This is a genomic window from Myroides sp. C1519, assembly GCF_038039755.1.
In the GTDB taxonomy this organism is placed as follows: domain Bacteria; phylum Bacteroidota; class Bacteroidia; order Flavobacteriales; family Flavobacteriaceae; genus Flavobacterium; species Flavobacterium phaeum_A.
This window is the reverse complement of the sequence record NZ_JBBPHM010000012.1, coordinates 1-57,671: the sequence shown is the minus strand read 5'-3', so window position 1 is coordinate 57,671 and position 57,671 is coordinate 1. Positions and strand designations below refer to the sequence as shown.

Sequence of the window (57,671 nt, the reverse complement as noted above, 5' to 3'; positions counted from 1 at the left end):
AACAGCCCAGTATTTGATTGTGAAAACAGAAGTAGAATCTCCGTTGAAGATGTAGCAGTAGCTATTGCAGACGAAATTACAACACCTCAATTTATAAACAGACAGTTTACTATTGGATACTAAAACAAAAAAGGAGCTCAATTGAGCTCCTTTTATTTTCTATAACTATGCCTCTTTTGAAATAATATAACGCACTACGTGCTCTGCTGAATGCAATCCAAATAAAGCAGGCATCCAACTATTTGTACCAAAAAACGACTTTTTAAAGTTTTTTCCGTCTGTCATTTTTAAGCTACTCTCATCTGGTTTCTCTGTTGAAAAAACTGCTTTTACGCCTGATGAGATACCTTCTTTTTTTAAACGCTTGCGGATTTGTTTTGCCAACGGACAAACATCCGTTTTAGCTATGTCTTTAATCACAATTTTGTTCGCTTGCATTTTACCACCTGCTCCCATATTGCTGATTACTTTTACTTTCTTACGCTTAGCTGCTAAAATCAAATTAACTTTTGGCGTTACACTGTCAATACAATCCAACACATAATCAAAATCTTCTGTTACAATTTCGTGTGCTCTTTCTGGAGAGATAAACTCCTCTATACGCGTTAAGTTCAATGCAGGATTAATATCCATCAATCTATCTCCTACTACTTGTACTTTTGGCATTCCTACTGTAGAGTGCAATGCTGGCAACTGTCTATTTATATTGGTAATATCAACAGTATCTCCATCTACAATTGTCATTGTTCCTACGCCTGCTCTTGCTAAAAACTCAGCAGCAAATGAACCAACTCCTCCTAATCCTACAACTAACACTTTTGCATTTTGTAGTTTTTGTAACCCTTCTTCCTTAAACAGTAATTCTGCTCTTTCTTGCCAAACCGCCATCTATTATTAACGTTTTAATCAGCTTAACGCTGTAATTATATATTAAATATCTCTCTAAAATTCGCTTCTATTTGTGCTTCAATATCTGGTGCTACTGTCATTGCTTTATGATAAACAGCTTCTATACTTACATCCTTTGCATCATCGGTTTCTAAAAACACCTTCTCTTTAGGCATTGCTTGGAATACCTCAACTAATGCAGGTTTGCTTAATAAGACTTTGCCAAATGACAGATAAAAACCGTTCTTGATTAAGCTATCTGCTACTTGTTTGTTCTTATTAAACCCGTGAACAATCAGTGGTACAGAAATATGCAACTCTTTTTTTAAAGCAATAACTTCTTGATAGGCTGAAACGAGGTGCAAAATTACTGCTTTTTTGTACTTTTCTGCAAGTAGTAATTGCGCTGAAAACACTTTTATTTGCAGTTCTAACGGAATAGCTATCTTTTTATCTAAACCACACTCTCCTATCGCTAAGCAGTTTGCTTGTAATAACTGTTCTTCTAAAACAGGTAATTCCTTCTGCCAACTTGTTTCTTCTATATACCACGGATGTATTCCTACAGAATAATGAGGAACTGCAACATTTACTTGCATAGGATATTGATTTACTATTTCAATTCCCTCAAATAAATTAGTTGAATGATGTGTATGTAAGTTGATTTTCATTAATGCGAATATAAAAAAATGCCTCTAAAAAGAAATACTCTTTAGAGGCATAAATTTTAAAACAACAAGTTGTTTCTATTATTTCAATCCAGCTAAGCTGTGTTCAATAGTTGCAATCTTAGCTAAAGCATCTGCTTCTTTCTTTTTCTCGTTATCAACAACTTGAGCAGGCGCACCACTAACGAATTTCTCATTAGATAATTTTCCTTGTACTGAACGCAAGAAACCTTTTAAGTATTTCAACTCTTCTTCCAATTTAGCTACTTCTTCTTCTAAATTCACACTTCCTGTAACTGGAATAAAGTACTCATTAGAATTAACACGGTAAGACAATGCACCACTTACTTGCTCTGTTACATATTCGATTACCTCAACATTTCCTAATTTAGAAATGATAGTATCAAAATAAGTTGAAGCCTTTTCGTTGTTTATTACTTTTAAATCGATAGTCTCTTTAAAAGAAATATTCTTGTCTTTACGAATTGTTCTAATACCAGCGATAACCTCAGTAGCAAACTCAAACTCTTTAATCAAGTTTTCGTCAAACTCTTTAATTGCAGGCCAAGCAGATACTACTAATGCGTCTTCTGCTGTACGCTCGCTGATGTGTTGCCAAATTTCTTCTGATAAGAAAGGCATAAATGGATGTAACAACTTCAAGTTAGCCTCTAACAATTCAATTGTTTTATTGAATGTTTTAGCGTCAATTGGTTGTTGGTATCCTGGTTTAATCATCTCTAAGAACCAAGAACAGAAATCATCCCATACTAATTTATAGATAGCCATTAAAGCATCTGAAATTCTGTATTTTTCAAAGTGGTCTTCAATCTCCACTAATGTTTTTTGCAATTTAGCTTCGTACCACGCTAAAGAAACTTTAGCTGATTCTGGTTGCTCTAATGTTTCAGAAACTTCCCATCCTTTTACTAATCGGAATGCGTTCCATACTTTATTTGTAAACGCTTTACCTTGGTTACAAAGTTCTTCGTCAAACAAGATATCATTTCCTGCAGCAGCAGATAACAATAATCCAACACGAACACCATCAGCACCAAACTTCTCAATTAATCCTAATGCATCTGGAGAGTTTCCTAATGATTTAGACATCTTACGGCGTTGAGCATCTCTTACAATACCTGTGAAGTACACATTAGTAAATGGTTTTTTACCAGTGTATTCATATCCAGCCATAATCATACGAGCAACCCAGAAGAAGATAATATCCGGTCCTGTTACTAAATCATTTGTAGGATAATAGTAATTAAACTCGTCATTCTCTGGTTTAGAAACTCCATTGAATACTGCCATTGGCCATAACCAAGAAGAGAACCAAGTATCTAAAGCATCGTCATCTTGTTTTAAATCAGCAACAGTTAAGGCAGCATTACCTGATTTAGTTTTTGCTAATTCAACTGCTTGTTCAATTGTTTCTGCAACAACGAAATCTTCTTTTCCAGCTCCGTAATAGAAAGCAGGAATTTGGTGTCCCCACCACAACTGACGAGAGATATTCCAATCGCGGATGTTCTCTAACCAGCTTCTGTACGTATTGTTATAACGACTTGGGTATAACTTTACATCTTCTGTTTCCATAACAGCAGCTAAAGCAGGTTTAGCTAAATCTTCCATTTTCAAGAACCATTGGTCTGAAAGTCTTGGTTCGATAACTGCTTTTGTACGCTCAGATGTACCAACGTTATTGATATAATTTTCTACTTTGTCTAACGCACCGATAGAAGCTAATTCGTCTTCAATCTCTTTACGTACAACAAAACGGTCTTTCCCTTTATAATGTAAACCTAAATCATTTAAAGTAGCATCTTCATTAAAGATATCAATGATCTCTAAATTGTGTCTTTCTCCTAAATCTTTATCGTTTACATCGTGTGCAGGAGTTACTTTTAAACATCCTGTTCCGAATTCCATATCAACGTATTCGTCAAAAATAATTGGAATAACACGGTTACAAATTGGAACGATAGCTTTCTTACCTTTTAAATGAGTATAACGCTCATCATTTGGGTTAATACAGATAGCCGAATCCCCTAAGATTGTTTCAGGACGAGTAGTTGCAATAACTAAATAATCCTCAGATCCTTCAATTTGGTATTTTAAGTGGTACAATTTACCTTGGCGTTCTTCATAGATAACCTCTTCATCAGAAAGCGTAGTTTTAGCTTCTGGATCCCAGTTAACCATTCTGTACCCTCTATAAATCAACCCTTTGTTATATAAATCAACAAAAGACTTAATCACTTGTTCTGACATCTCAGGATCCATTGTAAACTTCGTACGGTCCCAATCACAAGAACAACCTAATTTTTTAAGTTGCTCTAAAATTACTCCACCATACTCTTCAGTCCAATCCCAAGCGTGTACTAAAAACTCTTCGCGTGTTAAATCGTTCTTATTGATTCCCTGCTCTTTCAATTTAGCGACGACTTTAGCTTCAGTAGCGATAGAAGCGTGATCCGTTCCAGGTACCCAACAAGCGTTAAGCCCTTTTAAACGTGCACGACGAATTAATACATCTTGAATTGTATTGTTTAACATATGCCCCATATGTAATACTCCAGTCACGTTTGGTGGCGGAATTACAATTGTGTAAGGCTCTCTATGATCAGGTGTTGAATGAAAATACTTATTTTCCATCCAGTACTGATACCACTTTTGCTCTACTTGCTTAGCGTCGAATTGTGCAGGTATTGTCATTATACTATTAATTTTACTTGTTTTTAACATTTCTTCAATGCCTTAGCAACATAAACTATACATTGCTTTACATTTAAACAAAAGGTACATAAATTTTTTTTACGTATCTTTGTAGTATGCAAAAATAGTGGATTACAAATCAATTACAAAAAATTACTTTCTTAGATTGTAAGTATAATTAACTTGTTTGTTTTCCGAAAATTTATAAATTTACATAACACGAAAATAATAGACAATGAAAAAAATGTTAGCATTATTAGTTTTGGTATTGACAAGTGCAATTACATTCGCACAAAACGGACCAAAAATCGAGTTTAAAGCAGAGAATAACACAATTGACTACGGAACTGTTGTAAAGGGTAAAGACAATGGTGTTAGAACTTTTGAGTTTACTAACATTGGAGACGAACCTCTTATCATCACAGCTGTACGCTCTACTTGCGGATGTACTGTACCTTCTAAACCAGAAGAACCAGTATTACCAGGACAAAAAGGAAAAATTGATATTAAATACAATATGGCTCCTGGAAAAATTAGTAGAACAATCACTGTTGAATCTAATGCAACGAACTACATCAATGGTGTAGTAGCTTTAAGAATTAAAGGTGAGGTTGTAACAAACTAAGCACAGAATAAACAAGTATAAAAAGAGGACTTATCGCAATGATAAGTCCTCTTTCTTTTTAACCGCTTTGAACAGATAGTACTTTTTCTATAAAGTTTAAGTACAACAAAAAAGGGACTACCTCAGCTATTGAAGTAGTCCCTTTATATTTTATGTCGTATTCTTTTTATTGTTTAAAGAAAATATTATTAGCAATAGCCTTTTCTAAATTCTTAACTTCCTTAACCTGAACTTTAGATTCAAATCCGCGTATATGCTTTGTATGGTGAATATCAGAACCAACAAAATCAATCATATCGTTGTTCAATAAATAATTGGCAGCCTCTAATACGTGTCCCCCATAATATCCTGTGGTCGATAACAAATTCATCTGAAACTGACAACCAGACTTTTTCAACTTCTTATACATCTCTAAGTTTCCGTGATAAAAGTTGTAACGCTCAGGGTGAGCTAATACAATATTATATCCGTTTGACTTTAAATGAAATAAAATATCCATTAATTGAATAGGTGGATTCACATAAGACATCTCAACAAGAACATAATTATCTTTTAACGTAAGCAGTTGTTCTGTTTCAATTCGCTTCAGAAAACTCTCATCCATCATATACTCAGACGCCACTCTTAACTTTAAAGACTCTGCCTCACTTGCTAAAACCGTTTTAACCTCATCATACTTAGCCAATATTCCTTCTTTGGTGTTATCCCATACTAATGGTGTTGTATGCGGTGTAGTAATCGCCTGATCAAATCCTAAAGATTTCATCGCACTAATTATAGTTTTAGTGTCCTCTTGCGTCTGTGCCCCATCGTCAATACCAAACATCAAATGCGAGTGAATATCAACAAAGTTATTCGGAATAAGGTCTTTTAATACAGGTTTTGATTTAAAAAATGAAAACATAGCTCTTTTCTTTTATTTACAATTTTATTTGGCCATTACCCAACTTCTACTACTTCTCATATCAATAGCTAAACTAACTACTGTTAAGAAGAAAAGTGGCAAGGTTACAATTAGTTTTTCACTTGATAAGTTTAAAACTACATACAAAAATAAGGAAACAAATAGTAACATTTGTACAATCTTCAAAATGATATACTTTCTTCTAACAAATGGAAGCACCAAAAATAATGGGCTACATAGCAAAATGGTATTATTACTTAAAAGCTCTGAATGCAAAGAGTAAAAGCCTACTGCGAAAAAGAAAACACCTAATACCCCCATTAGAATGAAATAAGCATTTCTAACCATTTGAAACGTATTCAAATACGTTAGCAATAAAACAACGGCACTAAATAACCAAATTGTATTCCACCACACACCTTTATTCTCTTCCTTTTTGTTTTCCTCTAAAACGGTAAAAGTTTCCTTTACCAATGGCTTCCCGTCAATTGTAGTTTCAGCAATCCCCTTCATCAACTTATCGGGTAAAAACAATGAAGTTGACTTTTGGTCAACCTTTGAACCAAAAATAAGGTTGATCCCTAACAACTCGAAATATCTACTCTTTAAGTAAGTGTTCAAAATAGTTCTATACTCTTCGCGATTTCCCTCAATATCTGTATTCAACGGTTTAGAAAGATTATGGTTTAAAATATCCCCTACTTTAGTTGTACAGTTTTGGTCAATAAACTTATACACGTAGTATTTATTCTCTTCTTTCAGCGAATTGTTTAGCTCTTCCCAAATAGCTTGTTTCTGCTCTTGTGACAAATTAAGCACTTGTTCATAAACAGCGCGATTGTCATAATAGTACCCTACTAAAAAATTCTTGTAAGTAGAATAATCAGCAAAATAAAGTAAATCCCCTTTTACAAACTTTCCGTAGAAGTTAGGTGTAGAAAAGTCAAACATTCCGTAGTTATACACTCTGTCAATTCCCTCCATCGGGTCATTTACTCTAATTGCAGTATGCCCAAACAAAGAATACAGTTCATCTCCTACCCCACAAGTTAACACCGTTATCTCTGCTCGCTCAGAAAGCGCTCGCTCATTTGCAAATACAGCTTGCCCTATCCAAAAAAACAAAAACAAGTACAGTATATTTCTCATTATTTATCTAATTTATTGTGTAAAAATAGTGTTTATCTGTCGTTTTTAATCGACTTTACGAATCTACAAATAAGAAAAAACAAACGAATCCTTTTTCACAAAAAAACAACAATATCAAATGAACGAATACTAAAGTATAAAGTACCCTTTCATACAGCTTACCACCTCTTTAATTATATTGCCTAAATAAATTCATAAGTATATGCTAACCAATACCCTTATAAAGTATATTTTCACTTTCAAACCTATTTTTATTATAGTCTACAAAAAGTAATCACTGCTAAAAGTGCGATAATTACTAACTTTATGATACATTTGCACCATATTAAATAGATAAACTAAGCGATTTGCTCAGTTTTTAAACTTTAGATATTTATGAAAAAACATATTCCTAATATTATTACGCTACTTAATTTATTATCTGGATTAATTGCGTGTGTTTATGCCTTTGACGACAATATTCATATGGCTTTCTTATGGGTGTGTATCGGAATATTTTTTGATTATTGGGATGGATTTGTAGCTCGCCTTTTAAATGTAAAAAGTGAATTAGGACTACAATTAGATTCTTTAGCAGATATGGTAACAAGTGGTGTAGTTCCAGGTTTAGTTGTTTACAAACAATTAGCTAATATTCAAGCTAACCAAGAATTATACAACCTAACACCTGAGACATATTATATGGGAGTGGTTCCTTATTTAGGATTCATTATCACATTAGGAGCTGCATATAGATTAGCGAAGTTCAATATTGATACACGTCAAACAGATTCATTTATTGGATTGCCAACTCCTGGTAATGCTTTATTTATTTTAAGTTTACCAATGATTATATCAACAACAGATAACGAAACAGTAATCTCTGTATTAAGTAATCCTTACTTATTAGTTATCTTGAGTATTTTAAGTGCTATCATTATGAATGCTGAATTACCATTATTCTCATTAAAAATAAAACCAGGTAATATTGGAGCTTATAAATTACAGATTGGTTTTGTAATCGCATCACTTATACTATTAATAGCATTACAATATTTAGCAATACCGATTATCATTTTGGTTTACATCCTTCTTTCAATTATAAAGAATGTAACTTCAAAACAAACAGTATAACAAAAGAGGATATGATAGACATCATATCCTCTTTTTATTTTATAAACAATTGATAATTAAAATAGTACATTTTGTAAACTATTAAAATTCTTTTTCAAAACAGCATTTATAAAAAAGTTTTGGCATAGTAATTGAACTATACTTGAAAACTTTTTTTTCATACTACTTTTTTTTTGCCCTATACTACTTACCCCAATTTGTATAGGGCTTTTATTTTTTAAAAAGTGTACATCTACACGTAGGAATAGCTATCAAGGTACAAATAATAGCTGCTTTATATTTCCTTTTTAGTACACGTTTACCTCATAAATTTCAAAATAATATAGCTCTGTTAAACACGAAATAATACTCTTTTGTGGGTTTTATTTTGAGTGTATGTATACTGTATGTATACTCCTTGTATAGTCAATGTATAAAAACTATGTAAAAGTTTACAAGCAATATACATAGCATATAGAGACAATATACATATACCTACAATATGATTACCAAAACTTATGTACTCGATTAATAAAAATCTGCATTTTTAATTCTAATATATACTCACTTATAAAATTCATTTATCAAGTACTAAACTCTATTTTACTTGATAAAAGCATCCTTTACTTTATACAATTGTCCCAGTCAAAAGCAATTGTAAAAAGTATCAAAAGGATAACAAAAGATACTTTTCTCCTCATTTTTAGAACATAAAAAACATTATACTGCTTATAATTAAAAAAAAACTTTCATTTGCAACCAATTCGTCAAACCAAACATAAATAACTAAAAATCAACACATAACAAATTAATAAAAAGATAATTATTAATCACAATTGATGTTTATTTTGAATTATTTTCAGTATTAACATTGGAATAAGATTTTTTTATATATTTTTAACAAAACATAATTTAAACAACATGCTTAATAATTTAGACCCAACTATTATTACCTTCTCAATCTATTTGGTTGCCGTTTTAGGTATTGGAATAATAGCTTACTTACGCACTAAAGACTTTTCTGATTACATTTTAGGAGGTCGAAGTTTCGGGCCATTAGTTACTGCTCTTTCAGCTGGAGCATCAGATATGTCAGGATGGCTTTTAATGGGCTTGCCTGGAGATATCTATAAATTTGGATTATCTCGTAGCTGGATTGCTATTGGATTACTGATTGGAGCTTATTACAACTGGAAACTTGTAGCAGGAAGACTACGCGTTCACACAGAAGTAAACAATAATGCTTTAACATTACCTGACTTCTTTCACAATCGATTCGGTAGTGATGGTAAAGTAGTAAAAACAGTAGCAGCTATTACAATTTTATTCTTTTTCACTATTTACTGTGCCTCTGGAATGGTAGCTGGTGCAAGGTTATTTGAAACCTTATTCCACATGGAATACATCAATGCACTATACTTAGGAGCATTAGCAACAATAGCATATACATTTATTGGTGGATTCTTAGCTGTAAGCTGGAGTGATACAATTCAAGCCTCATTAATGCTATTCGCTTTAATTTTAACACCGATTATGATTGTGATGCATATGGGAGGTTGGGATTCAATCGTTACTTATACAGAACAAGCGTCTTTATTAACATCGATCCCTTATAGAAGTTTCACACATAATGTTGAGTTTATCGCTATTATTAGTGCTGCTGCTTGGGGATTAGGATACTTTGGACAACCACATATTCTTGCTCGTTTTATGGCAGCTGATAGTGCTAAAACAATGCGTAAAGCAAGAAAAATAGGAATGACTTGGATGGCATTATGTCTTGGAGGAGCTGTAACTATTGGTTACTTAGGAATTAGCTACTTCCAAAAAAATCCTGACCAAGCAAGTGTTGTTAGTACTGACAATGAAATGATTTTCATTGAACTTATCAAACACTTATTTAATCCTTGGGTAGTTGGTGTTTTACTTTCTGCTATTCTTGCCGCAGTAATGAGTACTTTAAGTTCGCAACTTTTAATGTCTTCGAGTACACTAACACAAGATTTCTATAAAGCGTATTTCAGAAGAAGCGCAAGCCAAAAAGAGTTAGTATGGACAGGAAGACTTACTGTTCTTTTAATTTCTTTTGTTGCAATCTTAATTGCTTATGACCCAAATAGTAAAATCTTAGCTTTAGTAGCTCACGCGTGGGCAGGATTTGGTGCTGCTTTTGGACCAGCAATCTTATTCATCTTATTCTGGAAAAGAACAACTGGTATTGGAACTTTAGCAGGTATTACAGTTGGAGCATTAACTGTTGTTTTATGGCCTATTTTATTTGGTACAACAGTATATGAAATCATTCCAGGATTTATATTCAGTTCAATCGCTATTTATTTAGTATCAAAATATGGAAAACAATCAAGTGAAGAAATGCAAAACAAATTTGTGGAAGCAGATGCAATTTATCACCGTGAAAAATAATTGTTAGAATTATATATATTTCTTATTTCTAAAATCCCAAAGACGCTAATGTCTTTGGGATTTTTTTATGCACTTATAAAATGAAATACGATTCATATAACTGAATAATTGTCTAACCAAAACAAAACTGATAACTTTGCTGTCTCTTTAAATACAATCATGCAGACAACAACTCCAGTACATCCTATCTATAACTTACAGTTTATCTTAGTTTGTTTAAGTTCACTATTATTCTCAGCAAGTTTTAATATGCTTATTCCTGAACTTCCAGATTACTTATCAGGATTAGGAGGAGCAGAATACAAAGGATTAATCATTGGATTGTTTACCATTACAGCAGGTATCTCACGACCTTTTAGTGGAAAACTAACGGATAAAATTGGTCGTGTGCCTATTATGGCGATAGGTTCTGTGGTATGTTTCGTATGTAGTTTACTATATCCAATCTTGACATCTGTATCCGGTTTTTTATTCCTGCGTTTATTACACGGTTTTTCTACTGGTTTTAAACCAACAGCAACTGCGGCTTATGTTGCAGATATTGTACCGAAAGAACGCTGGGGAGAAGCGTTGGGACTTCACGGAATATGCTTTAGTACCGGAATGGCAATTGGTCCTGCTATTGGTAGTACCATCAAAATATATACTTCAATAAACTTTTTGTTTTACACCTCTGCTCTATTTGCATTATTGTCTATTATCATCTTATTAAATATGAAAGAGACATTGAAAGACAAAGAGAAACTTTCTTTTAAAATGTTCAAACTAACAAAGAAAGATATATTTGATATTGGTGTATTCCCAGCAGCATTTGTAACGTTTATGTCGTACATCGCTTATGGTGTAATCCTTACTTTAATACCCGATTGGACTGGACACTTAGGTTTAGAAAATAAAGGGATATTCTTTATGATTTTTACCATTTCCTCACTACTTGTACGTTTTGTAGCAGGTAAAGTATCTGATAAATATGGTCGTGTATTAATTATCAATATTGGATTAATTCTACTATTTGCATCTTTAATGATTATTGGTTTTTATGAGTCAGTATCAGGACTTTATATGGGAGCATTTATGTATGGAATTTCTTTAGGAATCTTATCTCCTGCTTTAAATGCGTGGACAATAGATTTTAGTAATCCTGATCAAAGAGGTAGAGCTATTTCTACTATGTACATAGCACTTGAAGCTGGTGTTGGTGGAGGAGCTTTTATTGCAGGATGGTATTATAAAGATACTATTGCACACATACCAACGATTATGTATGCAAGTGCAGCTGTGATCTTCATTAGTATATTGTATATGTTTTATAGAAAAGTATCTTTAAAATAACCTGATATACACTCCGCATTATACCGTATTACTCCTGCAAATATTTGTTGGGAGTTACACCTGTGTGTTTCTTAAAAAACTCGATAAAGGCACTGTCTGAAGAGAAACATAACTCTACAGCAATTTCAGAAATAGTTAGTTTTTCTGCCAACAATTCTATAGCCCGAAGTAAGTTCCACTGTAAACGCCAATCTTGATAAGACATTCCTGTTTCTTTTTGGAAAATACGCGAAATAGTCTTTTCACTCGCTCCTACTTCCTTGCTTAAATCCTTTAAAAAAGGTGGCATTTCTTTCTCAAAAACAAACGACTTTACTTTGTCTATTAATCGGTAGTCAGTTGGAATTTTAAGCTCATAATCGCCTTTTTCAGCTATTGTTAGTTCATCCCAAAAAACAGCAAGAATGTGCTCTTGTTCTACCGAATATGAAGTTGTCCACTCCCACCAAGAAATGCGCTCAATTAGTTGTTGCAATAAAGGATTCACAGATAATACAGTTAAATCTGTAGGCAAACTTTTTATCGCTACACTATGAATATAAATAGATCGATAAGCTACTACATTTCTAAATGTTACTCTATGCTTAACCCCTGCCGGAATAAGCAATAACTTCCTTGGAGGAAGGATCACTTGTCTATCTTCAGTAATCAAAGTCATACAACCAGACGGAGCATATAAAATTTGCAGATGATTATTGTGTTTATGATAGCCTGAATCGTGTTGTACCAAATCAGAAGCTAATCCTATTACAAGCAAACCAATCTGTTCTAAGTGAAAAATATCTTCTTTGTTCAAGTACGCCATTTGTCCTTTAATTGATGTTTTTTGTTTTTATAGTGTTATAAAGATAGTCCAATTGCGTCAGACCTTTGCACAAAATAGTACTCTTTATGCAAACAAAACTCAATATTACCTTAATGGTTCTACTAATGATGTTCCCTCAATTTGTGGAAACAATTTATAGTCCCGCTTTACCTTCTTTATCATCGCACTTCAATATTCCCCCTGAAAAAACATACTTAACTATAAGTATCTATTTTAGTGCCTTTGCAATTGGCGTTATATTTTGGGGAATTATAAGCGATTATATTGGTAGGAGAAAAGCGATGTTAGGAGGGATAATTGTTTATGCACTTGCCTCACTGCTTGCCTTGATAGCCCCTACGTTTGAAATAGTATTAGGTGCCAGATTTATTGCTGCTTTTGGAATAGCTGTAGGTTCTGTCATTACGCAAACTATGATGCGAGATTCATACAGTGGTCAAGAATTAAACAAAGTGTTTTCAATAATGGGTATAGCCCTTTCGATTAGTCCTGTGATTGGATTGTTTTTAGGAGGTTTAATTGCATCATTTTTAGGATATGTAGGTATCTTTTCTGCGTTAGCATTATTAGCTATTATTCTCCTGTACATTAGCTACAACAAGTTGCCCGAAACAAAACAAGGAGAAACAAAGGTTACTTTTAAAACGATTATGCAAGTAGCCTCTTCGCTGTATAGAAGCATAGATATTTGGCAATTTGCTTTGCTTATAATGTGCTTTAATGTCTTACTGTTTAGCTACTTTACTTATGCTCCTTTTATCTTTGAAAAAGCGGGACTAAATACAACAATATACGGTTATAGTGGCGTATTACTTGCTTTAGGAACATTCTTTGGAAGCTACTTTAACAAGTATTGCATTTCGAAAGGAATTAGCACAAATACCCTTATTAAACTGTCCACATTATTAGCACTCATCAATTCCTTTTTTGTGTATTTACTAAAGGATAGTTTACTATTCTTATTACCAAACATATTAATCATAGCCTCATTTGGTATCGCAATTCCAAACATATTAAGTGTAGCACTACAAAACTACAAATCATCTATAGGTACTGCAGGCGCGCTATTTGGCTTACTCTATTATTCATTAATTGGTTTAGGTTTATTGAGTAGCCAGTGGATAAACAACTACGCTTTTGTACTACTAACTTTTAGCACAATTGCATTGGTAATTTCTTTTTCTTTAAAGCCTCGAGAAATGACATAAAAAAAGGTTAGCTGAATAGCTAACCTTTTTTATATAACAAACATCTTAATCTTCTTTTTTATCCTCTTCGTCGTTTTGAGTCTTTAATGACAATTGTATTTTCTCAATTGAGTTTCTATACATTTTCAAGACTTTACCATTATAGTTTTCTAAAGAAACTTCATCGTTCACTTTATATTCGTCTGCAGGGTAAACTTCACTAATCAAACCAGCAAGGGTATCATAATGTTCACTTTCTACAAGACGTATTGGTAATAATCTATTGATGTCTGAAAGGTTATAGTGTGCATTCACAACATAAACACCTTCATCTATAGCTTCAACAATTGGTTCTTCATTATCATACTCATCTTGAATCTCACCTACAAGCTCTTCTAAGATATCCTCCATTGTTACAATACCAGTAAACTCACCTACTTCATTAGTAGCAATAGCCATCTGAAGGTGCTTAGCTTGAAACTGTTTAAGAACATTTTTAATTAAAGCATTTTCAGAAATAAAGATAGGTTCACGAATTAAAGAAGCTAAGTCTATATCTTGTTGATCTTTAATCATAGCTTTCATTAAGTCCTTCGTATAAATAACACCTTTAATATCATCTAAAGAATCCTCATATACCGGAAATCTTGAATATCCTTCATTAATAGCGTAATCAATGGCTTCTTTAACCGTAGTTGAAAGTTCAATAGCAGAAACATTCTTACGCAAAGTTTGAATATTATTTACACGACGATCGTCAAAATCAAATACATTTTGAATTAAAAGGCGCTCTGTTTCTTCAATAGCTCCTCCTTCTTGACTTTCAGTAATAATCATTTTTAACTCTTCCTCAGTGTGGATATCAGACCCGTGAACAGGAGTAATACCAAACAAACGAAGTAATCCATTAGCTAATCCGTTCATCAACCAAATAATAGGTCTGAATACGAAATAGAAAATACGTAAAGGCAACGCTACAGTAAAAGTAGTTTTCGTTGGAAAATGAATAGCTAATGATTTTGGTGCTAATTCACCAAATACGATATGTAAAATTGTAATTATAGCAAAGGCTACAGGGAATGAAATACTTTTAGCAAAAGAATACCACTCTGGACCAGTAAGTCCAAATACTTCAAATAAATACATTAAAACAGGTGTTAGAGAGCTTTCTCCTACCCAACCTAATCCTAATGAAGCTAAAGTAATACCTAACTGAGTTGCTGCTAAATAAGCGTCTAAGTTTGCAACAATGCCCTTAGCTACACCAGCAACTTTTGAGTTTAACTCTTGATGTACTTCAATCTGAGAAGTACGAACTTTTACAATTGCAAATTCCGCTGCAACGAAAAATCCATTTAATAATACAAGGAATAGCGTAAGTAACAACTTCGCTACAGAAATTTCTTCGTGTACAATGCCGGAATTAACTAACATTGTAACAATCTGGGGGTGTATATCCATTTTAAGAATTAATAAAAGACCAAGTTTAATTTTTTTAAAGGCCTTAAAATCATATTATAAGTAATATGAATCTTATGTCAAAATTACTAATTTAATTGATATTAAGCCTAAGTTAAAATACTAATTTTAAAAAATATATAATAATCTGTCTATCATTCCAATATGAGACCTACTAATAACATAATATTGGACACAAAAACAACTACATCTTTTCTACATAAAAACCCAATCACATAACAATTTACTAAGACCTTTGTCTTTAAATTGAATCTTTCTCAAAGTGAAAAGGTAATATATTAACCAAAGATGGAGAATAGCAAACCTTACCCTCAGCTCCCATAAAATACATTTCAATAGGTTGCTCTTGTTTTGTTTCATACTCCAAGATACTTTGTCTACAAGCACCACAAGGAGGTATTGGACTATTGGTAAGTTTCAAATCAGACGAAGCTGTAATTGCTATTTTTAATATTTTCTTTCCTGGATGTACTGCTCCTGCATAAAAAATCGCAGTACGTTCTGCACATAAGCCAGATGGAAATGCTGCATTTTCTTGATTAGATCCAACTACAATTGTACCGTCTTCTAACAATAATGCTGCACCAACTCTAAACTTAGAATAAGGTGCATAAGCCTCTTTTCTAACTTGAATAGCTTTCTCCATTAACTCTTTATCTTGGACAGCTAATTCAGCCATTGAATCATACTCGATAAAGGTTGTAACAATTTCAATTTTTTTCATAATATTTCATTATTAGAGACAAAAAATCCAAACTCACGGTTTAATGTGGTTTGGATTAGTTATACAAATATACTTATTTTTTCTTATCCTTTGTATCTTTTATTTCCGATATCAAAAGTTAAAGAAAAACGTAAAGTATTTTCCATTGGATTATTAATTTTAGATGTTGAGAACAAATATGCTAAGTCAATTGATACTAAGCTATATTTAAATCCTGCACCCACAGTAGCATACTGTCTTGCCCCTTTTTCTTGACTCTCGTGAAAGTATCCTGTTCTAAAAGCAAATTTATTATCAAATAAATACTCAGCTCCTAAAGACCAAGTGATCTCTTTCATTTCTTCACTAAATCCTCCTGGTGCATCACCAAATGATTTAAACACTCCTTTAAACCATCCCATATCACCATACTTCTGTAATTCCATTTGGTAATCATCTTGGTTGTTTCTCTTAAACTTAGGAGGAGTTGGAACTAACAATTTATTCAATTCTCCAGAAACAGTAATCGTATTTTGTTGATCAATAATAAAATCAAAACTACCCCCTAATTTTAAATTAGCTGGCAAAAATGATCCGAATTGCTGATCATCATATTTTATCTTAGGACCTAAGTTTTGTACGTTAAACCCTGCTCTCCACTTACCGTCAAAATTCGAAAAAGCAATTTTATCAGATTCATAGAATCCAGAAACATCAACCGCAAAAGAACTCGCACTTGTACTTGTTCCATCAACTTCTGGCATTTTTAAATTTGAATTTATAAATCTACCAGTAACAGCCATACCGAAATTCTCACTTAACTTTAATGAATAAGAAACATCAATTGCAAACTCATTAGGTTTCTTTGTTACTACACCCCCATTCAAGTCTTCGCGCATATCAATCTCTCCCATTCCAAAATAACGTAAGCTTGCACCAATAGCACTTCTCTCATTATATTTATTGTAATAGTTAAGTTGTCCTAAAGACATATCACTTGTTATTTTTGACATATAAGGTGTATAACTAACAGCAAAACCTTGACTCTGATCAGCAAACGCATATTTTGCAGCATTGTGTTGTTGAGAAAATGCATCTGTAGTAGTTGCTACTCCAATATCTCCCATTCCTGCTGAACGAGCATCTCCTGCTATCAATAAAAAGGGTACTCCCGTAGTAATAGGGCGATTTTCTTTTTGTGCGAACAAAGATTGTCCTACTAAAACACTAACAAGTAAAGCTGTTACTTTTTTCATTTATCTTTTATTTAAATTCAATATTCTTTTAACGAGCGTTAAAATTGTTGACTCTATAGTTGGGTAAATATATGCTTTTAAAATTTCTCTTAAAGAAAAAAGCCCGACTAATCTTATAATTACATTAACAATTAAAACGAGAAGTCAATATTACTATTTCCTAATTAGAAATACAAATATTATATCAAAAAACTAAATAGAAACTATTTTATACATTTTTTTTACCTAAAACTAAAATATACCACAAACAACACCTACAAAAAAACATCTCATTATGTTAAAATTAATAACAAATATTCTCATTCATTACTAAACTTCACTTGTACTTTACATTTTAAAGAAGAAAACGATTGAAACTAAAATAACATCCTTTAAATTATTTCTCTATATACTACATCAAATACAAAATAAGTACATATTTACTATATCTTTGTATTTGATTTTTTTAGCAAAATTTGATTGCCTAATATTATCTATCTATACAATAGATGATTTAAATGAGCGTTATATAGTAGATAGATTTATAAAAAATAACAAAATACTGATAATTTGTATTTATAATAGAGGTAATATTATTGCTAATTAAACGTTAATTACTAAATTGCGTACAATTTCATATCCATTATAATAAAGATGAGAATTAAAAGACTTTTTAACTTTCGAGTACTTAGCGGTATATTAATTGCTGCAAGTATCACGAGTTGTGGTAATTCAAATAGCAACGTTTCAACTTCTACGGGTTGGAAAATTAATGATAGTAAAGGAGGATTCCAATATAACACAAAATACGAACAAAAAACTCCAAATGGGATGGTTGCCGTTGAAGGTGGAACATTTACAATGGGGCAAGTACAAGATGATATTATGTCTGATTGGAATAATAGTCCAAAACAGATGTACGTACAGTCTTTTTATATGGATGAAACAGAAACAACAAATATAATGTACAATGAGTACCTATATTGGTTGCGTACTGTATTCCCTCAAAACAATGAAATTTATAAAGAGATTTATAAAAGTGCTCTTCCTGACACAACAGTTTGGAGAAGTGCTTCTGGTTTTAATGAAGCTTTAATTACGAGTTATTTAAGACACCCAGCATACGCAAATTACCCTGTAGTTGGTGTTTCTTGGTTACAAGCAACAGATTTTGCTAAATGGCGTACTGACCGTGTTAATGAGTTAGCACTTGAAAAAGCTGGTTACTTAAAGAAAGATGCTAAGATTGTTGAAGCATATGCTGACGCACACTTTAGTACAGACACTTATTTAATGACTCCTTCTCAAGTATACGGAGGTAATAGTGATATTGTTTATAGAGGTAAAGATAACAAAGCTGGTGAAGGAGATAGAAACCTTTATGCAACACAAAACTACGGACTTTTCACTTCTCAGTTTAGACTTCCAACTGAAGCAGAATGGGAATATGCTGCAATTGGTTTAATCGGAAACCGAGAGTACAATAACTATAAAGGTCGTAAAACTTATCCTTGGGATAAATCTGGAAAAAGAAAGAAAGGTAAGCCAGCTCCACAAAACACGAAATATGCGAACTTTAAACAAGGACGTGGTGATTACGGAGGTATTGCTGGATGGTCAACAGATAATGGAGATATCACAAATGCTGTGAAATCATATCCTCCAAATGATTTTGGCTTATATGATATGGCAGGTAACGTTGCTGAATGGGTTGCAGACGTCTATGATCCTGCAGTAGATCAAAACGATACTGACTTCAACTTCTACAAAGGAAATGTTTATTACAAAAACAAAATAGGACCTGATGGAAAACTTGAGATTGTAACAGACCAATCTGTACAATTTGACACGCTATCTACAGGAAAATTAAGAGTTAGAAACTTACCAGGACAAATAGCACAAGAAGTTTATGACCCTGCAGTTATCGACGAAATTGTTCAAACTGGTTTAGGAGGTAGATCTCCTGAAGACAAGCCTAAAACAAATGATAAAACAGCTTTATATGACAATAAATCAAGAGTTATAAAAGGTGGTTCTTGGAAAGATAGAGCTTATTGGTTAGATCCTGCTACAAGAAGATTCTATGCAGAAGATCAAGCAACAGATTATATCGGATTTAGATTAATCATGACTAAAGTTGGTCCAAAATCTGATAAACGAAAAACGAAAAATTAATATTTTTTATAATATTCTTTTACAAAGCCCTAATTCAAATTAGGGCTTTTTTTTATACTTTTGACATATGGATATAACAGAACTTTACCAATGTTTTTTACAGTGTGACGGAGTTTCTACAGATACAAGAAACATACGCCCAAACTCTCTTTTCTTTGCTTTAAAAGGAGAGAACTTTGATGCAAATGAATTTGCACAAGAAGCTTTAAACAAAGGAGCTGCTTATGTTGTAATGGACAATAAAAAATTAGTAACTGATGCAAGAAAAATGCTTCCTGTTCCTAATGCCTTAGGTACTTTACAACAATTAGCAAAATACCATAGACAACAATTAGGTTTGCCTGTTTTAGCATTAACTGGTAGTAATGGAAAAACAACTACAAAGGAATTAATCACAGCTGTTTTAAGTCAAAAATACAATGTTAAGGCTACTATTGGAAACCTTAATAATCATATTGGAGTACCATTAACGTTATTATCATTCGATGAAGAAACAGATATTGGTATTGTTGAAATGGGAGCTAATCACAAGCAAGAAATAGCTCAACTTTGTGAAATAACTGATCCTGACTTTGGCTATATCACAAACTTTGGAAAAGCCCATTTAGAAGGTTTTGGTGGTTTTGAAGGTGTTATTAAAGCTAAAAGTGAAATGTATGATTATTTAGAAGATCATCATAAAACTGCTTTTGTGAATATTGATGATCCAAGACAAGACGCAAAGACAATTACATTTAACAGATATACATTTGGGATTGAAGAAACAGCTGATGTAACTATTCAAGGTTATAATGCACAACCAAATGCAACTGTGGTATTTGAAAACACAACTTTTAACTCTAATCTAACAGGAATATACAATACTACTAATATAGCAGCTGCAATTTCAATTGGTAAATTCTTTAATGTACCTACAGAAGAAATTAAAGAAGCAATTTGTAATTACAATCCTACCAATAATCGCTCGCAATGGATTACTAAAAATACAAATAGCATTTTACTTGATGCATATAATGCTAATCCAAGTAGTATGGAGGCTGTCTTAGAAAACTTTGCACTATTAGATGATAAAAGAGAGAAAGTCTATGTATTGGGAGATATGAGAGAATTAGGAAAAGAAAGTAACAAAGAGCATAAATCTATTGTAGCACGCTTTTCAGAAGATTCTACAAACACTATTTACTTTATTGGAACTGAATTCTACAAGACTTCTAACACAATTAAAAATCAAAATATAAAATTCTTTGAAACTTTTGACAAATTCAAAGCGTTTATAAATGAAAATAAAATAAGTTTTCAAGACAAACTTTTCTTGATTAAAGGTTCAAGAGGAATTGCTTTAGAAAGAGTATTAGATTTAATTTAATCATATAAAAAAAGACGCTTTATATAAAGCGTCTTTTTTTATATGATTATTTCTCTTCAACTTTTTTAATCTCTAACCTCGTTATTAGTGGAAAGTGATCCGAGTTTTTAAACTTATCAAAAGTTTCAAACGACTTAACTTGAATTCTTTTATCAACAAACACATAATCGATACGCATAGGATAATAAGAAAAATCGTAACTCTTACCAAATCCTTTCCCCGCTTCAACGAAAGCGTCGTTCAAATCTCCCTTAATATTTCGATATACATATGAAAAAGCACTATTATTCATATCTCCACAAATAATCTTAGGAATTGACACATCATTCATATGAGAACGTACTAATTCAGATTGAACCTGTTGCTCTTTAAATGCTTTAGCAATTCTATTAATGATCATTTTTGACTTTGCCTCATCTATCTTTTCATGTATATCAGGACTTATACTAATCGATTGAAGATGGATACTGTAAACTCTAATAGTATCTTGATCTTTCAAAATATCAGCAAACACAACATTGTTATTAGAACTCGGAAGATTTATTTCTCCCTTATCTATTATCCTGTATTTTGAATAGATAGCTTGCCCTGTCTTTATCTTATTACCATGTGATGTAATAAACTTATATGGATATTGCTTAAATCTAAGATTAGTATTCTTAGAAAACTCCTGAAAACACAATACATCAGGATCGTGTAAATCAACAAACTCTTTTATCTTTGATGATACATCAACTCCAGGAATCCAATCAAAAAGATTAAACAACCTTACATTATAACTCATTAATGTAAACTCCTCTTTTGTAACAACTTCATTTCTTCCGGAAAACTTATAAAACTTTGTTATAAAAGTTATCCCTAAAATTAAAATCATTACTGACAACCAAATCTGGCGCTTCATTTGGATCAACCAATAGAATAGAAAAACCAAATTGATTATTAAAAACAAAGGTAGAATCAACGTAAAAACAGATAGCAATGGAAATAGTTTTGGTGCCAAAAAAGGCAAAAAATATCCTACCAGAGACAAAATTGCCACCAGTATATTTCCACCATAAACTACTTTATTAAACCACGAAAGATCCTTCATAATCTGTTATTTTCCAGCTCTAAATAAAAAGTCTTTTTCTTCTTTAGTTAAACTTTCATATCCTGACTTACTAATTTTATCTAAAATCAAATCTATTTTCTCTTGTTTACTCCCCTCTTCAGGAAAAGAGTTCTTACTTTTCTTTTGTTCTTTATTGACATAAACTTTTCTAAAATTAGTGCCTTTTTTTTGTTTGAACAAATTAGCAATCCTATCAAATATAATACTTAAATCAAACCCTCTTTGCAATAACTTAATATACAACACTCCTAATACCGCCCCACCTAAGTGTGCTAAATGTCCACCTACATTTGAAGTAGACAACTGAATCACATCAAGTACAATGATAAACAAAGCTATATGCCACAATTGTACATTCCCAATCAGAGCCAATCTAACATTCATTCTTGGTGAAAATACAGCTAAACCAATTAATGGTGCCATTACAGCAGCAGAAGCTCCTACTAAAACACTACCAGTATTTAAAAACTGTGAACCAATTACAAAAAATAGTCCTCCAAAAACAGCTCCTAATAAATAAACAGTTAAAAACTGCTTACTTGTAAAATATGTATTAAATAATTGTCCTACGAAAAATAAAACAATCAGATTAAACAGCAAATGAATTACTCCTGCGTGTACAAAAGCATAAGTAAGCAATGTCCACGGTTTTAAAACAGAAAAGGACAAATTACCAGACAAAACAAGCCATGGAAACACTATACTATACAGTGATGAAAACAAAAATTCGAGTACAAACATAAACACAGAAATACATATATTCCAGAATATAAGTTTCTGCACAACACCACCATTCTTATAATTACTGACTAAATCTTTAAATATTTTATTCATTATAAATCCCAACGATTTTGTCTAAATTGTCTTTTCTTCCAATAATCCATTAAAATAAAGCCCATCAATGCTCCTCCAATATGAGCGAAATGCGCAATACCAGAACCTCCACCAAATAGACTAAATCCACCACTTACACCTCCATATAAGTCTAACAATAAAATACCAGGTACAAAATATTTTGCTTTTACAGGAACTGGTACAAACATCATCATCAACTCTGCATTTGGAAACATAAAGGCAAATGCTACAAGTAAACCATATATCGCTCCAGAAGCTCCCACTACAGGAGTATTAAATGCAGATAAAAAATTCATTAATTGTCCTTCTCCTAAAATTCCTCCCCATCTTAAATCGTACTTTCCTTCACTTAGTAAGCTTAATATATCACCTTTATTAAAACCACTATCAACCAAAGTTGACATAGCTGATTGTATTGTTATATAATTAACCCCAGTATGCAATATTGCTGCTCCAAAACCACAAAGCAAGTAAAATATTAAAAACTTCTTTCCTCCCCACATTGCCTCCAACGTACTACCAAAAGAGAACAAAGCAAACATATTGAAAAAAATATGCATCATTCCCCCGTGCATAAACATATGCGTTAAAGGTTGCCAAAGATAAAAATTAGGGTTTTCTACGAAATACATAGCAAATAATCCTTGCATAGCAGGCACTAAAAAACTTGCTACAAAAAAGATTATATTAACTATAATTAAATGTTTTACTGTCTCTGTTATTCTCATCATAATGCGAATTTTTTTTCTATATCTTCTACCTTCATTGTAATAAAAGTAGGCTTCATAAAAGGTGAAATATTAGGTTCTTTACAAGCAAATAATGAATTTACAATTTCTTCTTGTTCTTCCTCATTTAACACTGTACCATTTTTAACTGCCAAACTATGTGCCAAAGATTTTGCAATACGATCACTTTGTCCTAAAGTTGTAGGAGGAACACCATCTTGAAAATCTGCAATTAAATCTTCTAATACAATTGATGCTTCACTTTCTGCAACATTGACTGGTAATCCAGATATAACCACAAACTCTTGGGCAATATTCTCAAAACCAAACCCCGTTTGTTTCAATAAAGGTTGTAACTCTCGTAACATCTCAATTTCAAAAGGTGCATAGTACAAAGTCAAAGGAAATAACAACTGTTGCGATGACGCTTGTTGCACTCTAATATTTTCCATAAACTTTTCATACAAAATACGCTGATGCGCCCTTCCTTGGTCTATTACAACCATACCTGACTTTATTGGACTTACAATATATTTTCTATTTATTTGAAAACGTTTAACACCACTGTTTTCGTCTTTACTATTTTCAAATAAATTTCCTGTAACAAAATCACTTTCTAATTTTATATTGGAAACATCTAAGTCGTTTGCAGAAGACTTTAAGCCCTCATACATACTTTCCCATCCAGCTATATTACTTTTAGACGACAGTGTATTATTGTCTCTCTTAGTAAAATTCGATGCTGATGATCCTTTACTAAACTTAGATTCATATTCAAAACTATCATTACCTTTTGATGCAATTACAAAACCATCATCAAAATTATCTTCCACATTACTTGAAAAAGCATCATCATTACCTTTACTTTCAATTACATCAATAAATCGTTCGTGCTCTACTATATTTTTAGATCCTTCAAGACTTTCTAAATAATTAGCTTCTGATAAATTTCCTTTGCTTTCAATCGAATCTATAAAAGGACTTGACTCTATATTACTGATATTTGACTTAATAAATCCTTCTGCACTATGCTCAAAAGGATTATATTCAAACCTATCTGTTTCATTAGCTATTTCTCTATGAAAAGGGTTGAAGTTTCTATCAACCTCTATTGTTGGAGTTGTTGCCTCTGTCCCTTCATAATCATACGGAGTATCCAACGTTGAATCTCTTTGAAAATCTAACAAAGGAGCGACATTAAACTGTCCCAAACTGTGTTTTATTATTGATCTTAATATACTATACAAAGCTTGTTCATCATCAAACTTAACTTCTGTTTTTGTAGGATGAATATTAATATCTATTGAATCAGGTGGAACATTAAAGTAAATAAAATAGCTTGGGTGTGTACCCTCTTTCAACAACCCTTCATAGGCTGCCAAAATAGCGTGGTGTAAATAACCACTTTTTACAAAACGATCATTTACAAAGAAAAACTGTTCGCCCCTACTCTTCTTTGCAAATTCAGGTTTTCCAACGAACCCAGTCACTTCAACGATCTCTGTGGTTTCGTTAATAGGAACTAACTTTTCATTAGTTCTTACTCCGAAAACACTTACAATTCGTTGTCTTAAATTTGTAGGAACTAAATTAAAGACCTCACTTCCGTTGTGAATCAACGAAAAATGAATGTTATTATGAACTAATACTATACGTTCAAACTCGTCTATAATATTTCTTAACTCTACATTATCTGATTTAAGAAAATTACGACGTGCTGGTATATTAAAAAATAAATTCTTTACTGAAAATGACGTACCACAAGGGACAACCGCTACCTCTTGACTGATAAGTTTAGTTCCTTCTATGACAAGATGTGTACCTAACTCAGCTGAATGTAAACGAGTTTTTAGTTCAACATGAGCAATAGCGGCAATTGAAGCTAATGCCTCGCCTCTAAATCCCTTAGTACTCAATGCAAACAAATCCTCTGCTTTAGAAATCTTTGATGTAGCATGTCGTTCAAACGCCATTCTTGCATCTACATCACTCATTCCTTTTCCATTATCTATAACCTGTATTAAGGTTTTTCCTGCCTCCTTTAAAATTAATTTAATTTCTGTCGCACCAGCATCAACTGCATTCTCAATCAGTTCTTTCACAACAGAAGCTGGTCGTTGAACAACTTCTCCTGCGGCGATCTGATTCGCTACATGGTCCGGCAGTAAACGAATTATATCTGACATTTATTTGCTTAAGCTTTTTTAGTGTTTATTACGAAATATTTTATCCGAAAAACAAATTTAAAGAAATATAATCGCCTTTACTATTTCTCAATTGTAATTTATTCTAAAATAAAAAAACCTGTAAAATTTCTTTTACAGGTTTTTTTTATTTTCAATAGATAGTACTTCTATTTATCTTCTATTCAATTCAATCATTTTCAATGCAGCAACAGCAGCTTCGGTACCTTTATTACCATGCTCACCACCGCTTCTTGCTAATGATTGTTCTATTTTATTATCTGTAAGAACACAGAAAATAACTGGAATTGCAGAAATCAAATTCAAATCTTTAATTCCTTGAGTAACTCCTTCACAAACAAATTCAAAGTGCATTGTTTCCCCTTTAATAACGCATCCCATTACGATAACTGCGTCAAGTTCATCATCCACTTCAATCATTTTCTTTGCTCCGAAAATCAACTCAAAACTTCCTGGCACATTCCAACGAACTATATTTTCTTGAAGCATTCCGCAATCTAATAATGCTGCTTCTGCTCCTTTGTATAATCCGTTTGTAATTTCATCATTCCATTCTGATACAACGATACCTACTTTAAAATCCTTTGCATTTGGTAAAGTAGCTTTATTATACTCAGATAAGTTTTTATTTGCTGTTGCCATTTTATTGTGCTAATCCAATCAAAGCTTCAACTCCATTTGCTTCAGCTGAACCTTGATAGTTGTTTTTAATATCAGTGAAAATCTTTACTGCTTCTTCTTTCTTTCCTAATTCTAAAGCTACTAATCCAGCCTTATTTAAAAATCTTGGAACAGTAAAATCATTCTTTTGTGAAGCTGCTGCTTTTTTGTAATAATCAAAAGCATCTTCTTTTTGTCCTAATTCAGAAAAAGCATCACCAATAGCACCTAAAGCTAAAGCACCTAATAATTGGTCTTTACTTTTAAATTTCTCTAAATGCTCAATTGCTTTTTGATATTCTCCTTTGTTCAAGTAAGAAGTACCAGCATAGTAATGTGCTAAATTTGCAGACTCAGTACCTTTATAGTTTTCAATAATACCTAAGAAACCTAATTTCCCTTCTCCACCTTCTAAGGCAAGATTAAACATAGACTCTCTCTCTTCCGTATTCATTAAAGCATTGTTGTAGTATGACTGAGCTTGGAACATTTCATTTGCAGCATCGTCATTTTTAGGCTCAACAACAAATTTATCATATCCAATATATCCCATAGTTGCTAATGCAATTGCACCAACAATACCAAAAATTGCTTTTTGATTACGTACTGCCCAATTTTCAACTTTATTAGCACGCTCGTCTAAAGTGTTAAATACTTCAGCCGTAGTACTATTTGCAGTATCTACATTGTTATATTGATCGAACTCATTAGCTTCTTGTTCTTGTTCTGGTTTAGGAGCTTTATAACCTCTTTTATTATAAGTTGCCATGTATACAAAGTTTAATGAGTCGCAAAAATAGGATTTTTATTGTAATATAAAAGTGCTTTCTATTTATATTTTTGATAATTTGCACCGAAATTTCATAAAGCACTCTTGAAAACGTTAAAAAACCTAATAACTACGTGTATTTAAAAAAATTAAACCTCTTAAATTTTAAAAATATTAGTGACAAAACCTTCACTTTTAACCAACGAATCAACTGTTTTGTTGGCTTAAATGGCGTGGGGAAAACTAATATATTGGACGCGATATATTATATGGCATACGGGAAGAGTTATTTCAACCCAATTGCCTTACAAAATATCAGACACAATGAAGACTTTTTTGTTATTGATGGAACTTTTGTCAAAGACGATAAAGACGAACATATTGTTTGTAGTTTAAAAAAAGGGCAAAAGAAAATTCTTAAAAGAAACAGTAAAAACTACGAACGCTTTTCTGACCATTTTGGCTTTATTCCATTGGTTATTATTTCTCCTTCTGATAGTGATTTAATTACGGAAGGAAGTGAAACACGCCGAAAGTTTATCGATAGTGTTATCTCACAAATGGATAATACCTATTTGCAATATTTGATACAATATCAAAAACTCATTACTCAGCGAAATGCACTGTTAAAAAGCTTTGCTCAGAATCAATATTTTGACAGAGAAACGCTTGAAGTTTACAACGAACAAATAGCTGAATTAGCTCATCCTATTCACATTAAAAGAAAAGAGTTTATTACTCAATTTACTCCTATTTTTAACCGTTATCACAAGTTAATTACTGAGGATAAAGATGAAGTTACTCTTTCTTACGAAACACAATTAGACAATATGTCTATGATGGAGCTATTCAACGAGTTTTTAGCTAAAGATAGAATTTTACAATACACATCAGTTGGAATACATAAAGACGACTTGTCATTTGAACTAAAAGGTCATCCTATAAAAAAATTTGGTTCTCAAGGACAACAGAAATCATTCTTGATTGCTTTAAAATTAGCACAATTTGACTTTTTAAAAGAATACAGGGGAGTTGCTCCTATTCTTCTTTTTGATGATATTTTCGATAAATTAGACGAAAATAGAGTGCGAAAGATATTAGAATTAGTAAATTTAGACACTTTTGGACAACTGTTCATTTCAGATACTCACGTAGAAAGAACTGAAAGCTTATTGAACAGTATACATCAAGATTTTGAAATTTTCAAAATACAACAAAACGAAGAATAAATTAAACCAATTACCTCATGAAAATCCTTGAAAACATATCATTAAAACCCTATAACACTTTTGGTTTAGACGTAAAAGCAAAATACTTCGTTGAAGTTAATAACCTAACCGACTTGAAAGAAATAGTGAAGGCTAATGATAGTCAAAAGCTATTTATTTTAGGCGGAGGTAGTAATATGTTACTGACTACTGATGTAAACAAAATAGTTGTTAAGTTGAACTTAAAAGGGATTGAGGTAGTTGAAAACAACGAAGATTATGTACTTGTAGAGGCTCAAGCTGGTGAAAACTGGCACGAATTTGTCTTATGGACTTTAGCACACGACTTTGGAGGAATTGAAAATCTTTCGTTAATTCCTGGTAATGTTGGTACTACTCCTATTCAAAACATTGGTGCTTATGGAGTTGAAGTTAAGGACACCCTACATAGTTGTAAAGCTTTAAACGTAAAAACGTTAGCTATAGAAGAGTTTTCCAATAAAGATTGTGAATTCGCTTATAGAGAAAGTATTTTTAAAAATAGTCTAAAAGACCAATATATTATCACGTCTGTAACATTCAAATTGACGAAAAACAACCACAATTTAAAAGTGGAATACGGCGCTATTCAAAAAGAGTTAGATTTAGAAAGTATTACAGTACCAACTATCCAAGACATAAGCAAAGCTGTCATTCGCATTAGACAAAGTAAATTACCTGACCCTAAAGAAATAGGAAATAGCGGAAGCTTTTTTAAAAACCCAATAGTATCAACTGAAACATTTAATCACCTTCACAGTATTTACCCTACAATGCCTCATTATATTTTGAATGATGCTGAAGTTAAAATACCTGCTGGATGGTTAATTGAAAAAGTGGGGTTCAAAGGTTATCGCATTGGTGATGCTGGTGTACATAACCTACAAGCTCTGGTTTTGGTTAATTACGGAAAAGCGACTGGTGAACAAATAAAAAAGCTTTCACAAACCGTTCAAAATGAAGTAAAAAAAGTATTCAACATCAGCATATCAGCAGAGGTTAACATCTTTTAAAAAACTTATTTAATTCTTATAGAAAATTGTACATTTGCATACCTCTATTTTGAAGGGATTTTACTATGCTAACAATATTATTTTACCTATTTATTGCAGTCTTAATAATTGAATTTTTACAATATGTTATTGTTTATAGTCGTTTGGCTTTTACGTCTCAAACTTCTAACAAAAAATCAATTGATTACGAACCTGTATCTGTTATTGTTTACATTAAAGACCAAGAAGAAAAGCTTACAACTTTCTTAACTTCTTTAATCAATCAAAATTACCCACAATTTGAAATTATCTTAGTAAATAATGCTTCAGAAGATAACAGCTTAGATATACTTGAATCGTTTGAAAGACAATTTCCTAATGCCAAATTAGTTAATGTAGCTAATAATGAGGCTTTCTGGGGCAACAAAAAATACGCATTAACTTTAGGAATAAAAGTAACATCTTATGATCGTTATGTTTTTGTCGATCCTACTGTAATGCCAGCAAACCTAAATTGGTTGGCAAGCTTAACAAGTAACTTCTCTACCAAAAAGAAAGTTGTAATTGGACATACAAGCATATTAAAAAAGAAAAAGTCTTTTCTGAACAAACTAATGCGCTATCAAAATATGTTTAAATCTATAAACTTATTTTCTTGGGCCGCTTTGGGTAAACCTTTTCACGGTAACGCACAAAATCAAGCTTATAACAAAGAGTTATTCTTTAAAGTAAATGGTTTTATTGAGCATATGAAAACACCTTTTGGAGACGAATATGCTTTTATAAATCAAATCGGTACAAGTAGAAATACAGCTGCTGCAATACATCCCGATAGTTTTGTAATCACTGAAAGTGACAATAAATTCTCAACTTGGAAAAAACAGCTTAAAAACAACGATTTACTACTTAAAAATTCGAAAACGATAAATAATATAAAAGTTAGATTCTTCAACTTTTGTCGTGTATTATTCTTTATATCGTTTGCTGTATTAGTTTCTTTTTTACATCAAATAGAAATAGTAGTAGGACTTTTTATTTTTAGATATATCCTAATATATATATACAATGCAAAGCTTTTTAAACTTTTTGCAAACAAAGATCTACTGTGGACACTTCCAATATTAGAAATAATTCATATTTTTATGTCTACTTACTATAGTGTTACACACTTTATATCAAGAAAAAAGATTTGAAAGACTTAGTACCACAAAATATCGAAGCAGCACAAAAAGGTGATCAAACAGCCTTCACTTTCTTACTAAATTTCTATTGGTCTGAAGTCTATAATTATATCCTTAAAAGATCCGCTAATGAAGCAGACAGTGAAGATATTACAATTGAGACTTTCTCTAAAGCATTTTCAAGTATAAATAGTTATAAACCTGAATTTGCATTTAACACTTGGCTTATTTCAATCGCAAAAAATGTTCATATCGATATGATACGCAAACGAAAAAATATGTCATTTGTTGATCTTAATGACGAATACAATTCTGAATACAGCAACATTGTTGACGACACTTCAAATATAGAAGACAAATTAATAAAGGAACAGAACTTAGCTATTTTTAAGAACTACATTAAGCTTTTAAAACCACACTATCAAGAAGTAATTGAACTACGCTTCTTTCAAGAGCTTTCTTACAACGAAATCTCTGAAGTCCTAAACGAACCACTTAACAATGTTAAAGTCAAAATAATGCGTGCTAAAAAGCTTTTAGCGGAGATTATTTTAAAACAAATAGATCACAATTTCAATTTATAAGCCTAAAGGTTATAAAAGCTTTCCTATAAAATTACAATTAATACATATACACTGTAGCACAACTCTTCTTTCAGATTAAACTAATCAAGAAGATTAAACTATATAAAAACAAAAAAAACGTCTGTAATAAATAATTACAGACGTTTTTTTTGTTTTTATATCAGTACTAACGAAAAATTATATCGCGTATAACATCGCGTCTTAACTCTTCATTAATCATTTTTATAATTTTACTTTTACCATATGTCAGCTCTTCCCTTACAATTGGAGAGGATAAAGCCACATATAATACATCCCGTTTCAAAATAATATCTAAAGTATAATTCGCAATACCAGGCCCTAATAAATTACGCCAAGCTTCGCGAACATCAAGAGAATTGATACCATAATCCAACTTATTCTCTTTGATTATTATCTTCAGAATATCTTGAATACTACTTTCTTCTCTAAGTCGCTTCTGCGCTTCAAATTTTTTCACGATAATTATTTTTTTACACTTACCGGATCAGCTTTCTTATAATAGTAAATGATATTATTCTCATTTTTAACCACTAATTCTTTCTCACTTAATTTAACTAATTCTTCTTTCCACTCAGAAAAATCAGTCTTATATGAAAATAGTGTTTTCCCTTCTTCATTTAAAATGACCAATTGCTCAGGAACATCATTTGTCAAAAACTCACCATTAAACTGAGGCATTACCTTTTGACGAAATCCAACTCCTAAACTATCAACCTCAAAGTAATCGATCGTTCCATTCACGGTATAATCTTTCTCAGCACCATCTGGTAATTTCGCTTTCTCAATTTCCCAGTAACCATTTACCAATACTAAGTCAGCCTGTTTGATCTCTTTACCACATCCAACTAACAATAGTAATGTACTAAAAATAACACTAAATAATATCTTACGCATATCTATTATTTAAAAAATGAATCAACAAATTCGTACTTATTGAACACTTGTAAATCTTCAATACCTTCTCCAACCCCAATATATTTTACTGGAATTTGAAATTGATCAGAAATACCGATTACAACACCACCTTTTGCTGTTCCATCTAATTTAGTTACTGCTAATGAAGTTACCTCAGTCGCAGCAGTAAATTGTTTTGCTTGTTCAAAAGCATTTTGTCCTGTAGATCCATCTAAAACTAACATTACATCGTGTGGCGCATCACCAACAACTTTCTGCATTACACGTTTAACTTTTGTCAACTCGTTCATCAAGTTTACCTTATTGTGTAAACGCCCAGCTGTATCAATAATTACAACATCGGCCCCTTGATTAACTGCTGATTGTAACGTATCAAATGCAACAGAAGCAGGATCACTTCCCATTTGTTGTTTAACAATCGGAACATCAACTCTATCTGCCCAAACTTGTAACTGATCAATTGCCGCTGCTCTAAACGTATCAGCTGCTCCAAGAACAACCTTTAAACCAGCCTTTTTAAATTGGTAAGCAAGTTTTCCAATGGTAGTTGTTTTACCAACACCATTTACCCCCACCACCATTAAAACATAAGGCTTTTTATCTTTAGGTACTTCAAACTCTGTAGATTCACCTGATTTTGTTTCAGATAACAAACTTGCGATCTCTTCTCTCAGAATTTTATTTAATTCATCTGTTCCAACATATTTATCACGCGAAACACGTTCTTCAATACGTTCTATAACTTTTAAAGTTGTATTAACTCCAACATCAGATGAAACAAGTATCTCTTCTAAATTATCAAGTACATCATCGTCAACTTTTGACTTACCTGCAACTGCTTTAGTAAGCTTTGAAAAAAAAGAAGATTTAGACTTTTCTAAACCTTTATCTAAAGTTTCCTTCTTCTCTGAAGAAAATAGCTTTTTGAAAAAACCCATAATTACGTTATTAACTTACACAAATATAAAGAATAATTACCATCCTGAAAATAGGTGCAAAAACAAAATAGATATAATAAAAAAAAAGCTGTCGAATGGACAGCTTTTTTCAAGATTTTATAATGGTAAAATTATTTCTTGTTTAAGAAATCATCTACGAAATCAGGAGCCATAACAGCCTCAACGAATGTGTAAGCACCTGTCTTTGGAGATTTAACCATTTTGATTGCTTTAGTCAACTTTTTAGAAGATGTTCTTAAAGTTGCTACGGTTTTCTTTGCCATGACTACTAATTATTTAATTTCTTTGTGTAATGTTACTTTCTTCATGATAGGATTGAATTTTTTGATTTCCAATCTATCTGGAGTATTCTTCTTATTCTTAGTCGTGATGTATCTTGAAGTCCCTGGTAAACCAGATGCTTTATGTTCTGTACACTCTAAGATTACTTGAATTCTGTTACCTTTCTTTGCCATCGTATTCTATTTTTTATGGTCTCAGATTATTTTACTAATCCCTTTACTTTTGCATCTTTCAACACAGCAGTAATACCTTTTTTATTAATTGTTTTTAATGCAGACGTTGATAATTTCAATGTTACCCATCTGTCTTCTTCAGCAATGTAGAAACGTTTTTTAACTAAGTTTACAGAAAACTTTCTCTTAGTTTTATTCATCGCGTGAGAAACGTTGTTTCCAACCATTGCTCTTTTACCAGTAATTTCACAAACTCTTGACATTATTTCTTATCTTTTATTTCAATATTCAAAATCAGGGTGCAAAGTAACGAAAAAGAAAATTATTTTACAAAAACTTTTTACGTTATTTTTCTAATATTTCATTATATATCAAGTCTAAACCTTTGGAAACCGCACTATTTATGACTTTCTCTCTTGGTTGACCGAACTGATATTTCTTTGCAAAAACTTTTTCAGGTGTTGCTATACCTATATATACTGTTCCTATTTCCTCAGGAGAGTCTCCTTTTGACGGTCCAGCATTACCAGTTGTAGCAATCGCATAGTCAGATTTAAATCTTTCTTTTGCTTTCGTCGCCATTTCTATAGCTACCTTTTCGCTTACTACACTATATTTATCTATCGTCGCTTGGTTTACTCCTAACAAGTCAATCTTACTTTGAGTAGAATAGGTTACTATTCCGCCTTTAAAATAACTTGAAGAACCTGGCTTCTCATTAAACATTGTAGAAAGTTTTCCCCCTGTACAACTTTCTGCAAAGGAAATAGTTTTTTCTCTATTTTCCAATTCTCTGATAACAATTTCTCCTAAACTTAAATCCTCATATGCACGAACATAGGGAATCACTGATTCAGGCAACGCTTTCAATTGACTATCAATAACTTGCTCCAAAAAAACCTTCGAATCACCTTGAATAGATAATCGTAATCTAACACTTCCTGCACTTGGCAAATAGGCCAACTTAACATTTTGTGGTAAATTATCTTCCCATTCTTCCAATAATTCTGCTAATAAACTCTCTCCTAAACCATAAGTAATTATAGTCTTGTGAAAATTAAATGATTTTTGAAATGTCTTCTCTACAAAAGGAACAACCTCATCTACAAAGATTGTTTTCATTTCAAACGGAACTCCTGGTAATGATATAAATGTAGTATTCTCTTTACTCATTAACATTCCTGGAGCTGTACCTACCTTATTAAATAGGACTTTAGCTTTCGAAGGAACTAATGCTTGTTGTCTATTTATTGGTGACAGAGGTCTTTTAAATAAACGTTCCAACATTTCTGAAACGTGATTCAAAACACTTTCATCTTCAATTAATCTATCTCCGAAGAAATCACAAAAAACGTTTTTAGTAACATCGTCTTTGGTAGGTCCTAAGCCTCCTGTGATAATAACTAAATCAACGATACTTAACTGTCTTTGTAAAACCGCTTCTATCGCCTCTCTTTTATCTGAAACTGTAATAATTTCTATAACATCAAAACCGAGCTTATCTAATTCTTTTGCAAGATAAGCCGAATTTGTATCAACTATTTGCCCTATCAGAATCTCATCACCTATTGTTACTATACTCGCTTTCATACTTACAAATCGAAATCTTTCTTCAACTCTTTTACCGCATTTTTTACGTGTGTTTTAAAAGACTTGAATATCTCTTTAACTTCTTTAGTTTTCCCTTCTTCTTTTGTCCATTTCTCAATTAAAGAAAGTTCTTCTAAAGCTTGATCCATACCTAAAAAATCTAATGAAGGCAATAAAGCTTGTGTATGTTTGTTAACTTTTACATACGCCTTTTCATCTATCCCTGTCTTCATTTTTTTCAAACGACGACGTGAATCCTCTATAAAATCAACCAATCTCTCTTTAACAAGTTCTTGATCGTCATTATACTTTTTAAACAAAGGACCTAAGTCATAATAAAGTGCCATAAAACTATTTTACATTTAAACGGAATATCGGTCTTCCTGCAATTTCACCTTCTAAAACATCCCCTTCATTTACTTTACCTACCCCTGCTGGAGTTCCTGTATAAATTAAATCGCCTGTTTTTAAAGTGAAATATTTTGAAACTTCTGCAATAATCTCATCTATATTCCAAATCATCTGTGCCGTTGAAGCTTTCTGAACTACATTCCCATTTTGTTTCAACAAAAACTCTGTATCAAACAAATTAGGTAATTCATCCTTTGAAAAGAAGGTCCCAACATTTGCCGAACCATCAAAGCCTTTTGCTTTTTCCCAAGGAAGCCCTTTTTCTTTCAATTTGCTTTGAAGATCTCTTGCGGTAAAATCAATTCCCAACGAAACTTGATCATAATATTTATGAGCAAATTTGACATCAATATACTTTCCTACCTTACACACTTTCAACACAAGCTCTACTTCATAATGAATATCCTCAGAAAACTCTGGTATAACAAAAGGAATTTCTTTTCCCAACAAAGCGGTATCCGGTTTTATAAACAAAACAGGCTCACTCGGTCTTTCATTATTAAGCTCAGCTATATGATCTACATAATTTCTACCAACACAAATAATCTTCATTTTCTTATGTTATTAGATTAAAACTTATTGTTTAATTTTCTCAATTTAATTCCTGTCAATACTTTCTTAGTGTATAGAGGAAAATCAGCATTTTGAATCCAACCATAATATCCTGGTTCTTTTTCCAATACCTCAGACACTAATACACCTTTATTTTTTCCGAAAGTAAAAATCTCTTCACCATCTTCATTTAACGCAATAAATCCAGCAAAATCAACACTTCTTTTTCTTGTTGTAAATTCAGACAATGCTTTCATATCATTCTCCAAATCCTCATAACGATCTAATTGTGCTTTTAAAATCTCATAAGTAGCATTTGTATCTGCTGCTGCTGAGTGTGCATTTTCAAGAGTTTCGTTACAATAAAAGCGATAAGCAGCACTTAAAGTACGCTCCTCTTTCTTATGAAAGATAGTCTGAACATCAACTGACACTCTATTTCCCATTTCAAAATCAACTCCAGCACGCAACAATTCTTCTGCTAATAAAGGAATATCAAATCGATCAGAATTAAACCCAGCTAAATCAGCATCCTTAATCATATTGTAAACTTGTGAAGCCAACTCTTTAAATGTTGGTTCATTTGCTACTTTCTCATCTGTAATCCCGTGTATCTTTGAAGACTGTTCTGGTATAGGCATTCCCGGATTAACCAACCAAGTTCTACTTTCTTTGTTTCCGTTTGGATATACCTTTAAAATTGCAATCTCTACAATTCTGTCCTTCGCTACATCAATACCTGTTGTTTCTAAATCGAAAAAACAAATTGGTCTATGTAATTTTAATTCCATTATTCAGATTTTGTTTACTACAAATATATAAAATGTAAAACACTCATTCAGGTTATAACGTCCTAAGTTTAAAAAACAATTAACGTTAAGATTTAAATTCTACTTGTTTTTTAAACAAAAGAAGCCACTTACGAATAAGTGACTTCCTTCTTTAAAAACAATTATAACATTAACATTATCCCTTTTTAGAAAGGTGATTTTTTTACACTATCTGGTAAATCAGAAGATAAACTACCTAAGAAAGCAGCGATATCGTCTAATTGTTGTGCATCAAGTGTTATATTATTTTGAACAATACCCATAATTTCAACTGCTCTTTTTAAATCTGATACGGAACCATCGTGAAAATAGGGTGCTGTGTTTGTTACGTTTCTCAATCCTGGCACTTTAAACAAATATTTCTGAACTTCCTCTTTCGTTAAATCATACAATCCATTGTCAATTTTTTCAGACTCTGTCAATTCCCAGTAATTTTTATATACTCCGAATTTTTGGAACATTTGTCCTCCTAATGCTACGCCATTATGACAAGTAATACATCCTACACTCATAAAAGTTTCTAATCCTTTTTGTTCTTGTGCAGTTAAAGCCTTTTCATCTCCATCCAAAAACTTATCAAATCTACTCTCAGGATTCAATGTTCTCTCAAAAGCACCGATAGCATTAGTAATATTACCAAAACTAATAGGCTGTTTTTCTCCTTTATATACTTGAGCGAATAGATCTTTATACAAATCTATCTTTTGAATTCTCTCTTCTAATTCTTTTTCATTTTTAATATTGTGCTCTACAGGATTTAAAATAGGTCCACCTGCCTGTTCTTCTACATCTTTTGCACGACCATCCCAAAACTGCATACTATGCAATGATGCGTGTAATACCGTTGGTGAGTTTCTTGCTCCTAATGAACCGTCATCTCCAGGAGAAAACTTCTTGTTATCTACTCCAAATGTATTTAAATCGTGACAAGAGTTACAACTAATATTCCCCTCTCCTGATAACCTCGTGTCAAAATATAAATACTTCCCTAATTCTACTTTTTTGGGATCTAACTTCTCAAACTCTACTGTTGATAGAGACTTAAAATAAGTACTCGCTTTACTTAATAATTCTGATTTCTCATTTGAATTAACGTCTTCCGTTTTTTCTTGATCATTTTTACAAGCTACAAATGACATTAAAACAGATAATAAAACAACTTTTTTAAACATAGGTTTTTAATATTTATTTGTTCCTAAATGTACCTTATCAAAGAAATAATACATATGATAAATGTCAGCAGAATTGAAGTATTTCAAATTAAACAATTCTCAAAAATATCAGCGACAGACAATACTTTTAAACAATAAAAAACACCTAAAAAAACACATATAATAAAATTAATTTTGTTTTATTAATTAATTATTATATTTTGGTATCAACCAATCAAAAACAATAAGCAATGAAATCTTCTTTTTACTTACTAATGCTAACTTTTTCTGGTTTGCTTCTTCAAAGTTGCCAAACAACAGAAACTATTGTTTCGGCTCCTTATAAATTAAACAAATCTGAAACAACTATATATTCTGCCAAAACCTTTATGTTTAAAAATTATTTCTTTACATATAAAGATGGAGAAGCTACACTTGTATATCAACAAGACGACAAGCTAAATAAAAAGTCAGAGCCTATTTTCTTGAAACTTCAAGAGAATAATTCTAACGGTAGCTACCAAGAATTTATAGACTCAAGCAAACAAATAAGTGTAAAGATTATTAATCAGTATGAGGTAAGGCTTCAATTAGATAAAGCAAGATATACGTTATACACATCAAATCACTTAAAAGAAGTGAATGCTGATACAGATAAAATATTAGCCGATATGGCTATTTGGAAAAATGTCCGTTTTTAAATAACAAGAGGTTTCTAAATTTAGAAACCTCTTGTTATTTAATGCTTTTCAATTGTTATTCTATCCTTACAATGCTGGTTCGTATGTAGAAATCTCATTTCTTAACCACTCAGGTATTTCAATTGACCTTTTCTCTTTCATATCAATCATCACTTGAGTACTTGTTCCAATAGCATGCACTATTACCTCTCTTTCAGCACCATCGCTTAAAACAGCATATTCAATTTCAAAACTCTTCCCTCCCATTTTTGCAATTCGCACACCTACACGTGGATTTTGTACTGTTAGATTTATTTCTTTTAAATAATTACACGAAATATTCGCAATCACAAACATATCTTTATACCAATCCCACGTTTTACTTGCTTCCTTCATATAATATCCTCTACCTATTTGAAAATAGTCGATAAACACAACATTGTTAACGTGTCCTAAAGGGTCTAAATCACTCCATCTAACTTCTAACGGGTGATAAAATCTAAAATCACTTATATTAAATTCCATTTTTTTCAATTTATATCTCAAGATATAAATTCTAAAAGTGATTCCAATTTTTTTTAACAAATAGTCATACCTTTTTAAAAGAGAAATCATTAAAAAAGCCCTTAGCAAAATGCTAAGGGCTTTTTCAATCTCTGAAAGTATTTACTATATATTAGTAAATATCATAATGCTCTACCTGATGGAAGTCTTCATACGCTACTTCCTCATCACACTCTAAAGACGGGTAGTGATTCTCTCCTGCATCAAACAACATAACATTGATACGCTTAAATAATAACTCAAGCATTGTTTTTTGTCCTTCAACATCTAAATTCACATTCATCTTTACGATGTGCTCTTTTACTGGTGAACTTTTTTCTTTATCCACACATATTAAGGTAACACTAAAGCTTGTAATTCCCGACATAGAAATTCCTACTACTTTAAATTTTTCTTGATCTATACCAAAGTATTCCCCAATACTACTGATATAATTACCTTTGTTTGCAGCGATTCTGTCAGAGATATCAGCTGCGATACTTCCTGTGAAGTCATTGTAATGTACTTCTGCTTTCATAAACAACAAAATTTAATTTTCTTTTCACAGATAAAGATACTAATTCATTAATAATCACAACAATATATAATCATTATTAAGTATTTATAAATCCCAACATAACATTATTAAATTATAAGCAAATATTTTACTAAAATAATAATTATAAAATATTAATTAACTTAATTAAATACACAGAACAGCCTTTTTTAGCTTTTAAATAAACCTTTAAATAAGTCAATAACACTAAATTAACATTTAACCACCTAATTACCTTAAATCACCCAATTATCACAATCAATTAAAGAATATCTTTAAACATATCACTAAAAACACCCTGTTAAAATTATTTAACACAATCTAAAAAAACCTTAAATAATTGTAATATTCACTAAATATTGATTGTAAAAAAGTCAAATCATCACTTTTTGTGATCTTCTTCACTTTATAATTGCTCTAAATAATCTTATTTCCAATATTTGAGAATAAGAATCAAGGGTTTCTTGTTCCTTTTTTAATTATATATGCTGTTTCCTTGCTTCCATTTTCACGCATCCATTCATCACAAACTTCTTTTACAAAAAGAGGATTATCCTTAGCAGCATCATTTAACCAATTCCCTACACTGTCTCTAACGTATTTTGAAGAGTCTGCTTTTAACACTTCTAATATTGGTAAAGCAAGGCTGGGGTTGACTTTTAACTCAGTAATATGTGTTGCCCATACTCCTCTTGGACGTGTAGCTTCAGACGCAAACCTTCTGATATTCTCATTTCCATCCTTAGTCCATTCTTGTAATAAATTCAAACTTTCTTCTAAATTTTCAATGATATCTTGTCGAACTGCCATCCAAGAAATCTCACGTACTCCAAAATGTGTATCTCGCGCAAAGTCACTTATAGCCTTCAATTTGCCACTTATCAACATCTCTTTATTGTATTGTATGAAATATGTAGCCCAACAACGTACGGAATCACTTTTGTGATTTTTTAGTAATCCAAATAACTCCTTATCTCCTCTCTCTTTTGATAATTGATATAATGTATGCCCTACACTTTGATTGATCGTATTTGCTGTAACTTTTTTAAGACCTGCAATTCCATCTAACACTATAGGTATATATGCTGTACGTTTTAAATCTGCCAAAACATTTTCTACCAGTAACAACTTATCAATTGCTAACCATTCTGTAAGATTAGCACTTTCTATTTCCCCTCTATTCAATTGTTCTAAAATAGCAGTCGGTATATCTTTCATCGAACGGGCTCCTTTGCGCTTTTCCATTCCTTATATATTTTTTAGTAGTTCTGTAATCTCTACGCGATTCATATAATCCTTGTCTTCATATTTATAAGTTACAATTCCCTTTTCGTCTACAATATAAGTAACTGGAATTGGCAACTTATAATCTTCGTTTCCATTTATCAAAGTTAAATCAATTCCTAACGCTTTATAATAGGGGATTACATTTTCTTGCAACGCAAAACTTATTCCTAACACATTACTCAGTGCATTGTCTTTGTCTTGTAGTACACAGAAAGGAAAACTTGCTTCTGTACTCCACGCTGCATTTAAACTACTTTGTTGGGGAGTAATAACGACAACCTCACCTCCTTTTTGTTTGATTTCTGCATAATGTTTGGCAAGAAAACTTACCTCAACAGAACAAAAAGGACACCAATTCCCTCTTACAAAAGAAACAATCAACTTACTTGAGCCATATAATTCTTTTAAATCAACACTTTCTCCTTCTACTGTCAACAAACAAGCATCGGGAAATAAATCGCCAACCTCAACAACAGACTTTAATTCTTCTTGTCTCTTTAAGTCTTCTATCGAAGAACTAAATACTTCTAATACTTCAGCAGGTAATTGCTTTGTCATCACCTCCTTTATTTCTTCTAACGCTTGCTTAATTTCATTCATTATAAAACCTTATTTTTACAAAGATTATAAAGAGTAGTGGTCTGTACAATACCGCATAAATTTACCCCATAGGGATAAAAAAGTCACTTTTATGAATAACAAGCAATCAACGATAGAAGAAAAAATATGCCCTCTTGAATTTGCAGTTAATGCAATAAGTGGAAAATGGAAAATTCCTATTGTTTGGCAAATCAATAATGGACATAAGCGCCCAAGTGAAATGCTTAGAGGAATAATGAAAGTTGACCGCCGTGTTCTCAATCAACAGCTAAAAGAGTTGGAACAGGATGGCATATTACTAAAAACAAGTTTTAATGAACTGCCACCACGAGTAGAATATTCATTAACTCCACTTGGAGAAAAGTTAGTTGCTGTACTTTGGAACTTAAATGCGTGGGGAGAACTATTGCTAAAAGAAAAAACGGAATTATAATTCCTTATAATCCCGTTTATATATGTTTTTATTTATTATTAACCATCAAACTCCCCACAGTCGTGAATACTAAATGTTTTCAACTTACTATGTGTTGTATAAAAGGCTCCTATTCTAAAAAATTCTTTGTCTAACGACTGTCCCGTTACTGTAACTTTATAAACCGGCACCTCATCAATTTGTTCGAATATAAATTCATTTACAGGTGTCTTTACAGTAATTGTATTCTCTTTCTCTTCAATTCCTGTTACTTTAAACGATATTTGATTTTCTAAATCACACGCATTCATCAAGGTAATCATTTCACCATCTATCAATACATTAGCAATATCACAAGCATAACAATTACCTGAAAAGTCAAGTCCATATCGCTCTGTAGCAATTGTACTTCCTTCTTCTACTATTTCCAAAGGAACCATTAATTCTGAAGTCAACTTGTGAATAGCTTCACTTTGTGTAGCTGTAACTTCTGATTTTACTTCACTTACTCCTGCTGTTTCTTCGTTTTCACCTTGCTTACAAGCAAACAATGCAAAGCAAGCAATTAGTGTTACAACAATTTTTTTCATATTGATGATTTTTGACAAATGTATAGGATAGAATAATTTCTTACAATAGGTTACGAAAGTATTAATATTATTATTTGAATGCTATTCACCTTGTATGTATATTTTTTATATAGTACTTGTAATATGCTTCTATACTTTTACATAGTTTTTATACATTGGGTATACATAGAGTATACATACACTATACAAGCACTCTGAATAAAACTCCATTAAAAGAGTTGCAAAAGCATAGTAAATACAATATACTATTCTTTATTTAGGAGTTAATTAATCACCATACATTCTAACAACAGCCTGACCCCGGACTACATTCACTCTTATTACCTGTTACTTGTTCAGGTGTTATACCACAAGCATCTTCTGCTAAACAAGCGGTTAATGTATTGATTAACACAAAATGTGTACCGTTAAAATCTAATGTATATTTTCCTATTGTTGCTGCTCCTTGATACTCAACCTCAACTTCTGCATCTTCTATCCCTAATTTATTCTCTGACAAGCGAATTATATTAAACAACTTTCGAGCTTTTAATCGATGCTCAAAGTCGTTGGCATTCCACAACTGAAAACTAACTTTGATTTCGCGTCGAATTACACCTCCACAATCAATATATTTTTTATCAACTTGTCCCACTTCTGTTACGTGAAAATGTGCTGGAACAAACGAACCATCTTCAAACTGAAAATCTACTTTTTCTAAATTTTCTAAAGCTGCTTTAACCTCTGATAATTTCATATTCTCTTATTTATTGTTTCATTTATAATCGTATTATTACGATACGTTTATTTAAAAAAATGCTTTAACAGCATTTATCTACTTTTATATCTTGCGCAAAGAAAAGTCCAAACTCAACAGAAAATTCTTGCCACACTTGTTCGTCAATACAATAGCATACTGATTTCCCTTCAATATTCCCTTTGATAATCCCTGCATTTTTTAATTCTTTCAAGTGCTGAGAAATTGTAGCTTGTGCTAAGCCAAGTTCTTCTACTAAATCATTGCATATACAAGCGTGTTGGTTGATTATATACTGTAAAATCGCTAATCTGGCAGGATGTGCCAACACCTTAAACATTGCTGCTAACTTATTCTTCTTATCGCTAAACAATTCTGACTTTGTAATTCCCATAACTTTTAATGCTTATAATATCATATCGCAATATTACGATATATATACAATGTAAAAAAGAAGTTTCTGTTAAATAGTAAACAACCTTCCTTTTCAGATTCTCCCAAGTAATAAATCACAGCTTTTGTACTTAACTAAAATTGTAATCAAAAAAAGAGTTACTTCTTTTTACAAAAAGTAACTCTCTTGATTTATAAAACTTTTATCCCCTTTAATCTTCTCTACTTCCATCATCAGCCATACGAACAATTTTAGGAGTAAACTTCGCTACTACATCAACTAACTCTCCTTGTGCTGCCATTACTTCATAAATATCTTTATAAGCCATAGGTGCTTCGTCTTTTCCTGCTCCAATTAACTGTACACCGCAATCTGCTAAAACGGCTTTGATATCTTCTGCCTTCAAGTTCTTGATAGCTTGTGTACGACTCATTTGTCGTCCTGCTCCGTGAGATGCTGAATTTAGTGCAGTTGCTTCTCCTTTTCCGCGAACTAAAAACCCAGGGGCAGTCATAGACCCAGGAATAATTCCCATAACACCTTCACTCGCCGGTGTTGCTCCTTTTCTGTGTACAATAACTTCTTTTCCTTGGTACATCTCTTTCCACGCAAAGTTGTGGTGATTCTCAATCTTTGCTAATACCTCTGCTCCTATAGCTTTGGTCAACTTATCGTGAATTACCTCGTGACAAGCAGAGGCGTAATCTCCGGCTAAGTTCATCATCATCCAATATTCTTGTCCTTCTTGTGAATTCAAATCTAAGTAAGCAAGGTTAGCCGCTTCTTGTGGTAACTTACATACTTCTTTTGCTATTTTAGTGTAATGCCCTGCAATTGTTGCTCCCATTCCACGAGAACCTGAGTGTGTCAATAAGGCTAAATAAGTTCCTTTATCAATATTCAACACCTCATCGCGGTCTGTAAACTCCATAATCCCCCATTCTACAAAGTGGTTTCCCCCTCCTGATGAACCTAACTGTGACCAAGCTTTATCTTGTAAATTCTTGATAAACGGATTTAAGTTAAACTCTCCTCTATCTAATATAGCGTGATTGGCTTTATGTTGTCCTAAAAAACCGTGTCCTGCTCCAAACTTAGTGTGCTTCACTAATTGCTCTTTCAGCAAGCCTTCCATTCCATAAAACTCCATTCCTTTAATATCAAAAATAGAAAGGGCCATTCTACAACCAATATCTACTCCTACACCATAAGGGATAACCGCATTTTCTGTAGCCAACACGCCTCCGATAGGCAATCCGTATCCTTGGTGTGCATCTGGCATTAACGCCCCAGCTACTGCAACGGGTAATTTCACAGCAGTTTGCATTTGTTTAATTGCTCCTTCTTCAATATGATCTGCTCCATAAATACTATAAGCAACAGCTTCTTCTCTTAATGGAATCACTCCTGTTTCTTCTCTTTGTCCTATGCCATCAATAATCGCTTTAGCCAACTTTCCAAATACCTTGTGATTTAGATAATCTTCTGCATTATCCAACACCATTTTATAATGTGCTAACATCTCTGTTTTGGTAAATCCTGTACGTTTCTTGTTTGCTTTTAAGGCAACACCCAACAAAGCGTTCTCTGGATAACCTATCGCAATCAAATCATTTCCGTTTATAATTGTATTTTCCTTTTTCATTTTGTTTTATCTTTTTTCTCAGAAGAACAATTCTCTTTGTTTGTAACTCTGGTGGGATTCGAACCCACATTCCATATTGGCAGTACGGCTGTTAATACGCTTCCCTACTATCTTCGGTGCCTCTGTAAACTCTACCAACTTGTCCGCGCAGGTCAAGCCGGGATATCCGTACACTCTACGTTAGCAAATTTAACCGTAGGCTTTTCCTTTTAAGCTACAGAGTCATTTGATTATTAATTACAAAGAATGTGTTCTTCTAAACTATACAATGCCTTTTTATAAGCAAACTACTTGGGTTAACGCCATAAAAAAAGGCAATTACGATGTGTAATTGCCTTGATATCTATAGCAAGTAGTGCGTTACTACAGCAAACGATGCATTATTTTCCAAATACCTCTTTCAACTGTTGTAATACATTACCACCACCAGATAAGCTGATTTCACCAACTTTCTCGGCAATTTTCTCGATGTATTCCATCTCTTTTAACTTCAGCAACATTTCATTCTCTTCCATTAGTTTGGCAGTATTCAACAAACTTCTTGTTGCTGCTGTCTCTTCACGGCGAGTAATCATATTGGCTTGTGCTTTCTTTTCAGCAACTAACACTTGGTTCATAATTTCACGGATCTCTCCTGGCAAGATGATATCTTTGATACCACAAGCTGTTAAATCAATACCTAATGCTGCAATTGAAGCCTTCACTTCTTGCAATAAATCGCCTGATAAGTTCTCTTTATTTTCCATTAATTCGTCAAAAGACATTCTTCCGATTTTCTCTCTCAACATCAATTGGATAATAGTGTACACTTGTCTTTCAACGTCTTTATTATCAACATAAGCTACAAGTAGGTCTTTCACTTGATACGTCAAGCTAAAGTTTACTCTTAATTGTACTTTGTCTTTTGTCAATATCTCTTGCCCATTCATCTCCATATTCTGTTGACGAATATCAATATACTGTGTTTCAATAATAGAATCGTTGTTCCAGAAACGGTATTCACCTGCTTCTAAAATACGTTCAAACTTACCGTTGATTACTAATAACGCTCTCTCGTTTGCAGACACAACAACCTTGCGGATGAATTGCCCCATATTACCTTTGTTTGTCAATACACGAGGAATCGTTTCATCAACCTCTATTGTATCGATGTTGTAACGCTCAAAAGTAAACTCAGTAGCGTCTTTCCAAAAGATATGTCTTCCCGCCCCAAGAGCAGTCATAAATACTTTGTTTTTGAACACTAAAACAACTTCATTGTCTAATACATCAATTACATTCAACATCGCTTGTAATGTACTATTTTGCAATAGTGCATCTACGTCTTCGCGAACTGGGAACATATCCGCTTTGTTGAATTGCTCAATTTCTTTATTACCCCAAATAATATATTGTCCTGTCTGATATACTTTAGTCAATTCACCTTGGTTAAAAACTAAGGCAACGTGATTTGTTTTTACTTGTAACTTTTTCATTGTACTATTTTTTTAATCTTTTAAATCTTTTGTTGAAAAAGGAGCGATAAATAGGCTTCCCTTTTTTATAAACGGAAAAACGAGTTAAGCATTCGTTAGTATAGCTTGTGTAGTGTCCAAGTTACCTCAGCAAGCAAAGTAAATTCTCACTACATCCCATATACCTCACCAAAACTTATACTTGTTTTTTCAGGTTTAAAAAAAGGTGTTCTTTGTCGAAACAAAAAACAGAAACACTATTTATCAGAACCTATTATGATGAGAGGTTTTTATAGAAGTCCTCTGCTTCATCCATAAATGCCCGAAGGCTGCGTGAATATTCCGCTTTACCAATTAAGCTATATTGCCTTTTGACAATAATAGGATTCGAACCTACATCTTGAATATGGAAACGAGCATTGCCCGTTTGTTCTAAGTCCACAAGCAGTATAAGGTAAACTATTGTCCCTCACTTCCGTGCTATTCAGAAACACTTCCAAGGCTTGCGTACTTTCGAACAGTACAAAGATGCGCATTTATATGCGCAATAGACTTGCGCAGATTAAAAAAAGTTTAAAAATATTCACTAACATCTGTTTTACAACACTTTACAAACAATACCTTTTTAAACAAAAAACAACTGCGCAAATACATTGCGTACATAATAAGTTTTTGTGTACTTTTATCTCCTATTATTTATCGACAAAAGGAATGGCTACAAATAAATTGGCATTATTACGCTACAAAATCATTGACGAATGCTTACAAAATAGGTTTAGAAAATGGACATTAGATGACTTGATTGAAAAAGTATCTGATGCGTTATATGAATTTGAAGGAATAGATAGTGGTGTTAGTAAACGCACCATTCAACTGGATATTCAAACGATGCGTAGTGATAGCTTAGGATATAATGCTCCTATTGTTGTTGTAGACCGAAAGTACTATACTTACGAAGATCCTGATTTTAGCATTAAAAATTCTCCTATTAACGATACTGATATGGAGAAACTAAAAGAGGTAGTCAATATTTTAAAACACCTCAACGGTTTTAGTCAAGTAGATGAAATGAGTGAGATGATTGCTAAACTTGACAATAGCTTGCTTAAGCGTAGTTCTAAAGCTCCTGACTATATACAGATGGAAAACAATAATCGCTTAAAGGGGATTCAATTTATCAATCCTTTGTATGAGGCGATAAAAAGTAAACAGCCTATTTTGATTGAATACAAATCTTTCAAATCGCAACAAGCAAGTAAAGAAATATACCATCCTTATTTATTAAAAGAATTTAGAAATCGCTGGTTCTTGATTACAAGAAATAATAAGTTGCCTCATTTACTCACGCTGGCTTTGGACAGAATTGTAAATATACACACCTTAGCAAATGAACCTTTTAAACAATATGAGGGCATTGACTTCAACCGTTATTTTGAGGATACAATAGGCGTTACTAAAACTGAAAAAGACAGAGCAAAAAAAGTTGTTCTTTGGATTGATGCCAATAATGCTCCTTATGTAAAGACAAAACCTATTCACCCTTCTCAACAGGTGATTTCCGAAACGAAAGAAGGGACAACTTTTCGCTTAGATGTGGTTCTAAACTTTGAATTGGAGCGTGAAATACTTGGTTTTGGGGAAAATATGATAGTTCTTGAACCAAAAGAATTAAAAAAGAGAATAGGTAAACGCCTGTCTAAAATGATTGAAAATTATAATATTACGCCTAAAAATGATTGATTATCTAAATCATAATATTGTTTTTTAATACAAAACTGCCTTTAATCATATAATTATTTCTCAAAGCTTACGTACCTTTGCAGTTATGAAACACTTTATAGTAGTCATAGTAATGTTATTCTTTATGAAGCCAGTATTCCCAATATTGGACTTCGTGGTTAACTATGATGCTATTCAAGAACTGTGTATCAATAAAGATAAGCCTGAATTAGAATGTAACGGTAGCTGTCACTTAAAAAGTGAATTAGCTAAAACAGCTCAGGAGGATAATCCTTTCTCAGCTAAGAAGACATTTCAATTGCAATTAGAGGTACTTTTCTTTAATCCCTACGAATGGGATAGTCCTGTAATCCCCACAATTCCCTTTGCTACGAAAGTAACTGATAGTTACCAAATAGCTTATACTTACTTACCTACGTTTGATTTTATCAAACCACCACACGCTTAAATCTTATTTTATTACCGTTTTATATACTGACTTTGTGCTATTTAGCGCATAAGCCACTATGTACCTATAATTATAATTTTAAGATTTAAACAAAATGAAAAAAATACTATACTTCGCTTTTACAGCAATCGCAATCGCTTTTACAACAACTTCTTGTTCTTCTGATGATAATTCAATGTTAAAGGGGCCAACTACAAGACCTGTTGAAATCATTACAGACCCAATAAAAACACAAACAGAAGGCGATTATTCTATTAAAGTGTTTACTAATACTAAAGAGTTTTACGCTCCTTCTACAGCTCCAATTATCATAGAAATTACAGATAATAAAGATGAGACTAATAAAGTGTTTACAAACACGAAAATGGCTATCACAATGCATATGACAATGCAAGATGGTCATCAAATGTCTCACTCTGCTCCTATTACACAACTTAGACCTGTAGCTGGAACTACTAATAAGTTTGAAGGGGAAATTATGTTTTCTATGGCAGGAATGGAGTTAGATAAAAACTATTGGACAATTACTGTTGAATCAGAAAACAAAGGAAATAAGATTAAAACAGATATCAATACAACTGTTAGACCAGGCAATTTCTTTGACAGAGAAAATATTATAAATTCTATTGCAAAAGGAGATAACAAAACATTAGAAATGTTCACTTATAATGGTAAAAATCATTTCATCGCTTTTCATCAAATACCAAATCCAAAGGTTGGAAGAAATAAAATGCAGGTATCGGTTTTTAGATCAGAAAAAATGGGAATGGAATTTCCTGTTGTAGAAAACTTATCTATAGAAATTGATCCAAGAATGCCAGATATGGCAAACCATGGTGTTAGTGCAGCTATAAACCCTTTAAAATACAATAGTAATATTGGAATGTATGATGGTACTATTGTATTCAATATGCCTGGATATTGGTATATCAATTTAGTAGTGAAAGACGAAGCTGGGAATATTGTTGCTGGTAAGCCTGTATATACTCCTGTTAGAGTTAATAAAGACACTGATATAACTCCTGTTCTTGGTGACAAATTCCTTGATATATTCATATAATTTATACTTGCCCAACCTAAAGTCATCCACTTTTTAATAAAAGACTATGTTTAAACATATATATATAACTGGTGTATTAACTGCCCTAAGTGCTACAATGGCAATAGGGCAAAATACATCAGCAAATGACACGCTTAAGAATAGCAATTTGAAAGAGGTTGTTCTAACTTATTCAAAAGAAAAAGAGCTTGTTGATAAAAAACCATTGACAACTATTGATGATTATCTTGCTAAAAAAGAAAACATCACTTTAGTTAGACGTGGTGCTTATGCTTGGGAGCCGTTAATCAACAATATGACGATTGAGCGTACAAGACAAACTATTGATGGAATGCAAATATTCCACGCTTGTACAGATAAAATGGATCCTATTACTTCTTATGTCGAAATCAACAACCTTGACCAAATAGATGTTACTTCTGGTTCACAAGGCTCTATTTTTGGTCCTACTTTAGGTGGTAGCATCGACTTGAGAACAAAGAAACTTGCTTTTACTGAAGACAAACAATTTAGCGGACAAGTGCAAACTGGTTTTGAGAGTATCAACAAACAAAAGATTTTAGGTGGAAACTTCGACTTCACTTCTAAAAAGTTCTATGCGAGTGGTTCTATTATGTTTAGAGATGCAGACAATTATAAAGCTGGTGGAAATAAAGAGGTTTTATACTCTCAATTTAGAAAACTGAATACATCTGGTATTTTAGGTTACTCAATCAACAAAAGCAATAGCGTTGAAGCTGCTATTATCTATGATAAAGCAACAGACATTGGTTACCCTGCCCTACCAATGGATGTATCGTTGGCAGAAGCGATTATCACTTCTGTGAAACACACTTACATTCCTACTGATTCTTGGGTAACAAAATGGGAAACTAAATTGTACTACAATACAATTACACATAGAATGGATGATACCAATCGCCCAGATGTAGCTATCCGTATGGATATGCCAGGATGGAGCGATACTTTTGGTGCATATTCTACTATATCAGCAACAGCTAAAGAAAACCACCATTTAAGTGCTACAGTGAACACTTACCACAATAAGTCTATTGCGGAAATGACAATGTTCTCAACTCTTACTAACGCCGTTAATATGTCTGTTTACACTTGGCCTAACGTTAAAACTACTTATGTTGGAGGGACTTTTAAAGACCATTGGCAAATAGACGACAGTCAGAGTTTAATGCTAACAGCAAGTATCGGATCTCATAATAATACAGTTAGTGAAGCTGGTGTAAATCAATTGAGAATTTTCTTAGTAGATGATTCATTTAAAAAAGATAAAACAAGAGTAGTTGGTAATTTTGCAGCTAACTATGAAAGACTACAAGACAATTGGGTTTATGGAGTTGGTATAGGATATGGTAACAGAGCTCCTTCTGTTTCTGAAGGGTATGGATATTACCTTTTCAACAGTGGAGATAAGTATGACTATATTGGTAACCCAAGTATGAAAAACGAGTCTTCTTACGAAGCTAACTTATTTGTAAAATATGTTTCACCTGCTTTCTCAACTAAATTATCTGGTAATTTCTTCTATTTAGACAATTATATTATTGGTGTAATTACTCCTCCATTCAACGTAATGACTCCAGGAGGAAATGGGCTAAAGATTTACCAAAATATTGATCATGCTATTCAAGCGACAATTGATTGGAATTTCAAATACAATGTAGATACTCATTGGACTGTATCTGGAGGTGTTGGATATAGCTACGGAAAAGATAAAGACGAAAATACATTGCCTTTTATTAGTCCTATTGCTTACCGCGCTGCAGTAGATTATAAATATAATTCGTTTAATACGCAGTTAGGCGTTACTGGTAATGCAGTAAAAAGCAATGCTGCTGAAGCGTATGGAGAAACTACTACTCCTGCTTATGCAACATTAAACTATAATGCAAACTACAAGTTTAATTTTGGTACACAAATGTTAAGTATTGGTGCTGGTGTTGAAAACATCTTAGATACTAATTACACAACATATTCTGATTGGAACAAAATTCCAAATCCTGGAAGAAACTTCTTTGTAAACTTATCTTACAAATTATAATATCTTAAAAACCGGTAATTCTCTTACCGGTTTTTTTATTTTTTGTTAGTGTGATCGCTATTTATAAATTGATGTATTATCTTTAACTATTTCGCATTCTTAATATAAACAGTGATTAGCTATAGAAATAAAGAAATTTCTTATAACAATTACTTATTTTTAAACACATTACACACAACCAATTTACAATGGCACGTATTAAACTAAACTTACCAAACGAATATATCTTCTCAACAACAATACCCGTGAGAATCACAGACCTTAATTATGGTAATCACTTAGCAAATGACAAACTCTTATCTATCCTTCACGAGGCACGAGTGCTGTTTTTAGCTAACTTTGGATATACAGAGTTAGATTGTGCAGGAAAAGGCTTAATAATGGGTGATGTGGCTATAGAATACAAGAATGAAGCTTTCTATGGTGATCACTTAACAATACAAGTAGTTGCCGGAGATTTTACAAGAGTAGGTTTTGACTTGTACTACCTTGTTCAAACAGAAACAAAACTAATTGCAAAAGCAAAAACAGGTATGGTTACTTTTGATTACAATAAGAGAGCTGTAGTAGAAGTACCTGAAGTATTGAAAACACAATTCATTCCACAAGAATAACTCCTTACAAAATATCTAAAAACCAGAATCCGTAGTGATGTATTTCTTTCTGATTACATTGCTTCGGAGCATCATAGGTTTTATAAACTATTTCACCTATTTCAAAAGGAACACGTTTTTGAAACATAGGACCATCAAAAACAAAGGTGTGAAACTCTCCATTCTCCCCACAAGGATCGACTCCCTCGGGTAAGTCTGCAATAAATTGATGGTCTATTATCCTACCAACAAAACTCTTATCAAGGAATTGCTCATTCACACACACGACAATAGCTTTTATCCCTGCATTTACCATCTCTTCTACCAATAGCTTTGTATTCATATTCCACAAAGGAAAAACTCCTTGAATAGCTAATCTTTGCAACTGTTGTTCTCTAAAGGTTTTCAAGTCCTCTAATAAAATATCCCCATAAACACTATTACATATCCCCTCAGACTTATACACGCTTAATTGTTTCGTTATTATTACCTCATACTCTTGTAAAGACAATGTTTCCGTTAAATACACAATATCTATTGGCAGTCCTAAACATACAGCTTGTCTACGTAACACATCTTCACGAATTCCGTGCATCGACACTCTTCCAAAAGATTTGTTTACTGTTGTCATAAGTCTAATTACATTGTATTCCTTTGTACTTTGCAGGGTATATAATGCATAAGCTGCATCTTTTCCTGTACTCCAATTTAAAAACGCCTTAGAAGTCATAATCATCTAATATTTGTAAATACAAGGTATAAAAAAAACGGCTTGACAAAAGCCAAGCCGTTTTTAAATATATTAATCGAATAGATTATACTTCTCTATTTGGGTCAAATGCCTCTAAGATTTGAGCAACACGTTGTACGAATTGTCCTCCTAAAGCTCCATCTACCACACGGTGATCATAACTGTGAGATAAGAACATTTTTTGACGAATACCAATGAAATCTCCTTCTGGTGTTTCAATAACAGCAGGAACCTTACGAATAGCTCCTAAAGCTAAAATACCTACTTGTGGTTGGTTGATAATTGGTGTACCAAATACACTTCCAAAAGTACCAACGTTAGTTACTGTATAAGTACCACCTTGTGTATCGTCTGGTTTTAATTTACCAGCTTTTGCACGATTACCTAAGTCATTAACAGCTTTTGCCATTCCAACTAAGTTCAATTGGTCTGCATTTTTAATTACAGGAACAATTAAATTACCATTTGGAAGAGCCGCAGCCATACCAAGGTTAATGTTTTTCTTTTTAATGATGTAATCACCATCAACAGAAATATTCATTCCAGGGAAATCTTTTAATGCTTTTGCAACCGCTTCCATAAAGATTGGTGTAAACGTTAATTTCTCACCTTCTCTCTTCTCGAAAGAACTCTTAACTTTATTTCTCCAGTTTACAATATTAGTTACGTCAACCTCAATAAAAGATTGTACGTGAGCCGAAGTCTGTACAGATTGTACCATATACCCAGAAATAAGCTTACGCATACGATCCATCTCTACAATCTCATCTGCACCATTAACTGATACAGGAGCTGCTTTACTTGCTGTTTGAGCTACAGGCGCTGCTTTTGGCGCAACCGCTTGTGCAGGGGCAGCAACTTGAGTAGGTTGTGAACCTCTATTTTTAACGTAATCTAAAATATCATTCTTAGTTACACGTCCATCTTTACCAGTACCAGCAATAGCTTCTAATTCAACAAGAGATATTCCCTCTTCTTTAGCGATATTTTTCACTAATGGAGAGAAGAACTTTTCTGAATCAGAAAAATCAACAGGAGCTACCGCTTCTTGAGCAGTTGCAACATTGTTTTCTACTACTTTAACTTCAGGTGCTACAGTGTTATTTGCTGCTGGAGCAGGTGCAGCACTTCCTCCTTCAGTTTCAATTATTGCAATTGTTTGTCCTACTTGAACAACATCATCTACTTGAAATAATATCTCAACCAAAGTTCCTTCCACTTCTGACGGAACTTCGCTATCAACTTTATCAGTTGCTATTTCTAAAACTGTTTCATCTGCCTCTATGCGATCTCCTACATTTTTCAACCAGTTTGTAATTGTTGCCTCAGCAACACTCTCACCCATTTTGGGTAATTTTAATTCGAACTTTGCCATATTTATAACCTAAGGTTGTGATTTTTGATTCAAATTACAAATTTAATAATATTTCGGACTTTTTATAATAGATTATAAAATTATCATTCTTACAAAAAGTAATCTCTATCTCCCTAATTCCTATCATTACTTCGATTTAAAAATTGTTTTTTTACTTATTTTCTTTAGAATTTTATTCAAAAGAATACAATCTATTATTAAAAAGTATTTCCCCGAATTACATCTGAAAAGATAGATAAAACCGATAGATGCAGAAATATACAAAAAAAGCACCTATCCTAAATTAAAAACAATCATAGATTTCTCTAAATATTGTAGTAAAATAAATCCATAAAAAAAGTCGACCATTGCTGGTCGACTTTTATATATAATAAAATATTATTATTTAATTACATTACGTTTACGATCTGTTTCTTTTAAGAAGATCTTTCTAATACGTAAAGATTTTGGAGTTACCTCAACATACTCATCTTTTTGAATATACTCTAAAGCTTCTTCTAAAGAGAAAATGATTGGAGGAACGATTCTAGCTTTTTCATCATTACCAGAAGAACGAACGTTAGACTGTTTTTTAGCCTTAGTTACGTTAATACACATATCATCACTACGTGTATTCTCTCCAATTACTTGTCCTTCGTAAATTTCGTCATTCGCATTAACGAAGAATTTACCACGGTCTTGTAATTTATCAATTGAATAAGGAATAGCTTTTCCATTCTCCATAGAAATTAATGAACCATTATTACGTCCAGCAATTTCTCCTTTGTATGGTTGGTACTCTAAGAAACGGTGAGACATAATAGCTTCACCTGCAGTAGCTGTTAATAACTGATTTCTTAAACCAATAATACCTCTTGAAGGAATATTGAATTTAATAATCATACGTTCTCCTTTAGGCTCCATACTTAACATTTCACCTTTTCTTAAAGAAACGTATTCAACAGCACGTCCTGATAAATTCTCAGGAATATCAATTGTTAACTCCTCAATTGGTTCACATTTAACACCATCAACTTCTTTGATGATTACTTGTGGCTGTCCAATTTGTAATTCGTATCCTTCACGACGCATTGTCTCAATCAATACAGATAAGTGCAATACACCACGTCCAAATACCATAAACTTATCAGCACTGTCAGTCTCTTTAACACGTAAAGCTAAGTTTTTCTCAAGCTCTTTGCTTAAACGATCCTTAATGTGACGAGAAGTTACATATTTACCTTCTTTTCCGAAGAAAGGAGAGTCATTAATTGTAAACAACATGCTCATTGTTGGCTCATCAATAGTGATTGTAGCTAATGCTTCTGGATTTTCGAAGTCAGCAATAACATCTCCAATTTCAAATCCTTCAATTCCTACAACTGCACAAATATCACCAGCGTGAACTTCGCTTACTTTCTTACGTCCTAAACCTTCGAAAGTTTGCAATTCTTTAATTTTACTTTTAACGATTTTTCCATCGCGTTTAACTAAAGAAATATTCATTCCTTCTTTTAAAATACCTCTGTGAAGACGACCGATAGCAACACGACCTGTAAAAGTAGAGTAGTCTAAAGATGTAATCAACATTTGTGGAGTTCCTTCGTTAGCTTTAGCTTCTGGAATATGTTTCAAAACCATATCTAATAAAGGCTCAAATGAATCTGTTGGTTGTTTCCAATCATCAGACATCCAATTGTTCTTAGCAGATCCGTAAACAGCAGGGAAATCCATTTGCCATTCTTCAGCTCCTAATTCGAACATTAAATCGAATACTTTCTCGTGAACTTCTTCTGGAGTACAGTTTTCTTTATCAACTTTATTTACAACTACACACGGCTTTAATCCAAGACTAATAGCTTTTTGTAGTACGAAACGAGTTTGTGGCATTGGCCCTTCAAAAGCATCTACAATTAAAAGAACACCATCAGCCATATTCAATACACGCTCTACTTCCCCACCGAAATCGGCGTGGCCAGGAGTATCAATAATGTTGATTTTTGTTCCTTTATAATTTACAGAAACGTTTTTTGAAGTAATAGTAATACCTCTTTCTCTTTCGATATCCTCATTATCCAAAATTAATTCTCCCGTGCTCTCATTGTCACGAAACAATTGACAGTGGTGTAAGATTTTATCAACCATAGTTGTTTTACCGTGGTCAACGTGTGCAATAATCGCAATATTCCTAATTGGTGTCATATAAGGATTTTAAAATTTAAATTTTTAATTTAATAACTTCGTCTATAAAACGAATAAGAAAAACAAGAAAAGCCCTCAGATATTGAGAGCTTGATATTTTTTTCTTCTTAACAAACTAAATCGTCTAACTGTATTATTATAATGCAGCAACGTGTTTAGTTAATTTTGATTTCAAGTTAGAAGCTTTATTCGAGTGAATGATATTTTTCTTTGCTAATTTATCAATCATAGAAACAACTACAGGTAATTTAACACCAGCCTCAGTTTTATCCTCGATCATACGTAATGCTTTGATTGCGTTACGAGTTGTTTTGTGTTGGTATCTGTTTAATACTCTTTTCTTTTCGTTACTTCTAATTCTTTTTAAAGCTGACTTATGATTTGCCATTTTCTAAATATTTTATTAAGTCTATACTATTTTTTCTCTTGTAGTCCGTAGGGGAATCGAACCCCTGTTACCAGGATGAAAACCTGGCGTCCTAACCCCTAGACGAACGGACCAAAATCTCAATATATTAAGTTTTTAAAAAAACTTGTAGTCCGTAGGGGAATCGAACCCCTGTTACCAGGATGAAAACCTGGCGTCC

General features: G+C 32.5%; 58 protein-coding genes and 1 tRNA gene (1 of these 59 running past the window's edge). 19 read left to right on the top strand and 40 right to left on the bottom strand.

Going from position 1 to position 57,671, the window contains the following annotated elements; genetic code table 11:
- Window positions 1-123, top strand: the 3' portion of a protein-coding gene (locus AABL81_RS08450) for an NAD(P)-dependent oxidoreductase (RefSeq protein ID WP_341340816.1). It extends 534 nt beyond the left edge of the window; the window shows 123 of its 657 coding nt (coding positions 535-657); its start codon lies off the left edge, out of view; it ends in the stop codon at window positions 121-123.
- Window positions 124-165: 42 nt separating this feature from the next.
- On the opposite strand, the gene AABL81_RS08445 is transcribed toward AABL81_RS08450, so the two are convergent.
- From AABL81_RS08445 to AABL81_RS08435, 3 genes are all read right to left on the bottom strand, one after another.
- Entirely contained in the window at window positions 166-888 is a 723-nt protein-coding gene (locus AABL81_RS08445) for a tRNA threonylcarbamoyladenosine dehydratase (protein ID WP_158209301.1), read from the bottom strand.
- 35 nt (window positions 889-923) lie between these two features.
- Window positions 924-1,559, bottom strand: a complete 636-nt coding sequence (locus tag AABL81_RS08440; protein ID WP_341340815.1) for a TatD family hydrolase — start codon at window positions 1,557-1,559, stop codon at window positions 924-926.
- A 78-nt stretch (window positions 1,560-1,637) separates the two neighbouring features.
- Window positions 1,638-4,271 carry a valine--tRNA ligase gene (locus AABL81_RS08435; RefSeq protein ID WP_341340814.1) on the bottom strand — a complete coding sequence of 878 codons (2,634 nt, stop codon included), beginning with the start codon at window positions 4,269-4,271 and terminating at the stop codon, window positions 1,638-1,640.
- A 235-nt stretch (window positions 4,272-4,506) separates the two neighbouring features.
- Between AABL81_RS08435 and AABL81_RS08430 the strand changes: the two genes are divergently transcribed.
- Window positions 4,507-4,896 (top strand): DUF1573 domain-containing protein, encoded by a 390-nt coding sequence (locus AABL81_RS08430; RefSeq protein ID WP_158209304.1) that lies wholly within the window; start codon window positions 4,507-4,509, stop codon window positions 4,894-4,896.
- A gap of 166 nt (window positions 4,897-5,062) precedes the next feature.
- On the opposite strand, the gene AABL81_RS08425 is transcribed toward AABL81_RS08430, so the two are convergent.
- Together AABL81_RS08425 and AABL81_RS08420 are read right to left on the bottom strand one after the other, a co-directional pair.
- Window positions 5,063-5,800: a tyrosine-protein phosphatase gene (locus AABL81_RS08425; RefSeq protein ID WP_158209305.1), complete on the bottom strand. Its 738-nt coding sequence runs from the start codon at window positions 5,798-5,800 to the stop codon at window positions 5,063-5,065.
- A 24-nt stretch (window positions 5,801-5,824) separates the two neighbouring features.
- Entirely contained in the window at window positions 5,825-6,949 is a 1,125-nt protein-coding gene (locus tag AABL81_RS08420) for a lipoprotein N-acyltransferase Lnb domain-containing protein (protein ID WP_341340813.1), read from the bottom strand.
- A 375-nt stretch (window positions 6,950-7,324) separates the two neighbouring features.
- On the opposite strand from AABL81_RS08420, the gene AABL81_RS08415 reads away from it, so the two are divergent.
- From AABL81_RS08415 to AABL81_RS08405, 3 genes are all read left to right on the top strand, one after another.
- Window positions 7,325-8,062 carry a CDP-alcohol phosphatidyltransferase family protein gene (locus AABL81_RS08415; protein WP_341340812.1) on the top strand — a complete coding sequence of 246 codons (738 nt, stop codon included), beginning with the start codon at window positions 7,325-7,327 and terminating at the stop codon, window positions 8,060-8,062.
- A 900-nt stretch (window positions 8,063-8,962) separates the two neighbouring features.
- The gene (gene putP / locus AABL81_RS08410; protein ID WP_341340811.1) at window positions 8,963-10,465 is read left to right on the top strand and encodes a sodium/proline symporter PutP; all 1,503 of its coding nucleotides are present in this window, start codon (window positions 8,963-8,965) and stop codon (window positions 10,463-10,465) included.
- 159 nt (window positions 10,466-10,624) lie between these two features.
- Window positions 10,625-11,797 carry an MFS transporter gene (locus tag AABL81_RS08405; RefSeq protein ID WP_158209308.1) on the top strand — a complete coding sequence of 391 codons (1,173 nt, stop codon included), beginning with the start codon at window positions 10,625-10,627 and terminating at the stop codon, window positions 11,795-11,797.
- Window positions 11,798-11,825: 28 nt separating this feature from the next.
- On the opposite strand, the gene AABL81_RS08400 is transcribed toward AABL81_RS08405, so the two are convergent.
- Window positions 11,826-12,602 carry an AraC family transcriptional regulator gene (locus AABL81_RS08400; RefSeq protein ID WP_341340810.1) on the bottom strand — a complete coding sequence of 259 codons (777 nt, stop codon included), beginning with the start codon at window positions 12,600-12,602 and terminating at the stop codon, window positions 11,826-11,828.
- Between the two features lie 86 nt (window positions 12,603-12,688).
- Between AABL81_RS08400 and AABL81_RS08395 the strand changes: the two genes are divergently transcribed.
- Window positions 12,689-13,831, top strand: coding sequence for a Bcr/CflA family efflux MFS transporter (locus tag AABL81_RS08395; RefSeq protein WP_341340809.1), 1,143 nt, complete (start codon window positions 12,689-12,691; stop codon window positions 13,829-13,831).
- 45 nt (window positions 13,832-13,876) lie between these two features.
- Here AABL81_RS08395 and AABL81_RS08390 read toward each other — a convergent pair whose 3' ends face one another.
- The 3 genes from AABL81_RS08390 to porV form a co-directional block, all read right to left on the bottom strand.
- Window positions 13,877-15,271 carry a hemolysin family protein gene (locus AABL81_RS08390; RefSeq protein ID WP_158209311.1) on the bottom strand — a complete coding sequence of 465 codons (1,395 nt, stop codon included), beginning with the start codon at window positions 15,269-15,271 and terminating at the stop codon, window positions 13,877-13,879.
- Between the two features lie 259 nt (window positions 15,272-15,530).
- Complete coding sequence (cdd, locus tag AABL81_RS08385) at window positions 15,531-16,013, bottom strand: cytidine deaminase (RefSeq protein WP_158209312.1); 483 nt, start codon at window positions 16,011-16,013, stop codon at window positions 15,531-15,533.
- Window positions 16,014-16,096: 83 nt separating this feature from the next.
- Window positions 16,097-17,248, bottom strand: coding sequence for a type IX secretion system outer membrane channel protein PorV (gene porV / locus AABL81_RS08380; RefSeq protein WP_341340808.1), 1,152 nt, complete (start codon window positions 17,246-17,248; stop codon window positions 16,097-16,099).
- A gap of 633 nt (window positions 17,249-17,881) precedes the next feature.
- Here porV and gldJ point away from each other — a divergent pair.
- On the top strand, window positions 17,882-19,402 hold the full coding sequence (gene gldJ, locus AABL81_RS08375) for a gliding motility lipoprotein GldJ (RefSeq protein WP_158209314.1): 1,521 nt from the start codon (window positions 17,882-17,884) through the stop codon (window positions 19,400-19,402).
- Between the two features lie 67 nt (window positions 19,403-19,469).
- Entirely contained in the window at window positions 19,470-20,768 is a 1,299-nt protein-coding gene (locus tag AABL81_RS08370; RefSeq protein ID WP_341340807.1) for a UDP-N-acetylmuramoyl-tripeptide--D-alanyl-D-alanine ligase, read from the top strand.
- A gap of 46 nt (window positions 20,769-20,814) precedes the next feature.
- Here AABL81_RS08370 and AABL81_RS08365 read toward each other — a convergent pair whose 3' ends face one another.
- The 6 genes from AABL81_RS08365 to AABL81_RS08340 all read right to left on the bottom strand — a co-directional run bounded on the left by AABL81_RS08365 (window position 20,815) and on the right by AABL81_RS08340 (window position 27,095).
- Entirely contained in the window at window positions 20,815-21,858 is a 1,044-nt protein-coding gene (locus tag AABL81_RS08365) for an endonuclease/exonuclease/phosphatase family protein (RefSeq protein ID WP_341340806.1), read from the bottom strand.
- 6 nt (window positions 21,859-21,864) lie between these two features.
- A complete protein-coding gene (locus AABL81_RS08360) occupies window positions 21,865-22,713 on the bottom strand; it encodes a rhomboid family intramembrane serine protease (RefSeq protein ID WP_341340805.1) in 849 nt (282 codons plus the stop codon).
- On the bottom strand, window positions 22,713-23,462 hold the full coding sequence (locus tag AABL81_RS08355) for a rhomboid family intramembrane serine protease (RefSeq protein ID WP_341340826.1): 750 nt from the start codon (window positions 23,460-23,462) through the stop codon (window positions 22,713-22,715). The genes AABL81_RS08360 and AABL81_RS08355 overlap by 1 nt, the downstream gene beginning before the upstream one ends.
- A complete protein-coding gene (mutL, locus tag AABL81_RS08350; protein ID WP_158209318.1) occupies window positions 23,462-25,648 on the bottom strand; it encodes a DNA mismatch repair endonuclease MutL in 2,187 nt (728 codons plus the stop codon). Before mutL ends, AABL81_RS08355 begins: the two co-directional genes overlap by 1 nt.
- A gap of 171 nt (window positions 25,649-25,819) precedes the next feature.
- The gene (gene ribH, locus AABL81_RS08345) at window positions 25,820-26,308 is read right to left on the bottom strand and encodes a 6,7-dimethyl-8-ribityllumazine synthase (protein WP_341340804.1); all 489 of its coding nucleotides are present in this window, start codon (window positions 26,306-26,308) and stop codon (window positions 25,820-25,822) included.
- Between the two features lies 1 nt (window position 26,309).
- Entirely contained in the window at window positions 26,310-27,095 is a 786-nt protein-coding gene (locus AABL81_RS08340) for a tetratricopeptide repeat protein (protein WP_158209320.1), read from the bottom strand.
- A gap of 134 nt (window positions 27,096-27,229) precedes the next feature.
- Here AABL81_RS08340 and recF point away from each other — a divergent pair, with 134 nt between their 5' ends.
- The 4 genes from recF to AABL81_RS08320 all read left to right on the top strand — a co-directional run bounded on the left by recF (window position 27,230) and on the right by AABL81_RS08320 (window position 31,099).
- The gene (recF, locus tag AABL81_RS08335) at window positions 27,230-28,324 is read left to right on the top strand and encodes a DNA replication/repair protein RecF (protein WP_158209321.1); all 1,095 of its coding nucleotides are present in this window, start codon (window positions 27,230-27,232) and stop codon (window positions 28,322-28,324) included.
- 17 nt (window positions 28,325-28,341) lie between these two features.
- A complete protein-coding gene (gene murB, locus AABL81_RS08330) occupies window positions 28,342-29,355 on the top strand; it encodes a UDP-N-acetylmuramate dehydrogenase (RefSeq protein ID WP_341340803.1) in 1,014 nt (337 codons plus the stop codon).
- Window positions 29,356-29,420: 65 nt separating this feature from the next.
- A complete protein-coding gene (locus AABL81_RS08325) occupies window positions 29,421-30,527 on the top strand; it encodes a glycosyltransferase (RefSeq protein WP_158209323.1) in 1,107 nt (368 codons plus the stop codon).
- Complete coding sequence (locus AABL81_RS08320; protein WP_341340802.1) at window positions 30,524-31,099, top strand: RNA polymerase sigma factor; 576 nt, start codon at window positions 30,524-30,526, stop codon at window positions 31,097-31,099. The genes AABL81_RS08325 and AABL81_RS08320 overlap by 4 nt, the downstream gene beginning before the upstream one ends.
- Window positions 31,100-31,265: 166 nt before the next feature.
- Here AABL81_RS08320 and AABL81_RS08315 read toward each other — a convergent pair whose 3' ends face one another.
- The 11 genes from AABL81_RS08315 to AABL81_RS08265 form a co-directional block, all read right to left on the bottom strand.
- Window positions 31,266-31,577 carry a DUF721 domain-containing protein gene (locus tag AABL81_RS08315; protein WP_090409318.1) on the bottom strand — a complete coding sequence of 104 codons (312 nt, stop codon included), beginning with the start codon at window positions 31,575-31,577 and terminating at the stop codon, window positions 31,266-31,268.
- A gap of 5 nt (window positions 31,578-31,582) precedes the next feature.
- Window positions 31,583-32,014, bottom strand: a complete 432-nt coding sequence (locus tag AABL81_RS08310) for a hypothetical protein (protein WP_158209334.1) — start codon at window positions 32,012-32,014, stop codon at window positions 31,583-31,585.
- Between the two features lie 5 nt (window positions 32,015-32,019).
- Window positions 32,020-32,973, bottom strand: a complete 954-nt coding sequence (gene ftsY, locus AABL81_RS08305) for a signal recognition particle-docking protein FtsY (protein ID WP_090409324.1) — start codon at window positions 32,971-32,973, stop codon at window positions 32,020-32,022.
- A 131-nt stretch (window positions 32,974-33,104) separates the two neighbouring features.
- The gene (locus AABL81_RS08300; protein ID WP_006260302.1) at window positions 33,105-33,257 is read right to left on the bottom strand and encodes a DUF4295 domain-containing protein; all 153 of its coding nucleotides are present in this window, start codon (window positions 33,255-33,257) and stop codon (window positions 33,105-33,107) included.
- Window positions 33,258-33,266: 9 nt separating this feature from the next.
- Window positions 33,267-33,449 carry a 50S ribosomal protein L33 gene (gene rpmG, locus AABL81_RS08295; RefSeq protein ID WP_090409327.1) on the bottom strand — a complete coding sequence of 61 codons (183 nt, stop codon included), beginning with the start codon at window positions 33,447-33,449 and terminating at the stop codon, window positions 33,267-33,269.
- A 26-nt stretch (window positions 33,450-33,475) separates the two neighbouring features.
- Window positions 33,476-33,712 carry a 50S ribosomal protein L28 gene (gene rpmB / locus AABL81_RS08290; RefSeq protein ID WP_010250743.1) on the bottom strand — a complete coding sequence of 79 codons (237 nt, stop codon included), beginning with the start codon at window positions 33,710-33,712 and terminating at the stop codon, window positions 33,476-33,478.
- An 82-nt stretch (window positions 33,713-33,794) separates the two neighbouring features.
- On the bottom strand, window positions 33,795-35,039 hold the full coding sequence (locus AABL81_RS08285) for a competence/damage-inducible protein A (protein ID WP_341340801.1): 1,245 nt from the start codon (window positions 35,037-35,039) through the stop codon (window positions 33,795-33,797).
- A 2-nt stretch (window positions 35,040-35,041) separates the two neighbouring features.
- Complete coding sequence (locus AABL81_RS08280) at window positions 35,042-35,386, bottom strand: histidine kinase (RefSeq protein ID WP_158209336.1); 345 nt, start codon at window positions 35,384-35,386, stop codon at window positions 35,042-35,044.
- 4 nt (window positions 35,387-35,390) lie between these two features.
- Window positions 35,391-36,002 (bottom strand): fumarylacetoacetate hydrolase family protein, encoded by a 612-nt coding sequence (locus AABL81_RS08275; RefSeq protein WP_158209337.1) that lies wholly within the window; start codon window positions 36,000-36,002, stop codon window positions 35,391-35,393.
- Between the two features lie 17 nt (window positions 36,003-36,019).
- On the bottom strand, window positions 36,020-36,793 hold the full coding sequence (locus AABL81_RS08270; protein ID WP_341340800.1) for a 3'-5' exonuclease: 774 nt from the start codon (window positions 36,791-36,793) through the stop codon (window positions 36,020-36,022).
- A 185-nt stretch (window positions 36,794-36,978) separates the two neighbouring features.
- Complete coding sequence (locus AABL81_RS08265) at window positions 36,979-38,004, bottom strand: cytochrome c peroxidase (protein ID WP_158209339.1); 1,026 nt, start codon at window positions 38,002-38,004, stop codon at window positions 36,979-36,981.
- 230 nt (window positions 38,005-38,234) lie between these two features.
- Between AABL81_RS08265 and AABL81_RS08260 the strand changes: the two genes are divergently transcribed.
- Window positions 38,235-38,684: a hypothetical protein gene (locus AABL81_RS08260; RefSeq protein ID WP_341340799.1), complete on the top strand. Its 450-nt coding sequence runs from the start codon at window positions 38,235-38,237 to the stop codon at window positions 38,682-38,684.
- 66 nt (window positions 38,685-38,750) lie between these two features.
- Here AABL81_RS08260 and AABL81_RS08255 read toward each other — a convergent pair whose 3' ends face one another.
- From AABL81_RS08255 to AABL81_RS08240, 4 genes are all read right to left on the bottom strand, one after another.
- Window positions 38,751-39,188, bottom strand: a complete 438-nt coding sequence (locus tag AABL81_RS08255; protein ID WP_341340798.1) for an acyl-CoA thioesterase — start codon at window positions 39,186-39,188, stop codon at window positions 38,751-38,753.
- Between the two features lie 151 nt (window positions 39,189-39,339).
- The gene (locus tag AABL81_RS08250) at window positions 39,340-39,744 is read right to left on the bottom strand and encodes a hypothetical protein (protein WP_158209342.1); all 405 of its coding nucleotides are present in this window, start codon (window positions 39,742-39,744) and stop codon (window positions 39,340-39,342) included.
- Window positions 39,745-40,215: 471 nt separating this feature from the next.
- On the bottom strand, window positions 40,216-41,007 hold the full coding sequence (locus tag AABL81_RS08245; protein ID WP_341340797.1) for a DNA alkylation repair protein: 792 nt from the start codon (window positions 41,005-41,007) through the stop codon (window positions 40,216-40,218).
- Between the two features lie 3 nt (window positions 41,008-41,010).
- Complete coding sequence (locus AABL81_RS08240) at window positions 41,011-41,649, bottom strand: peroxiredoxin-like family protein (protein ID WP_341340796.1); 639 nt, start codon at window positions 41,647-41,649, stop codon at window positions 41,011-41,013.
- Window positions 41,650-41,740: 91 nt separating this feature from the next.
- On the opposite strand from AABL81_RS08240, the gene AABL81_RS08235 reads away from it, so the two are divergent.
- Window positions 41,741-42,082 carry a winged helix-turn-helix transcriptional regulator gene (locus AABL81_RS08235; protein WP_341340795.1) on the top strand — a complete coding sequence of 114 codons (342 nt, stop codon included), beginning with the start codon at window positions 41,741-41,743 and terminating at the stop codon, window positions 42,080-42,082.
- 38 nt (window positions 42,083-42,120) lie between these two features.
- Here the strand turns inward: AABL81_RS08235 and AABL81_RS08230 are convergent, their stop codons facing one another.
- From AABL81_RS08230 to AABL81_RS08210, 5 genes are all read right to left on the bottom strand, one after another.
- Window positions 42,121-42,651, bottom strand: a complete 531-nt coding sequence (locus tag AABL81_RS08230) for a hypothetical protein (RefSeq protein WP_233269296.1) — start codon at window positions 42,649-42,651, stop codon at window positions 42,121-42,123.
- A gap of 283 nt (window positions 42,652-42,934) precedes the next feature.
- Window positions 42,935-43,387, bottom strand: coding sequence for a DUF6428 family protein (locus AABL81_RS08225; protein WP_341340794.1), 453 nt, complete (start codon window positions 43,385-43,387; stop codon window positions 42,935-42,937).
- 64 nt (window positions 43,388-43,451) lie between these two features.
- Window positions 43,452-43,781: an ArsR/SmtB family transcription factor gene (locus AABL81_RS08220; protein ID WP_341340793.1), complete on the bottom strand. Its 330-nt coding sequence runs from the start codon at window positions 43,779-43,781 to the stop codon at window positions 43,452-43,454.
- Window positions 43,782-43,992: 211 nt separating this feature from the next.
- On the bottom strand, window positions 43,993-45,426 hold the full coding sequence (locus AABL81_RS08215) for an RtcB family protein (protein WP_341340792.1): 1,434 nt from the start codon (window positions 45,424-45,426) through the stop codon (window positions 43,993-43,995).
- A gap of 380 nt (window positions 45,427-45,806) precedes the next feature.
- Complete coding sequence (locus AABL81_RS08210; protein ID WP_341340791.1) at window positions 45,807-46,901, bottom strand: slipin family protein; 1,095 nt, start codon at window positions 46,899-46,901, stop codon at window positions 45,807-45,809.
- Between the two features lie 690 nt (window positions 46,902-47,591).
- Between AABL81_RS08210 and AABL81_RS08205 the strand changes: the two genes are divergently transcribed.
- The 5 genes from AABL81_RS08205 to AABL81_RS08185 all read left to right on the top strand — a co-directional run bounded on the left by AABL81_RS08205 (window position 47,592) and on the right by AABL81_RS08185 (window position 52,798).
- Window positions 47,592-48,620, top strand: a complete 1,029-nt coding sequence (locus tag AABL81_RS08205) for a helix-turn-helix transcriptional regulator (RefSeq protein WP_341340790.1) — start codon at window positions 47,592-47,594, stop codon at window positions 48,618-48,620.
- 85 nt (window positions 48,621-48,705) lie between these two features.
- Window positions 48,706-49,068, top strand: a complete 363-nt coding sequence (locus tag AABL81_RS08200) for a hypothetical protein (RefSeq protein ID WP_158209351.1) — start codon at window positions 48,706-48,708, stop codon at window positions 49,066-49,068.
- Between the two features lie 94 nt (window positions 49,069-49,162).
- Complete coding sequence (locus AABL81_RS08195) at window positions 49,163-50,128, top strand: hypothetical protein (protein ID WP_341340789.1); 966 nt, start codon at window positions 49,163-49,165, stop codon at window positions 50,126-50,128.
- A gap of 46 nt (window positions 50,129-50,174) precedes the next feature.
- Entirely contained in the window at window positions 50,175-52,184 is a 2,010-nt protein-coding gene (locus tag AABL81_RS08190; RefSeq protein WP_341340788.1) for a TonB-dependent receptor plug domain-containing protein, read from the top strand.
- 188 nt (window positions 52,185-52,372) lie between these two features.
- A complete protein-coding gene (locus AABL81_RS08185; RefSeq protein ID WP_158209354.1) occupies window positions 52,373-52,798 on the top strand; it encodes a thioesterase family protein in 426 nt (141 codons plus the stop codon).
- Window positions 52,799-52,802: 4 nt separating this feature from the next.
- On the opposite strand, the gene AABL81_RS08180 is transcribed toward AABL81_RS08185, so the two are convergent.
- The 5 genes from AABL81_RS08180 to AABL81_RS08160 all read right to left on the bottom strand — a co-directional run bounded on the left by AABL81_RS08180 (window position 52,803) and on the right by AABL81_RS08160 (window position 57,585).
- Window positions 52,803-53,507, bottom strand: coding sequence for a Dph6-related ATP pyrophosphatase (locus tag AABL81_RS08180; RefSeq protein ID WP_341340787.1), 705 nt, complete (start codon window positions 53,505-53,507; stop codon window positions 52,803-52,805).
- Window positions 53,508-53,592: 85 nt separating this feature from the next.
- Window positions 53,593-54,903 carry a dihydrolipoamide acetyltransferase family protein gene (locus AABL81_RS08175; RefSeq protein WP_341340786.1) on the bottom strand — a complete coding sequence of 437 codons (1,311 nt, stop codon included), beginning with the start codon at window positions 54,901-54,903 and terminating at the stop codon, window positions 53,593-53,595.
- A gap of 381 nt (window positions 54,904-55,284) precedes the next feature.
- Window positions 55,285-57,084: a translational GTPase TypA gene (gene typA, locus AABL81_RS08170; RefSeq protein ID WP_341340785.1), complete on the bottom strand. Its 1,800-nt coding sequence runs from the start codon at window positions 57,082-57,084 to the stop codon at window positions 55,285-55,287.
- A 136-nt stretch (window positions 57,085-57,220) separates the two neighbouring features.
- Window positions 57,221-57,472 (bottom strand): 30S ribosomal protein S20, encoded by a 252-nt coding sequence (rpsT, locus tag AABL81_RS08165; protein ID WP_090409392.1) that lies wholly within the window; start codon window positions 57,470-57,472, stop codon window positions 57,221-57,223.
- A 41-nt stretch (window positions 57,473-57,513) separates the two neighbouring features.
- Window positions 57,514-57,585: transfer RNA gene (locus tag AABL81_RS08160), tRNA-Glu, on the bottom strand.
- Window positions 57,586-57,671: the final 86 nt, after the last annotated feature.

Excerpts from the sequence above, each read along its gene's own strand:
- AABL81_RS08445 (WP_158209301.1), bottom strand. The coding sequence starts at position 888 with ATGGCGGTTTGGCAAGAAAGAGCAGAATTACTGTTTAAGGAAGAAGGG.
- AABL81_RS08440 (WP_341340815.1), bottom strand. The coding sequence starts at position 1,559 with ATGAAAATCAACTTACATACACATCATTCAACTAATTTATTTGAGGGA.
- AABL81_RS08435 (WP_341340814.1), bottom strand. The coding sequence starts at position 4,271 with ATGACAATACCTGCACAATTCGACGCTAAGCAAGTAGAGCAAAAGTGG.
- AABL81_RS08430 (WP_158209304.1), top strand. The coding sequence starts at position 4,507 with ATGAAAAAAATGTTAGCATTATTAGTTTTGGTATTGACAAGTGCAATT.
- AABL81_RS08425 (WP_158209305.1), bottom strand. The coding sequence starts at position 5,800 with ATGTTTTCATTTTTTAAATCAAAACCTGTATTAAAAGACCTTATTCCG.
- AABL81_RS08420 (WP_341340813.1), bottom strand. The coding sequence starts at position 6,949 with ATGAGAAATATACTGTACTTGTTTTTGTTTTTTTGGATAGGGCAAGCT.
- AABL81_RS08415 (WP_341340812.1), top strand. The coding sequence starts at position 7,325 with ATGAAAAAACATATTCCTAATATTATTACGCTACTTAATTTATTATCT.
- putP (WP_341340811.1), top strand. The coding sequence starts at position 8,963 with ATGCTTAATAATTTAGACCCAACTATTATTACCTTCTCAATCTATTTG.
- AABL81_RS08405 (WP_158209308.1), top strand. The coding sequence starts at position 10,625 with ATGCAGACAACAACTCCAGTACATCCTATCTATAACTTACAGTTTATC.
- AABL81_RS08400 (WP_341340810.1), bottom strand. The coding sequence starts at position 12,602 with ATGGCGTACTTGAACAAAGAAGATATTTTTCACTTAGAACAGATTGGT.
- AABL81_RS08395 (WP_341340809.1), top strand. The coding sequence starts at position 12,689 with ATGCAAACAAAACTCAATATTACCTTAATGGTTCTACTAATGATGTTC.
- AABL81_RS08390 (WP_158209311.1), bottom strand. The coding sequence starts at position 15,271 with ATGGATATACACCCCCAGATTGTTACAATGTTAGTTAATTCCGGCATT.
- cdd (WP_158209312.1), bottom strand. The coding sequence starts at position 16,013 with ATGAAAAAAATTGAAATTGTTACAACCTTTATCGAGTATGATTCAATG.
- porV (WP_341340808.1), bottom strand. The coding sequence starts at position 17,248 with ATGAAAAAAGTAACAGCTTTACTTGTTAGTGTTTTAGTAGGACAATCT.
- gldJ (WP_158209314.1), top strand. The coding sequence starts at position 17,882 with ATGAGAATTAAAAGACTTTTTAACTTTCGAGTACTTAGCGGTATATTA.
- AABL81_RS08370 (WP_341340807.1), top strand. The coding sequence starts at position 19,470 with ATGGATATAACAGAACTTTACCAATGTTTTTTACAGTGTGACGGAGTT.
- AABL81_RS08365 (WP_341340806.1), bottom strand. The coding sequence starts at position 21,858 with ATGAAGGATCTTTCGTGGTTTAATAAAGTAGTTTATGGTGGAAATATA.
- AABL81_RS08360 (WP_341340805.1), bottom strand. The coding sequence starts at position 22,713 with ATGAATAAAATATTTAAAGATTTAGTCAGTAATTATAAGAATGGTGGT.
- AABL81_RS08355 (WP_341340826.1), bottom strand. The coding sequence starts at position 23,462 with ATGAGAATAACAGAGACAGTAAAACATTTAATTATAGTTAATATAATC.
- mutL (WP_158209318.1), bottom strand. The coding sequence starts at position 25,648 with ATGTCAGATATAATTCGTTTACTGCCGGACCATGTAGCGAATCAGATC.
- ribH (WP_341340804.1), bottom strand. The coding sequence starts at position 26,308 with ATGGCAACAGCAAATAAAAACTTATCTGAGTATAATAAAGCTACTTTA.
- AABL81_RS08340 (WP_158209320.1), bottom strand. The coding sequence starts at position 27,095 with ATGGCAACTTATAATAAAAGAGGTTATAAAGCTCCTAAACCAGAACAA.
- murB (WP_341340803.1), top strand. The coding sequence starts at position 28,342 with ATGAAAATCCTTGAAAACATATCATTAAAACCCTATAACACTTTTGGT.
- AABL81_RS08325 (WP_158209323.1), top strand. The coding sequence starts at position 29,421 with ATGCTAACAATATTATTTTACCTATTTATTGCAGTCTTAATAATTGAA.
- AABL81_RS08310 (WP_158209334.1), bottom strand. The coding sequence starts at position 32,014 with ATGCGTAAGATATTATTTAGTGTTATTTTTAGTACATTACTATTGTTA.
- ftsY (WP_090409324.1), bottom strand. The coding sequence starts at position 32,973 with ATGGGTTTTTTCAAAAAGCTATTTTCTTCAGAGAAGAAGGAAACTTTA.
- AABL81_RS08300 (WP_006260302.1), bottom strand. The coding sequence starts at position 33,257 with ATGGCAAAGAAAACCGTAGCAACTTTAAGAACATCTTCTAAAAAGTTG.
- rpmG (WP_090409327.1), bottom strand. The coding sequence starts at position 33,449 with ATGGCAAAGAAAGGTAACAGAATTCAAGTAATCTTAGAGTGTACAGAA.
- rpmB (WP_010250743.1), bottom strand. The coding sequence starts at position 33,712 with ATGTCAAGAGTTTGTGAAATTACTGGTAAAAGAGCAATGGTTGGAAAC.
- AABL81_RS08285 (WP_341340801.1), bottom strand. The coding sequence starts at position 35,039 with ATGAAAGCGAGTATAGTAACAATAGGTGATGAGATTCTGATAGGGCAA.
- AABL81_RS08280 (WP_158209336.1), bottom strand. The coding sequence starts at position 35,386 with ATGGCACTTTATTATGACTTAGGTCCTTTGTTTAAAAAGTATAATGAC.
- AABL81_RS08275 (WP_158209337.1), bottom strand. The coding sequence starts at position 36,002 with ATGAAGATTATTTGTGTTGGTAGAAATTATGTAGATCATATAGCTGAG.
- AABL81_RS08270 (WP_341340800.1), bottom strand. The coding sequence starts at position 36,793 with ATGGAATTAAAATTACATAGACCAATTTGTTTTTTCGATTTAGAAACA.
- AABL81_RS08265 (WP_158209339.1), bottom strand. The coding sequence starts at position 38,004 with ATGTTTAAAAAAGTTGTTTTATTATCTGTTTTAATGTCATTTGTAGCT.
- AABL81_RS08260 (WP_341340799.1), top strand. The coding sequence starts at position 38,235 with ATGAAATCTTCTTTTTACTTACTAATGCTAACTTTTTCTGGTTTGCTT.
- AABL81_RS08255 (WP_341340798.1), bottom strand. The coding sequence starts at position 39,188 with ATGGAATTTAATATAAGTGATTTTAGATTTTATCACCCGTTAGAAGTT.
- AABL81_RS08250 (WP_158209342.1), bottom strand. The coding sequence starts at position 39,744 with ATGAAAGCAGAAGTACATTACAATGACTTCACAGGAAGTATCGCAGCT.
- AABL81_RS08245 (WP_341340797.1), bottom strand. The coding sequence starts at position 41,007 with ATGGAAAAGCGCAAAGGAGCCCGTTCGATGAAAGATATACCGACTGCT.
- AABL81_RS08240 (WP_341340796.1), bottom strand. The coding sequence starts at position 41,649 with ATGAATGAAATTAAGCAAGCGTTAGAAGAAATAAAGGAGGTGATGACA.
- AABL81_RS08235 (WP_341340795.1), top strand. The coding sequence starts at position 41,741 with ATGAATAACAAGCAATCAACGATAGAAGAAAAAATATGCCCTCTTGAA.
- AABL81_RS08230 (WP_233269296.1), bottom strand. The coding sequence starts at position 42,651 with ATGAAAAAAATTGTTGTAACACTAATTGCTTGCTTTGCATTGTTTGCT.
- AABL81_RS08225 (WP_341340794.1), bottom strand. The coding sequence starts at position 43,387 with ATGAAATTATCAGAGGTTAAAGCAGCTTTAGAAAATTTAGAAAAAGTA.
- AABL81_RS08220 (WP_341340793.1), bottom strand. The coding sequence starts at position 43,781 with ATGGGAATTACAAAGTCAGAATTGTTTAGCGATAAGAAGAATAAGTTA.
- AABL81_RS08215 (WP_341340792.1), bottom strand. The coding sequence starts at position 45,426 with ATGAAAAAGGAAAATACAATTATAAACGGAAATGATTTGATTGCGATA.
- AABL81_RS08210 (WP_341340791.1), bottom strand. The coding sequence starts at position 46,901 with ATGAAAAAGTTACAAGTAAAAACAAATCACGTTGCCTTAGTTTTTAAC.
- AABL81_RS08205 (WP_341340790.1), top strand. The coding sequence starts at position 47,592 with ATGGCTACAAATAAATTGGCATTATTACGCTACAAAATCATTGACGAA.
- AABL81_RS08200 (WP_158209351.1), top strand. The coding sequence starts at position 48,706 with ATGAAACACTTTATAGTAGTCATAGTAATGTTATTCTTTATGAAGCCA.
- AABL81_RS08195 (WP_341340789.1), top strand. The coding sequence starts at position 49,163 with ATGAAAAAAATACTATACTTCGCTTTTACAGCAATCGCAATCGCTTTT.
- AABL81_RS08190 (WP_341340788.1), top strand. The coding sequence starts at position 50,175 with ATGTTTAAACATATATATATAACTGGTGTATTAACTGCCCTAAGTGCT.
- AABL81_RS08185 (WP_158209354.1), top strand. The coding sequence starts at position 52,373 with ATGGCACGTATTAAACTAAACTTACCAAACGAATATATCTTCTCAACA.
- AABL81_RS08180 (WP_341340787.1), bottom strand. The coding sequence starts at position 53,507 with ATGACTTCTAAGGCGTTTTTAAATTGGAGTACAGGAAAAGATGCAGCT.
- AABL81_RS08175 (WP_341340786.1), bottom strand. The coding sequence starts at position 54,903 with ATGGCAAAGTTCGAATTAAAATTACCCAAAATGGGTGAGAGTGTTGCT.
- typA (WP_341340785.1), bottom strand. The coding sequence starts at position 57,084 with ATGACACCAATTAGGAATATTGCGATTATTGCACACGTTGACCACGGT.
- rpsT (WP_090409392.1), bottom strand. The coding sequence starts at position 57,472 with ATGGCAAATCATAAGTCAGCTTTAAAAAGAATTAGAAGTAACGAAAAG.